Raw genomic sequence first — 53583 nt, forward strand, 5'->3', positions numbered from 1 at the left:
CTCGGTGAACGTGGTTGAAGCAGTGAGCGGCGGTGATGATGAAGTGCGGACCATCATGCTCAATCACACCCTGGCAACCAACGTTGAACGCCTGACTTACGTCGGCACCGGCAACTTCGTCGGTTACGGCAACGCGTCGGACAATATCATCACGGGTGGGGTCGGCAACGACACTCTGATGGGCGGCGCAGGTGCTGACCAATTCTTCGGTGGTGATGGCTTTGACACGGTCAGTTACGTTGACAGCCTTACGGGCGTGACAATCAACTCCAAAACCGGTGTCAATACGGGCATCGCCGCCGGCGATACCTACAACGGTATCGAACAGATCCGGGGCTCAAGTTACGGCGATATCTTTGTCGGCAGTGCTGGCGTGGATCGTTTTGATGGTGGTGATGGCAACGACATCCTCAGCTTTGCGGGTGAAAATGCCGGCGTTACGCTGGATCTGAGTGCTGCGGTGCTAACCGGTATTGCGGCGGGAGATTTCTACACGTCGATCGAGGCATTCCAGGGGTCTGCTTATGACGACACCTTCACTGGCTCTGCTGCCTTGCGGGAGAGCTTTATTGGCGGTGCTGGTGCGGATACTTTGATTGGTGTGGGGCGTGGAGACTCTGCCTGGTACGTCAATAGCGCCGAGTCGGTGCAGGTCAATCTCCTGACAGGTTCCGGCAGTGGCGGCGATGCTCAGGGGGATGTGCTCACCAATATTGATAATCTGGTCGGCTCAGCCTTCAATGACACTCTGACCGGTAATGCCTTCGCCAACATGCTGGAAGGTGGTGACGGTAACGACGTTCTCTATGGCGGTGATGGCAACGACATTTTGTACGGTCATAGCTTCACCAACACTGGCGCCCTGGCGGTACCTTTCGCCACGGACAACCAGGCCGACACCGTCTATGGCGGTAACGGTGATGATTACATCATCGGGTATGTGCGTGATGTCGGTTCGGTTTTCTATGGCGAAGCCGGCAATGACAACATTACGGTCATTTCGGGTATCGCCGATGGGGGCGATGGCAATGACACGTTGATGGGCTTGGGTCATGGCTATGAGTTGCGCGGTGGTGCGGGTGCCGACAAGTTGTATCTGAGCGCTTCCGGTGACGGTTATGGTGGAGAGGGCAGCGATGCGTATTTCGTGTCTTCCAAAACCATGGTCGCGATTTTTGATGACGGAACCACAGGGATCGATGTGGTCACTCTGAGAAACATCCAGAGTGTCAGCGATGTCCGGATCATGCAAAACGATCAGGGCGCCTACATCTTCAACGCTGCCGATCTGCAGAGCGGCAATCTCGACTCCGGTGTGTTCCTGAAGGACTGGTACAAGGGCGGGAATACCATCGAAACGTTCTTCACCAACAATGGCGAGTCCTTCACCATTCCGGTGGTTGGACAGGCAATGTCTGAAGCATTCACGGTGTGATGATTAACTAGCGACAACAGAAAAACGGCGAAGCCTGTACTCAGGTTTCGCCGTTTTTTTTTACCTGGATTATTTGTACCCGACAAAAGAAAACCCCCGACAAACCAGAGGTTTGTCGGGGGGTTCTTTTGCCCGGAGAGTATCAGGCGTTTCGCAACGCCTGATTCAGCTCAGCTTATTGGCAAGCTTCGCAATCCGGCTCGTCGATCGCGCAAGCCTTTGGCACTGGAGCTGGACCGGCAGGAGCAGCCAGAACCGAATCGTCGCCGTGGTTGCCGCCGCTGGAAACAGCGTTCAGCTTGCCGGTGTTGATGGTCGACTTCTCGGTGCTGGTCGCGGCCAGGGCACGGAGGTAGTAAGTGGTTTTCAGGCCACGGTACCAGGCCATGCGGTAGGTCACGTCGAGCTTCTTGCCCGATGCGCCGGCGATGTACAGGTTCAGCGACTGGGCCTGGTCGATCCACTTCTGACGACGGCTGGCGGCGTCAACGATCCACTTGGTGTCCACTTCGAACGCGGTTGCGTAGAGCTCTTTGAGTTCTTGCGGAATGCGCTCGATCTGCTGAACCGAACCGTCGTAGTACTTCAGGTCGTTGATCATGACCGAGTCCCACAGACCGCGAGCCTTGAGGTCGCGAACCAGGTACGGGTTGATCACGGTGAATTCGCCCGACAGGTTCGATTTCACATACAGGTTCTGGTAGGTCGGTTCGATCGACTGCGATACGCCAGTGATGTTGGCGATGGTCGCGGTCGGTGCGATGGCCATGATGTTCGAGTTACGAATGCCTTTCTGTACACGGGCACGAACCGGTGCCCAGTCCAGGGTTTCGTTCAGGTCAACGTCGATGTACTTCTGGCCACGTTGCTCGATCAGGATCTGTTGCGAATCCAGCGGCAGGATGCCTTTGGACCACAGCGAACCCTGGAACGTCTCGTACGCGCCACGCTCGTCTGCCAGGTCGCAGGAGGCCTGGATCGCGTAGTAGCTGACCGCTTCCATCGACTTGTCGGCGAACTCGACGGCAGCGTCGGAACCGTAAGGAATGTGCTGCAGGTACAAAGCGTCCTGGAAGCCCATGATGCCCAGACCGACCGGACGGTGCTTGAAGTTGGAGTTCTTCGCTTGTGGCACCGAGTAGTAGTTGATGTCGATCACGTTATCGAGCATGCGCACGGCGGTGTTCACGGTGCGTTCCAGCTTGGCGGTGTCCAGCTTGCCGTTGACGATGTGGTTCGGCAGGTTGATCGAGCCCAGGTTGCAAACGGCGATCTCGTCCTTGTTGGTGTTCAAGGTGATCTCGGTGCACAGGTTCGAGCTGTGAACCACGCCGACGTGCTGCTGCGGGCTGCGCAGGTTGCACGGGTCTTTGAAGGTCAGCCATGGGTGGCCGGTTTCAAACAGCATGGAGAGCATTTTGCGCCACAGGTCTTTGGCCTGGATGGTCTTGAACAGTTTGACCTTGCCTGGGTATTCGGTCAGGGCTTCGTAGTACTCGTAACGCTCTTCGAAGGCTTTACCGGTCAGGTCGTGCAGGTCCGGCACTTCGGATGGCGAGAACAGGGTCCACTTGCCGTCATCGAAGACGCGCTTCATGAACAGGTCAGGGATCCAGTTGGCGGTGTTCATGTCGTGGGTACGACGACGGTCATCACCGGTGTTCTTGCGCAGCTCGATGAACTCTTCGATGTCCATGTGCCAGGTTTCCAGGTAAGCACACACAGCGCCTTTGCGCTTGCCACCCTGGTTAACGGCCACAGCGGTGTCGTTCACCACTTTCAGGAACGGCACCACGCCTTGCGACTTGCCGTTGGTGCCCTTGATGTACGAACCCAGTGCACGCACCGGCGTCCAGTCGTTGCCCAGGCCACCGGCGAATTTCGACAACATGGCGTTGTCGTGGATCGCGTGGTAGATGCCCGACAGGTCATCCGGCACGGTGGTCAGGTAGCAGCTCGACAGCTGTGGACGCAGGGTACCGGCGTTGAACAGAGTCGGGGTCGACGACATGTAGTCGAAGGACGACAGCAGGTTGTAGAACTCGATCGCGCGGTCTTCTTTTTGCTTCTCTTCAATCGCCAGGCCCATGGCCACGCGCATGAAGAAGATCTGCGGCAGTTCGAAACGCACGCCATCCTTGTGGATGAAGTAACGGTCGTACAGGGTCTGCAGGCCCAGGTAGGTGAATTGCTGATCGCGCTCGTGGTTGATCGCCTTGCCCAGTTTTTCCAGGTCGAAGGAGGCCAGCACAGGGTTCAGCAGTTCGAACTCGATACCTTTGGCGATGTAGGCCGGCAGCGCCTTGGCGTACAGGTCGACCATCTCGTGGTGAGTGGCGCTTTCGGCCACACCGAGGAAGCCCAGGCCTTCGGCACGCAGGGTGTCCATCAGCAGGCGGGCGGTCACGAACGAGTAGTTCGGCTCACGCTCAACCAGGGTACGAGCGGTCATCACCAGGGCGGTGTTGACGTCGGTCAGGGCCACGCCGTCGTAGAGGTTTTTCAGGGTTTCGCGCTGGATCAGGTCGCCGTCGACTTCTTCCAGACCTTCGCACGCTTCGGTGACGATGGTGTTCAGGCGGCCCATGTCGAGCGGCGCCAGGCTGCCGTCGGCACGGGTGATGCGGATCGACGGGTGAGCGTTGACCGCTTCTTCGGCCGGGGCGTGGGCAGCGCGTTCTTTCGAACGGCCGTCACGGTAGATCACGTAGTCGCGCGCAACTTTCTGCTCGCCGGCACGCATCAGGGCCAGTTCGACCTGGTCCTGGATTTCTTCGATGTGGATGGTGCCACCCGACGGCATGCGACGCTTGAAGGTGGCGGTGACCTGTTCGGTCAGGCGCGCAACAGTGTCGTGGATTCGCGACGAAGCGGCAGCGGTGCCGCCTTCAACTGCGAGGAACGCTTTGGTGATAGCGACGGTGATCTTGTCATCGGTGTAAGGAACGACAGTGCCATTACGCTTGATCACGCGCAGTTGGCCAGGCGCGGTGGCTGCCAGATCCGAATTCGAATCAGCGGCCTGCGGCAAGGTGCCCTGCGGGTTCTCGCGAGTTGTGTCGGTTTGCATGGGGGGTGGTCTCCACATTCTCTATGTTTGTTTGGGCACCATCATGGTGCCCACCGTTCTGTCCAGAAGCACTACAGCCGACGGGCGTCGGGTATAACAACTTCGGGACAGTAGGAAAAAAGGCTGATGAAGCCGCATCCTTGCCGAAGTTTTTGGCTACGAGCCAGGGCTCGAACCGGATTCCTTCCCAGGTGACAGTAATGACTGCAACACCCGTACCGTTCTCGCCGCTGCGCGGTAAAAAACGGTGCCATCCGCCAGTGCGGTTTGGGCTTTGAAAAACTTGCTGGGTTCAACCGGAAACCGGCAATAAATCGCTTGAGTTTCAGGTCTGAAATGTGGTTGGGCGTTTAAGTCGAAAACCCTATATGTAGGGTTTTTTTTTCGCCGTGCTACAAGATAATGCGTTTCGAGGGGTGTTGCAACGTACTACCTGTGGATAAACCTGTGCGTAAATTGTGTGTGAAACGAGGAACGAGCGTGTAGGCCGCGAACCTGCTGAGCTAGACCGTTTGTCTCCGTTTTTTCACCGGGGAAAACGCTTCAGCGGTTTTTTAAGGGCGCGAACCCTATCACAAAAAACAGCCTTCTCCGAACGCATTTACCGACTTGTGTTCTGGCTGTACGCCGTTTATACAATCGGCCCATGCACAGGCATTCTTATCCTCCCGAAACATGACAAAAGGACGGGAGTATTCCTGTAGGAGCTGCCGAAGGCTGCGATCTTTTGATCCTGATCTTGAACAGCAGGATCAAAAGATCGCAGCCTCGTTTCACTCGACAGCTCCTACAGGGGACCGTGCCTGGCTGGGCAATCGTCTTCCTTTATTAATAAAAAATAGAAAGCAGAGGTCACCGGTGGAGCAACAAGCCTTTCAGGTATTGATCGTCGAGGATGACCAGCGACTGGCCGAACTGACGCGCGACTACCTGCAAGCCAATGGATTGCGCGTGGACATCGAAGGCAACGGTGCGCTGGCGGCGGCCCGGATCATCAAGGAGCAGCCGGATCTGGTGATCCTCGACCTGATGCTGCCCGGTGAAGATGGCCTGAGCATCTGCCGCAAGGTGCGCAACCAGTACGAGGGGCCGATTCTGATGCTCACGGCGCGCACCGACGATGCCGATCAGATTCAGGGGCTCGACCTCGGTGCCGACGATTACGTGTGCAAACCGGTGCGGCCACGTCTGTTGCTGGCGCGCATCCAGGCGTTGCTGCGCCGTAGTGACACACCTGAACCGGTCGCAGAGAAATCCCGTCGCCTGCAATTCGGCCCGCTGGTGGTCGACGACGCCTTGCGCGAGGCGTGGCTGAGCGATAACGGCATCGAACTGACCAGCGCCGAATTCGATCTGTTATGGCTGCTGGTGTCCAACGCCGGGCGCATTCTGTCCCGCGAAGAAATCTTCACCGCCCTGCGCGGCATCGGCTATGACGGTCAGGACCGCTCGATCGATGTGCGCATTTCGCGCATCCGCCCGAAAATCGGCGACGACCCCGACCATCCACGCCTGATCAAGACCATCCGCAGCAAAGGTTATCTGTTTGTTCCTGAAGCTTGCGTAGACCTGCCGCTGTGAATTCGATCTTCCTGCGCATCTACGGCGGTATGTGCGCAGCGATCATTCTGGTGGCGGTGCTCGGCGTGCTGGCGCTGAACCTGCTCAATCAGGTGCGCAGCGAGCAGTACCGCGAGCGCCTGGCCCACGGCACGTTCTCGCTGATGGCGGGCAACCTGCAACCGATGAACGAAACCGAGCGCCATCGCGCGTTGCTGGTGTGGGAGCGGTTGCTGGGGATTCCACTGGCGCTGAAGAAGTTTGCCGACACCGACCTTGATTTGTCCCAGCGCACCCGCGTGCAACGGGGGCAGGCATTGGTCGAGCAGACCGGGCCGCACGCGGCGAAAGTCTATCGAATGGTCAGCGACAAAGAGCAGCTTGTGCTGGTGGGAGAAGTGCAGCAGATCAGCGAGCAATTGGCGCGGGCGACCATTTACCTGCTGGCCGATGAACTGGTGCGCGTGCCGGTCGGCGAGCAGCCCAAGCGCCTCGCGCAGATAAAGGAAGAAAAGGCTTTCGGTTTCGATCTGCGCCTGGTCACGGTGAATGACGCCGACATGGACGAAGACCAGAGCCGCCGCGTGGCCGAAGGCGACACCGTCATGGCGCTGGGCAAGGGCGGCGATTCGATCCGCGTGTTTGCCGGCATGGTCGGCACGCCGTGGGTGCTGGAGATCGGCCCGCTGTATCAGATGAACCCGTACCCGCCAGAATGGCTGGTGCTGATTGCTGCGCTCGGCCTGAGCCTGATCGGCCTTATCGTTTATTTGTTGGTGCGTCAGCTCGAGCGCCGTTTGCGCGGCCTCGAAGCAGCGGCCACACGCATTGCCAAGGGCAGCCTGGAGACCCGTGTGCCGGCGCGCGGTGCCGACTCGGTCGGGCGCCTGGCGTCGGCGTTCAACGGCATGGCCGAGCACTTGCAACAGTTGCTGGCGATCCAGCGTGAATTGGTGCGCGCGGTGTCCCATGAATTACGCACACCGGTGGCGCGCCTGCGTTTCGGTCTGGAAATGATCGGTTCGGCGACCACGCCGCAAGCGCTGGAGAAGTACCGCGAAGGCATGGACCACGACATCGAAGACCTCGATAAGCTGGTCGATGAAATGCTCACCTATGCGCGACTCGAGCAGGGTTCGCCGGCGCTGACGTTCCAGCGCATCGACCTGGACGCCTTGGTCAATCAGGTGATCGAAGAACTGGCGCCGTTGCGCGCCGAGGTCACGGTGCAGCGAGGTTTGTGTCTGTCTGCTGCAGATAACGATGACGCCTGGGTCGAGGCCGAGCCGCGCTATCTGCACCGGGCACTACAGAATCTGGTGAGCAACGCCATGCGCCATGCACGTTCGAACGTGACGGTGAGTTATCAGGTCGGGCAGTTGCGCTGTCGCGTGGATGTCGAAGATGACGGGCCGGGCGTGCCGGAAGTGGCGTGGGAGCGGATTTTCACGCCGTTCCTGCGTCTGGATGACAGTCGCACGCGGGCGTCGGGCGGGCATGGTCTGGGCTTGTCGATTGTGCGGCGGATCATTCACTGGCATGACGGCCGGGCGATTATTGGCAAGAGCAAGAGTCTGGGCGGGGCTTGCTTTAGCCTGAGTTGGCCGAGGAATCAGGAACGCCGGTAAGGTTTATGGTGGCTGTGATGCCGCCTTCGCGAGCAAGCTCGCTCCCACATTTGAAATGCGGTTCCCTGTGGGAGCGAGCTTGCTCGCGAAGAGGCCCCAACAGACGCTGAAAATCTTCAAGCGTGGATGCTGACCAGACTCAACAACTGCCCATCCTGCACCCCGAACTGCGCATCAAGCTCGGTGCCGTTACGCCACTCGGCCGACAAGTCCGTCAACAACCGCAATCGCACCTCACCCGCCTCAGTCCACTCCAGCACTTCAGCATGCTCGAAATAAAAGCGCTGCTGCACAATCGGGTACAGGGCCTTGAACAGACTCTCCTTCACCGAAAAGGTCAGCGTCACCAGCAGTGCCAACTGATCCTGTGGCCCAGCAGCCATGCGCTGCATTTCTGCCGGCGTGAGAATTTCCCCGGCCAGGCGCTCGGCGCGTTCGGTGTTGAGCACGTTTTCCAGATCCATGCCCAAACCGCGCCAGTGCCTTTTGTTGGCGACAATTGCTGCCGCACGTCCGGTGCTGTGGGTGATCGAGCCGCAGATATGCGCTGGCCATACCGGCGCGCGGTCTTCACCAATCGCCGGCACCACGCTGCTGCCTTCCAATTGCCGCAACGCCGCGCGGGCACAAATCCGCCCGGCGAGGAATTCTGCCTGACGCTTGGCCACCGAGCGCTGAATGCTCGGCGGCGGCTCGATGGCGCTACGGCGAAAGTCATCGCCAAGCAATTGAGTCGGATCGAAGTGAGTGCTGAGCAGCACGGTATCAGGCAATACCGTCGGCAACGGCCAGTGGCTGTCGAGCGCGGTGCAGCAGGAGGGTAGGGTGGGGGTGAGATTCATGGCGGGCATTTTGCCGGTTAGTCGGGCCACGGTCGAGATGATCGTTCCCACGCTCTGCGTGGGAATGCCTCAATGGACGCTCTGCGTCCGCTTTGGGACGCAGAGCGTCCCGGGCTGCATTCCTTTGCTGCGCGTGGGAACGATCAGGTGCTGGCGGGTCAGCTAAAGATTTTCTGGAAAAACGCTTTCATGTCCGCCCAGGACTTTTCATCCGCAGCCTTGTTGTACCCGATGTCCGGGCCACCGTGCTCGCCATGGCTCAGGCGATCGGCATCCGGATTGGTGAATCCGTGCTTGGCGCCCTCCAGACTGACGAACTTATAGTCAGCCCCGGCCTTGTCCATTTCTGCCTTGAACGCGGTGACGTTGTCCTGAGTGACCATGCTGTCCAGCGCGCCATGCTCGACCAGAATCTTCGCCTTCACGCTGCCAGGCGTTGCCGGGGTCTTGGTCGCCAACGCACCGTGGAAGCTCACCACGCCCGCCAACGGCTCACCTTGCCGCGCGGCGTTGAGCACCACGCCACCGCCGAAGCAGTAACCGATGGCGGCGATTTTGTTGATGTCGGTCTGCGGCTGTTTCTTCAGCAAGTTCAGCCCGGCCTCAAAGCGCTTGCTGGAAGCCGCCGCATCCTGGGTCGCCGCCTGCATGAACGCCATCGCGTCTTTCGGATGCTCGGTGTTCTTGCCTTCGCCGTACATATCAATGGCCAGGGCGCTGTAACCGAGCCCGGCGAGATCCCGCGCGCGGCGCTTGGCGTAATCGTTCAAACCCCACCATTCGTGCACAACGACGACGCCCGGACGCTTGCCTTTGATGGCGTCGTCGTAGGCGTAGTAGCCGATCAGTTTCGTGCCGTCGGCGCTCTGGTAGGGAATCTCTTCAGTCTTGATCGCAGCCTGAGTGAGGCTGCTGACAGCCAGCAAGGTGAGGGCAAGGAACAGGCGCATGGTCGGGTCTCCTTCTCGCATGTGGTCAAAACAGCCTAGTCGATCTTATTCAGGTCAGGTTCAGAGACGGTTCAGGGGCCGTACAGGGGGAGGTCAGTAACCTTGCGCCATACCCAAACAGCAACTGTGAAAGAGGAAATACCCATGACTCGTTTTAACAAACTGCTGCTGGCATTTACCCTGTTAGGCTCCAGCATCGCCGCCAACGCCGACGACACCAGCAACTTTGCCGGCCTGACGTTCGGCCAGACCAGCGACAAGATCGATAAGTCCCACGCACTGAACAACAACCTCGACCACCCGAACGCCACCGGCGCGATCGACGGCAACAACACCTACGGCGTACGCCTCGGTCAGCAAAACAGTCAGGGTCGCTACTACGCCACCTACGACAACGTGTCGGGCTCGCACAATGGCATTAAACTGCGTCAGGAAAACCTGCTGGGCAGCTACGATCTGTTCTACCCGGTGGGCGGCAGCACCAAGCTGTTCGGCGGTGCCACGGCCGGTTTGACCAAGTTGACTCAGGATTCGCCAGGCTACAGCCGCGACAGTGATATCGGTTACGCCGTCGGCGGCCAGTTCGGTGTGTTGCAGCAAGTCTCGCAGAACACCTCGGTCGAACTCGGTTACCGTTACCTGATGAGCAACGCCAGCACCGAGATGAAAGAGAGCGGTGGCAGCAAGCAAGGCTCGCTGGACTTGAACAGCAGCGCGCAGACTTACCTGTCGGCTAACTACAATTTCTAAGGAGCGAATCGCCTTGGAACCCTGTGGGAGCGAGCTTGCTCGCGAAAGCGATGTTTCATTCAACACCTCGTTGACTGAATAACCGCCTTCGCGAGCAAGCTCGCTCCCACAGGTGGTTGTGGAGATTTCAAGTGATTAGGAGAAGGTCATGAAACTGTTGGTCGTCGAAGATGAAGCGCTGTTGCGCCATCACCTGCAAACCCGCCTGACGGAAAGCGGTCACGTGGTCGAGTCCGTGGCCAATGCCGAAGAGGCGCTGTACCAGACCGGACAGTTCAACTTTGACCTGGCGGTGATCGATCTCGGCCTGCCGGGCATGGGCGGTCTCGATCTGATCCGTCAGTTGCGCGCGAACGGCAAGACCTTCCCGATCCTGATCCTCACCGCGCGCGGCAACTGGCAGGACAAGGTCGAAGGCCTCGCTGCCGGCGCCGACGATTACGTGGTCAAACCGTTCCAGTTCGAAGAGCTCGACGCACGCCTGAATGCCTTGTTGCGCCGCTCCAGCGGTTTCACCCAGTCGACCATCGTCGCCGGGCCGCTGCTGCTCGACCTCAATCGCAAACAGGCGACCCTCGATGAGCAGCCGCTGGCACTGACCGCCTACGAGTACCGCATCCTCGAATACCTTATGCGCCATCACCAGCAAGTGGTGCCCAAGGACCGCTTGATGGAGCAGCTCTACCCGGACGACGACGAGCGCGATCCGAATGTCATCGAGGTGCTGGTCGGCCGTCTGCGCCGCAAACTCGAAGGCCCGGCCGGGTTCAAGCCAATCGACACCGTGCGTGGCCTCGGCTATCTGTTCAATGAGCGCTGCACTTGATTCGTTCCCTTCGCGTCCGCTTGATGCTCGCCGCCACGACGTTGGCGGTGTTGTTCATGCTTGCCTTGCTGCCGGCCATGCAAGGCGCCTTCAGCCTTGCATTGCAGGATTCGATCGAGCAGCGGCTGGCCTCGGACGTCACCACGCTGATCTCTGCCGCGCGCATCGAGAACGGTCGGTTGGTGATGCCCAGTCAGTTGCCGGATGAGCGTTTCAACCTCACCGACTTCCGTTTGCTCGGCTACATCTACGACCGCGAAGGGCATCTGGTCTGGCGCTCAAAAGCCACCCAGGAAGAGCAGATCAACTACAAACCGCGTTACGACGGTCTCGGTAACGAGTTCGCGCGGATCCGTGAAACCAACGGGCAGGAATTCTTCGTCTACGACGTGGAAGTGAAATTGCTCGGTGGCAAAAGCGCGGCGTTCAGCATCGTCGCCCTGCAACCGGTGCGCGAGTACGAAACCACCCTCGAAGGCCTGCGCGAGAATCTCTATCTGGGTTTCGGCGCCGCGTTACTCGTGCTGCTGGCGCTGTTGTGGATCGGACTGACCTGGGGCCTGAAAGCCCTGCGCCGGCTCAGTCAGGAACTCGACGAAATCGAAGGCGGCACCCGCGAAAGCCTCACCGAACAACATCCGCGTGAACTGCTGCGCCTGACCGGCTCGCTCAACCGTTTGCTGCACAGCGAGCGCCAGCAGCGCAGCCGTTATCGCGACTCTCTCGATGACCTCGCGCACAGCCTGAAAACCCCGCTGGCGGTGTTGCAGGGCGTCAGCGAGGACATGGCCCAGCGTCCCGAAGAACGCGATCAAGCGTGGGTGCTGCAGAGTCAGATCGAACGCATGAGCCAGCAGATCAGCTATCAACTGCAACGGGCCAGCTTGCGCAAAAGCGGACTGGTGCGCCACCAGGTGCGGCTGCAACCGGTGCTGAAAAGCCTCTGTGACACGCTGGACAAGGTCTATCGCGACAAACGTGTGCGGGTGGCCTTTGATCTGCCCGAGCATTGCTATGTGCCGATTGAGCAGGGTGCGTTGCTGGAGATGATGGGCAACTTGCTGGAGAACGCTTATCGCCTGTGTCTGGGCGAGGTGCGGATCAGTGTGCGCGAGACGCTGGCCGGGGTGGAGTTGTGTGTGGAAGACGACGGCCCCGGTGTGCCGCCCGATCAGCGCGCGCGGATTCTCGAGCGTGGTGAACGCCTGGATGCTCAGCATCCGGGGCAGGGGATCGGGTTGGCGGTGGTTAAGGACATTATTGAAAGCTACAACGCCAAACTCGCGTTGGGCGATTCACCGATGGGTGGGGCGGCGTTCAGGATTCATTTTCCTGCGGTGTGATCGGGAGTTGCCCTCACCCTAACCCTCTCCCAGAGGTAGAGGGGACTGACCGAAGTGTCTTGCGAAAATGATCGACCTGAGGGATTTGAGTCGAATATGGATTCAATAGAGAGCTTGCAGGTCGGCGTATTTCTCAACCATCCCCCAATCAGTCCCCTCTCCCTCCGGGAGAGGGTTAGGGTGAGGGGCTTTTGATTTAGCGCCTCACTGCTCCTGCGCCCGATACGCCCCCGGCGTCAGCCCCGTCCACTTCTTGAACGCCCGATGAAACGCCGACGGTTCGGAAAACCCCAACTGCTCGGCAATCTGCTGCAACGACAGATCTGCGCGTCCCAAATGATAAATGGCGATATCCCGCCGCAGCTGATCCTTCAGTTCCTGAAAACTGGTGCCTTCCTCGCGCAAATGCCGGCGCAGGGTTTGCGGACTGATGTGCAAGTGCGTCGCCACCGCTTCCAGATCCGGCCAGTTCGCACTGTCGCGGCTGAGCAAGCGGCGCAAACGGCTGCTCAGGCTGTCGCCGTCGTCCGGGCGCGAGAGCAGGTCGGCGGGGGAGCGTTCGAGGAAATGTTTGAGCGTGCGTTCATCCTGCAACAGCGGCATAGACAGATAGCGGCTGTGGAATAAAAGGCTGCTTTGATCGGTGCCGAAGGTCAGCGGGCAAGGGAACAGCAGGTCATATTCGGCGCCGTGTTCGGGACGCGGATAGCTGAAAGTGGCCTGTTCGAGGCGAATCCGCTGGCCAATCAGCCAACTCCCCAGACGATGCCAGATCACCAGCAAACTCTCGGTCAGAAAGTGATCCGGATCCCATAACCGTGAATCGTCGAAGCTCAAACGCACCCATTCGTCTTCGCGACGCAGGCTCAGGCGCGGGGCTTCGGGGAATAGGCTATAAAACAATAAACCGCGTTGCAGTGCCTTCTCCAGATTGCGGCAGTGAATCGAGGCGTGACACATCATGGCGAAACTGCCGGGTTTGCTTGGCGCATTACCGAAACCCAGGTATTCGTCATCCAGCGCCAGCCACAGGCCCTGAATCAACCGGGTGAATTGTTCCGGGGCGAGGCGCGCGCGGGGCTCGTCGAGCAATTCCGGGCTGATGCCCAGTTGCAGCAGCAGGCGCGAGTAATCGAAACCCACGCGGCGTGCGCCACCGAGGGCGGCACGGGCGAAATGACTGGCGATGGTGCGTTCGCGCATAAGCGGCAGATCCTTCCTCAGGCGCCGGATGGTAGCCGGCGGCTGGATGCGCCTACAAGGCGGATTTCCGCCAAATTGTAGGACGAGAAGCGGCGAGTTGGCGGAAATCCGCCACACTTGAGTAACCGGATGGTGACATCCATGAACCTGTAATCCCTGATATCAAAAGGCTTGCAGGTAATCGCACCAAAGTGGCACGAGGTTTGCGATACAAGCCACAGAAGCGTGCGTTTGGCCCTGATGGAAAACGCTGCTCCAACAACAAATCCCTCCAGTGCAGGAGGGTTCGCAATTCAGGTTTCGCGGTCAACAGATGGATGTTGCCACGCGAGGCTCTTGAGGAAACCTGCAATGACGACTCGTCAGCCACTGTACAAATCCCTGTATTTACAGGTGATCGTCGCAATCGTTATCGGTATCGCGCTCGGTCACTACTACCCGCAGTTCGGTGTGGCCGTAAAGCCGCTGGGTGACGGGTTCATCAAACTGATCAAAATGATCATCGCCCCCATCATCTTCTGCACCGTGGTCAGCGGCATCGCCGGCATGCAGAACATGAAGTCGGTCGGCAAGACCGGTGGTTACGCACTCCTGTACTTCGAAATCGTTTCGACCATCGCTTTGTTGGTCGGTCTGGTTGTGGTCAACGTTGTGCAACCGGGCGCCGGCATGCACATCGACGTCGCCACTCTTGACGCCTCGAAAGTCGCTTCTTATGTAGCGGCTGGCGCTGACCAGAGCGTTGTCGGCTTCCTGCTCAACGTGATCCCGACCACCATCGTCGGCGCGTTCGCCACCGGTGACATCCTGCAAGTGCTGATGTTCTCGGTGATCTTCGGTTTCGCCCTGCATCGCCTGGGTGCCTACGGCAAGCCGATCCTCGACTTCATCGATCGCTTCGCCCACGTGATGTTCAACATCATCAACATGATCATGAAGCTCGCGCCAATCGGTGCCTTCGGTGCGATGGCGTTCACCATCGGTGCCTATGGTGTGGGTTCGCTGGTGCAGCTGGGTCAACTGATGATCTGCTTCTACATCACCTGCCTGGCGTTCATCCTCATCGTCCTCGGCGCCATCGCGCGCATGCACGGTTTCAGCGTGCTGAAGATGATCCGTTACATCCGTGAAGAGCTGCTGATCGTCCTCGGCACTTCCTCGTCGGAATCGGTACTGCCACGCATGCTGATCAAGATGGAGCGTCTGGGCGCGAAGAAATCGGTAGTGGGTTTGGTGATCCCGACCGGTTACTCGTTCAACCTCGACGGTACCGCGATCTACCTGACCATGGCTGCTGTGTTCATTGCTCAGGCCACTGACACGCACATGGACATCACTCACCAGATCACCCTGCTGGTGGTGTTGCTGCTGTCCTCCAAGGGCGCAGCCGGTGTGACCGGTTCGGGCTTCATCGTGCTGGCCGCAACCCTGTCGGCGGTAGGTCACCTGCCAGTGGCCGGTCTGGCGCTGATTCTCGGTATCGACCGCTTCATGTCCGAAGCCCGCGCACTGACCAACCTGGTCGGTAACGCTGTAGCGACCATCGTGGTTGCCAAGTGGGTCAAGGAACTGGACACCGACGTCCTGGATGCCGAACTGGCTTCGGGTGGTCGCGGTATCGCCGATACCCGTCCGGAAGATGACCTGGGTGTGGCCGAAGGCCCAACGCCTACCAGCGTCAAGTAAACCTCGCTTGAATGAAAGAACCCGCTTCGGCGGGTTTTTTCTTGCCTGCTGTTTGAGCGTAACGGTCACACCCGCTGACATTTCCGGTGATTGCCGTGCGCGGCATCGCTGCCTAGGCTGAGTGCATCGCCCAAGGAGTTCGCCCATGTCCGCACCGCTGGCCTCACTGAAGATCCTCGATTTCTCGACGCTGCTGCCGGGACCATTCGCCTCGTTGTTGCTGGCGGACATGGGCGCTGAAGTGCTGCGCATCGAATCGCCGGCGCGCCTGGATCTGCTGCGGGTGCTGCCGCCGCATGATCGCGGAGTCTCGGCCAGCCACGCCTACCTGAACCGCAACAAGCGCAGTCTGGCGCTGGATCTGAAACAGCCCGCAGCGCTTGAGGTGGTCAAGCAGCTGCTGGCGGATTACGACATCGTCCTTGAGCAGTTTCGCCCCGGTGTGATGGAGCGTCTGGGCCTGGGCTATGAAGCGCTGAAAGCCATCAATCCGAAGCTGATTTACGTGTCGATTACCGGTTACGGCCAGACCGGGCCGTACAAGGATCGCGCCGGGCATGACATCAACTATCTGGCGCTGGCCGGGCTTTCCAGTTATACCGGCCGCGCCGACAGCGGGCCGTTGCCGTTGGGCATGCAGGTGGCGGATATCGCCGGTGGTTCGTTGCACGGGGTGATCGGCTTGTTGGCGGCGGTGATTGCGCGTCAGCAGAGCGGGCAGGGCACCCATCTGGACGTGAGCATGACCGATTGCGCGTTCAGTCTGAATGCCATGGCCGGTGCCGGGTATCTCGCTTGTGGCGAAGAGCCAGGCTGGGAAGACCAGATGCTTAACGGCGGCAGCTTCTACGACTATTACCGATCGCGGGATGGGCGCTGGATGTCGGTGGGCAGTCTGGAACCGGGTTTCATGCAGCAATTGTGTGCGGCGCTGGGCCGGCCGGAGTTGGCGGCGCAGGGCTTGTCGCCCAAGCCTGAGCAGCAGCGGGCGTTGAAATACGCGCTGACGGTCGAGTTCGAAAAGCATGACTTTGCTGAATTGTGCGAGTTGTTTGCCGGGATCGATGCGTGTGTCGAGCCGGTGTTGAACCTGGGCGAGGCGGTGCGCCATCCGCAGTTGCAGGCGCGGGAACTGGTGACGCAGGTGCCGCGTGAGGATGGCACGACGCAGGCGCAGATGGCGTGTCCGTTGAAGTTTTCCGAAACGTTGCCGGCGGCGCGGCATGTCGGGGCGGTGTTGGGGCAGCATACGGATCAGGTGTTGGGGGAGTTGGGGCTTAGTGCCGAGCGGATTGCCGAATTGCGTGCCTCCAAAGTGATTCTCTAGTGCCTGTACCGGCCCCTTCGCGAGCAAGCTCGCTCCCACAGGAGAATGCATTCCAAGGTGGGAGCGAGCTTGCTCGCGAAGAGGCCACAACAGGCAATAGAAGACTGACTATTCGACGCGCATCTCACCACTGAACACCAACGTGCTCCGGCAGCGCCGACACAAATACCGCCGTCCCTGCCGCACCAGACTATGGCGCTGCGCCGAAAACGGAAAATCACTGTCCGCGCAGGGGCATTTGTAGATATAGCGGGTCACGCTGCGGCGCTTGATTGCATAGGTGTGGCAGCGATCCGGCGGCAGTTCGTAAACGCCGCGCATGATCAGTTGCCATTCCTCGCCGTGCGGCTGAATGCGGTCGCCGAACAACTGATGAGCGATCAGGTGCGCGACTTCGTGGGCCACGGTCTGCTTGAGGAAGTGTTCGGCGTTTTCCCGGTACAACTGCGGATTGAAGCGCAGCAGGTTCTCGTGCAAATGCGCGACACCGGCTTTTTGCCCGCGCAGCTTGAGACTGACGACGGGGCGTGGGAAAGAACGTTTGAAAAAGGATTCAGCGAGTTGGTAACAATCTTCGACGCGGGTATTGAGTTGCTCGGGCATGCTTGATGGATCTCCAGAGGCGTCGAGTATGCCGCAACCCTGTGCGCTTGCGAATCGCCAAGCTGCCGAATGGTCATCCTCCAAACGACAAGGCCGCCTTGCGGCGGCCTGTATTCAGCCTTTCGAGTCAGTTCGTATAAACGGGTCCCACGCCCAGCCCCCAGACAATCACGGTGAACGCCATGATGGCCACCAGCACCACCAGACCCACCGCCAGCACCGAGCTGGAAAACAGGAAACCTTCGTCCGACGGAATATTCATGAACGTCGGCAGCCCCACATACAACAGATAAACCGTGTAGCAGATGGCCGCCGTGCCGACGATCATGCCCAGCCACATATGCGGATACAGCGCCGCCAGCCCACCGACGAATAACGGTGTCGCGGTGTAGGTTGCAAACGCGACGCAACGGGCCAGACTCGGGTTGGCGTCGTACGTACGCGCCATCCAGTGCACGAATGCGCCCATGACCGCGACGCCGCCGAGCATTGCCAGGTACGACATGACGGTCATCCAGATCGCGCTTTCGACGGTGAGCATCACCGGCGCGCGGTTGCCGATCACCCAGCCGACCTGCGTGGTGCCGATAAACGCCGAGACAGCGGGGATCGCCGCCAGAATCAGCGTGTGGGTAAGGTACATGTGGCTGATGCTTTCCTCTTGGTCGCCACGGATTTCCTTCCATTCCTGATCGGGGTGGGTAAAAAGTCCCACTACGTGATGGATCATGCCAGTCACTCCTCTTGTTATTGCCATCGCCCCCCAGCGGAGCGCCTACGGGCCAAGGTGGCCGAGCAAATACAGGTCTTCAGATGTGTGCGACCTTATGTCGCAGTATAGAAAGGTCTTACCCGCACAGGTATTAGGGGCTTAGAGCAAATCGCGCTGTAAACAGGGTGGGTAATCGCCTTGGGGTCTGTAAGAAGGCCGTTGTCTCACGACGACAACCTGTGCCCACAACGCCGGGGTTTTTGCGTAAAATGCCGGCCTTTCGTCACACCTCACGGATTTCGCGTCATGGGCACTCTTACGGTCAACCAGAACAAACTGCAAAAGCGCCTGCGCCGTCTGGCCGGCGAAGCGGTCGCCGATTTCAACATGATTGAGGACGGTGACAAGGTCATGGTCTGCCTGTCCGGGGGCAAGGACAGCTACACCATGCTCGACGTACTGCTGCACCTGCAGAAGGTTGCACCGATCAAGTTCGAGATCGTCGCCGTGAACATGGATCAGAAGCAGCCGGGCTTTCCCGAGCATGTGCTGCCGGCCTATCTGAAAGGATTGGGCGTCGAGTACCACATCGTCGAGAAAGACACCTATTCGGTGGTCAAGGAACTGATCCCGGAAGGCAAGACCACTTGCTCGCTGTGCTCGCGCCTGCGTCGCGGCACGCTGTACACCTTTGCCGATGAAATCGGCGCGACCAAAATGGCCCTCGGTCATCACCGTGACGACATTGTCGAGACGTTCTTCCTCAACATGTTCTTCAACGGCTCGCTCAAGGCCATGCCGCCGAAGCTGCGCGCCGATGATGGTCGCAACGTGGTGATCCGCCCGTTGGCGTACTGCAACGAGAAAGACATTCAGGCTTACTCGGATTTGAAAGAATTCCCGATCATCCCGTGCAACCTCTGCGGTTCGCAGGAAAACCTGCAGCGTCAGGTGGTCAAGGAAATGCTGCTGGACTGGGAACGCAAAACCCCGGGCCGAACCGAAAGCATCTTCCGCAGTCTGCAGAACGTGATCCCGTCGCAACTGGCCGACCGCAACCTGTTCGACTTCACCAGCCTGAAGATCGACGAGACCGCGGCTTCGCGCTTCGTCAACGTCGTCAATCTGTAAACCCGATCCATGTGGGAGCGAGCTTGCTCGCGAAGGCGTCGTGTCAGCCGACATCCATGTTGAATGACAGACCGCTTTCGCGAGCAAGCTCGCTCCCACAGTATTTTGTGTTCACAGGTAAAATTTCATTTTCAATTCCCGGGAGAGGGCATGCGCGATTACAAGTGGCTGCACGAATACTGTCTGAACCGCTTCGGTTCGGCGGCTGAACTGGAAGCCCATCTGCCCGTTCCCAAGACCCCGGCGCAACTGCGCAAGATCAGCGACGACCGCTACCTCTCGACCATGGCCCTGCGCGTATTTCGTGCCGGCCTCAAGCACAGTCTGGTCGACGCCAAGTGGCCGGCCTTTGAGGAAGTGTTCTTCAAGTTCGACCCGGAAAAAGTTGTGCTGATGAGCGCCGAACACCTCGAACGTCTGATGCAGGATGCACGGATCATCCGTCATCTCGGCAAACTGAAAAGCGTGCCGCGCAATGCGCAGTTCATTCTGGATGTCGATAAGGAGAAGGGTAGTTTTGGCGCGCTGATCGCCGATTGGCCGGTGACCGATATTGTCGGTTTGTGGACGTACTTGAAAAAGCACGGTCATCAACTCGGCGGGCTGTCGGCGGCACGGTTTTTGCGCATGGTTGGCAAGGATACGTTTGTGCCGAGCTACGACGTGGTTGCGGCGCTGAATGCGCAGAAGATCGTCGACAAGGTGCCGACCAGCCAGCGCGATCTGGCGATTGTGCAGGATGCGTTCAATCAATGGCATGAGCAGAGCGGTGGGCGGGCGATGAGCCAGATTTCGATGATGCTCGCGTACACCGTTAACCATTGAGTCAATCCGATCGTTCCCATGCTCCGCGTGGGAATGCCGCCCGGGACGCTCGGCGTCCCTGAGACGCAGAGCGTCTCTGGATGCATTCCCACGCAGAGCGTGGGAACGATCGAATGCAGGAGCTGCCGAAGGCTGCGATCTTTTTCCATCAGGCGACGGAGATTTCTCCCTCGCCAGCCAGTTTGCGATTCAACTGATAGCGCCAGCGCACATACAACAGCGCCGAGCAGAACACCGCCAGGCTCGCGATCATCTCCAGCACGCCAAACCACTGCCGGCTCGGGTCATACGCCGCCAGTGCGCCCTTGATGAAATACAGATTCACCACAAAGCACATCCACGAATGCCCACGGGCGCTGCCCATGATCATCGCGGGCGCCAGGATGATCCACGGGATCAGCTCGACCAGCAGAATCACCCACGGCCGCGCGCCGTGCAGGTCAGCGAAAACCAGATAGTAGGCTGCGAGCAATCCGCCCAAGGCGAAAAAACTCAGCAGACTGATGATGCGCATTGCCTTGACGCGTGGCTCCAGCCATTCGACGGCGGGCAGGATTTTCGGCTTCTTCGCCACTGTCAGCCCTCCAGTTTCTGCGCAGTCTTGGCCAGGCGCAGACCCAATGCGCGACACAGCGCCACTTCGTGCTGATCGAGACCTTTTTTACCGTCAGCCCCGGCGTGGTGGCTGGCGCCATAAGGCGTGCCGCCGCCCTGGGTTTCCAGTAGCGCCGATTCACTGTACGGCAGGCCGGTGATGAGCATGCCGTGGTGCAGCAGCGGCAGCATCATCGACAACAGTGTGGTTTCCTGGCCGCCGTGCAAACTGGCGGTAGAGGTGAACACGCCGGCCGGTTTGCCGACCAGCGCGCCGGTCAGCCACAGATTGCTGGTGCCATCGAGAAAGTACTTCAGCGGCGCCGCCATGTTGCCGAAACGCGTCGGGCTGCCGAGGGCGAGGCCGGCGCAGTTCTTCAAGTCATCGAGGGTGGCGTAGAGCGCGCCTTCGTCTGGAATGGCTGGAGCCACGGCTTCGCACTCGGTCGAGATCGCCGGCACCGTGCGTAAACGCGCTTCGAGACCGGCCTGCTCGACACCACGGGCAATCTGCCGGGCCATCTCGTTGGTCGAGCCGCTGCGGCTGTAATACAGCACCAGAATGTACGGCGCGCTCACGGCAACAACTCCAGGATATTTTCCGGCGGACGACCGATGACGGCTTTGTTGCCGACTTCAAGAATTGGCCGTTCCATCAATTTTGGATGCTGGGCGATGGCGTCGATCAATTGCGCTTCGCTGAGGCTTTCGTCAGCCAGCTGAAGCATTTTGTATTCATCTTCCCCGGTGCGCAGCAACTGGCGTGCGCTGATCCCGAGCTTGCCGAGCAGGGCCTTGATTTGCGCCGCATTCAGCGGGGTTTCGAGGTAACGCACGACGTTTGGCGTCAGGCCGCGGGCTTCGAGAAGTTCCAGCGCGCCGCGGGATTTCGAGCAGCGCGGATTGTGATAAAGCGTCAGATCGGTCATGGCGGGTCGCTTCTGGCGTAAAGTGGCGGCTATTCTAACTGTGCAGCGCGCAATCCAGAACCTTCGGAGGCAATGGGTCGCAGGCGCCTTCAAATTTTCACAAGGAACATGACATGACACGGCGATTGGCAGCGGCATTGACGATAATCGGGGCGTTGATGCTGGGGGGCTGCGGCAATGATTACGGTATCGACCAGAACGGCCAGAAGGTCGCGTCGGAGCGTTTGGACAAGCAATGGGTAGTGCTCAATTACTGGGCCGAATGGTGCGGCCCGTGCCGGACCGAGATCCCGGAACTCAACCATCTGGCTGATGAACTGAAGAGCAAGAACGTCGGTGTGTTCGGGGTCAATTTCGACAATGTGCAGGGCGTGGAACTGAAAGAGGCGAGCGAGAAGCTGGGCATCAAGTTCACGGTGCTGGCGCAGGATCCGGCGGAGTTGTTCGAATTGCCGCGCAGTGAGGCATTGCCGGTGACGTACATCATCGACAACAAGGGCAAGGTGCGTGAGCAGTTGATGGGGGAGCAGACGGCGGCGGGGGTGATGGCCAAGCTTGAGGCGTTGCAGGCGACCAAATAGCCCTCAAAAGCCCCTCACCCCAGCCCTCTCCCGGAGGGAGAGGGGGCCGACCGAGGTGTCTGGCGAATTACATCGACCTGAGAGATTGAGTCGATTGTGAATTCGCCAAAACCAGATCCAGTCGATTTTGGATTCAGCTACGCACGTTCAAGTCGGCGTACCTCTCCAATATCCCCCAATCAGTCCCCTCTCCCCCTGGGAGAGGGCTAGGGTGAGGGCTTTGGCGGACTAACAAATCAACCTTCTTCCAGCCACCAGCGCAACGGCTTGCCTTCAGCCGGCCAGAAACGCATCTGTTCGATCGGCGAGATGTCCCAGCGCTCGACATGCTCCAGCGCCTGCAGGAAGCGTTGTTCCTGCTCCATCAATGCCGGTGCACAGAGTTTGCGGGTCTTGCCGATCTTGCCGAAAGTCAGCTTGTCACCGTCCAGCGTGTACGGCGCGAACCAATGGTTGCAGCCACCGTTGCCGTAGGCGCGACCATCATCGCCCAGGGTCACGGTCAGGTGGCTGTAATCCATCAACGGCCGCTCACCGATCCACTCGAGAATGTAGCTGCGGTTCTGTTGCAGTTGCACAGGCTCTGCCGCGCAACCCACCAAACCAACACCGACCAACGCGGTCAGGGCAAAGCGTTTCATCACGCAGGCTCCTGGCATTTCGGGCACAGATGTTTGTCGCCAACGGCTTTCCAGCCCAGCTCGGCGATGCGCGCGGTGGCCGCCGGTTTCTCAGCGGCTTTGCCGAGTTTGGCGTCTACAGCGAATTCGAAGCTCAGCTCTTTGGCACAGCTGTCGCAGTTGACCTGCCAGGTGTGGATCGCCAGTTCACCGAACACCGGGCCTGTGGTCATCGCGGTCCATTGGCCCGGCGGATTGATCAGGTGGCGGACGGTTTCAACGGTCAGGCGCATGGACAAGTCCTTGCTGCCTTTGAGGGTGACCAACAGGGCGTCACCGATGCGAATCGAGCCACCATTGCCGGTGACCTGATAGCGGCCCGGAACGAGGGCGCGGCATTCGGTGAGGGTGTGTTGCGGGTTCATCAGGGTGTAGCGGAAATCGTGTTCGACCATGGGTCCTCCAAATATGCGCGACATGCTAGCACGGGCTTGATTGCAGAATGATGCGCGCGTGCGACCTTCGATCCGGTTCAAATGAGGCGACGCTCATGGCAAACTGCCGGCCTCGACTCTGAAGGAACGGAACATGGCGCTGATCGAATGTTATGAATGCAAGAAGAGCATCAGCTCCGAGGCCAACGCGTGCATTCATTGCGGGGCTCCAATGGCGGAGCAAGCAGAACACGCGCAGACCGTAGCGGCGCCTGTTCAGGCATCGACAATCTCGTTCGGCAGCTTGCCGCGCAACAAGTCCGTGCCCGAGGCGATTGCTCCGGCACCCGCACCGCAACCGTTGCCGAAAGTCATGCCGGCCGCCGCGCGGCGTCGGCGCCAGCCGCCCACCGAGCAACCGGTTGCCGAGCAGGCCAATGCCGACGGCAGTCGTCCGGTGGAAGGCTGGCTGAAGATCATGATCTTCCTGCTGCCGATGTTTTTCGTCTGGTTCCTGCTGCGCTACGGCCACTCGATGAAACAGCGCTTTTTTGGCTTCGGCTGGCTGGCGTTGCTGATTCTGGCGTCCTCGCTGTCACCGAAATAAGCTGAAAAGATCTCAGCCCCCGACCTGGTTCTGCGGCGTTCCCGCCGCCCAGGTCGCGATGTTGTGCAAGGTGGTTGTGGCAATTGCGCCCAATGCTTCACGGGTCAAAAAGGCCTGATGCGCGGTAATGATCACGTTCGGAAAGGTCAGCAACCGCGCCAGCACGTCGTCCTGCAAGGGCAGGTCGGAGCGATCCTCGAAAAACAATTGCGCCTCTTCTTCATAGACATCCAGGCCCAGATAGCCGAGTTGGCCGTCCTTCAAGGCGTCAATCAATGCCGGCGTGTCGACCAGACCGCCGCGACCGGTATTGATCAGCATGGCGCCGGCCTGCATGTGCGCCAGTGAATCACGGTTGATCAAGTGTTTGCTCTGCTCGTTGAGTGGGCAGTGCAGGCTGATGATCCGTGACTGCGCGAGCAGTTCCGGCAGGCTCAGATAGCGCGCACCCAGTGCCAGAACATCCGGGTTCGGAAAGGGATCGTAGGCGAGCAGCTCACAACCGAAGCCGTGCATGATCTTGGCGAAGGTCGCGCCGATCTGCCCGGTGCCGACAATCCCCACGGTTTTGCCGACCAGGTCGAAACCGGTCAGGCCGTGCAGGCTGAAATCGCCTTCTCGGGTGCGGTTATAGGCGCGGTGCAGGCGACGGTTGAGCGCCAGGATCAACGCCACGGCATGTTCGGCCACTGCGTGCGGCGAGTAGGCGGGGACGCGCACCACGGCCAGTCCCAGGCGTTTCGCGGCGGGCAGGTCGACGTGGTTGTAACCCGCCGATCGCAGGGCAATCAGGCGTGTGCCGCCAGCGGCCAGACGCTCGAGCACCGGCGCGCTGAGGTCATCATTGATGAAGGCGCAGACCACTTGATGTTTGTCGGCCAGCGCCGCCGTATCGAGGCTGAGCCGCGCTGGTTGAAACTGCAGCTCGATACCCGCCGGGCAATCGGCGGCGAGGAAGCTGTCGCGGTCGTAGGTCTGGCTACTGAAAACGAGCGTGCGCATGGAATCCTCCTGGAACATCGACACGGATTGAATCACCCGAGCTCATTTTAGCGGTGCTGGCGTTGATCGACATTGCCGTGGATCAGGCGCTGATCTTCGCTTGCGCCGCGAGCCGATTGATCGCGCGCTCCAGTTCTTCCAGCGCTGCCACGGCCTTGGGGTCGTCCTGCTTGAGCAGGGTTTCGCTGCGCTGGCAGGCCGCACGCAATTGCGGTACGCCGCAATAACGGGTGGCACCGTGCAGGCGATGGACACGTTCGATCAATGCGTTCTGGTCGCGGTTTTCGCACGCCGTGCGAATGGCCTCGCGGTCGGCTTCCAGGGAGGCGAGCAGCATGGCCAACATGTCCGCCGCCAGATCAGCCTTGCCAGCGGCCAGGCGCAAACCTTCTTCGTGATCGAGCACTGGCAGTTCATTATTGCCCGCCGCACTGTCGCTGATCCGCTCCGGCCCTTGATTGCGCAAGGCCAGGCCGGTCCATTTCAGCACCACCTGCGCCAGTTGCCGCTCGCTGATCGGTTTGGTCAGGTAGTCGTCCATGCCGCTTTGCAGCAGCGCGCGTTTTTCGTTGGCCATGGCGTGGGCGGTGAGGGCGACGATCGGCAGCGGCGTGCAGTGCCGCTCGCTTTCCCACTGGCGAATGGTTTCGGTGCTCTGGCGACCGTCCATGCCCGGCATCTGCACATCCATCAGCACCAGATCGAAGGACTCGCTCTGTACCGCTTTGACCGCCGCATAGCCGCTTTCCACCGCGAGCACCTTGGCGCCCATGTCTTCGAGCAGGGTCTGCACCAGCAGCAGGTTGGCCGGATTGTCGTCGACACAGAGCACTTTCGGCGCGCGGCTCGACAACGGTTCCCCCGGCTCATTGCGTGGCTGGCGCGGGTTGACCAGATCGGCCAAGGCCCGGCGCAATTTGCGTGTGCAGGCCGGTTTCGCTTGCAACTGACTGTGCGGGTTGGGCACCGACAGATGGAACAGTGTCTGTTCGGTGGTCGGGCACAGCACCAGTACTTTGCAGCCGAGGTGTTCGAGGTCCCAGATGTGCTGATTCAAACGCTCGGGCAGCATGTCGTTGCTGGTGATGCCGATGACCGCCAGATCAATCGCCTGATCGGTCTGGTGGGCGCCGGTGACACCGTTGGTCAGCGTTTCGAGGGTGTTGAACGGCGTGACATCGAGGCCACAGTCTTCCAGTTGATGCTGCAGGGCCTGCCGCGCCAGTTCGTGATTTTCCAGCACCGCCACGCGGCGCCCGAGCAACGGCGCGGCCGGCAAGTCTTCGGCGTCGTCACGGGTTTTCGGCAGGCTCAGGCTGATCCAGAATTCCGAGCCTTCGCCCGGCGTGCTGTCGACGCCGATTTCGCCGCCCATCTGTTCGATCAGGCGTTTGGAAATCACCAGCCCCAGACCGGTGCCACCCGGCTGGCGCGACAGCGAGTTGTCGGCCTGACTGAACGCCTGGAACAACGCGCGCACGTCCTGATTCGACAGGCCGATGCCGGTGTCCTGAATGCTGATGCGCAGTTGCACGCTGTCTTCGTGTTCCTCTTCCAGCATCGCCCGGGCAACGATAGTGCCTTCACGGGTGAACTTGATCGCGTTGCTGACCAGGTTGGTGAGGATCTGTTTGAGGCGCAGCGGGTCACCGACCAGCGACAGCGGCGTGTCGCGATACACCAGGCTCACCAGCTCAAGCTGCTTGGCGTGCGCGGCGGGGGCGAGGATGGTCAGGGTGTCCTGCAACAGGTCGCGCAGGTTGAACGGAATATGGTCGAGCACCAGTTTGCCGGCCTCGATTTTCGAGAAGTCGAGGATCTCGTTGATGATCCCCAGCAGGCTGTCGGCGGACTTTTCGATGGTGCCCAGATAATCGAGCTGGCGCGGGGTCAGTTCGCTTTTCTGCAACAGATGGGTGAAACCGAGAATGCCGTTGAGCGGCGTGCGGATCTCGTGGCTCATGTTGGCGAGGAATTCGGACTTGATCCGGCTGGCCTCCAGCGCTTCTTTGCGCGCCAGGTCCAGTTCGATGTTCTGGATCTCGATGGTTTCCAGGTTCTGGCGCACGTCTTCGGTAGCCTGATCGACACTGTGTTGCAACTCTTCGCGGGCGTTTTGCAGGGTGCCGGCCATGCGATTGATGCCGGAAGCGAGTTCATCCAGTTCCTGACTGCCGAGCGGCGGCAAACGCGTTTCCAGATGGCCGTCCTTGAGTTGCGCGACGGCTTGTTTGATCTGACTCAGCGGGCGGTTGATCGTGCGGCCCATGCGCAACGCCAAGAGCGCCGCACCCGCCAGACCGGCGGCAATCAGCAGCAGGCTGGCAAACAGGCTGCGATAACCGCGCAGCAACATGCCGTTGTGCGACAGTTCCAGTTCGACCCAGCCGAGCAAGCGATCGGACTCTTGCGGGATCAGTTCGCCGGCGAGGTTGCGATGCTTGCCGAACACCGGCATCAAGTAGCGGGTCGCGTCATTGCCGCTGCGCCGTTGCAAATGCGCGCTGTCACCGCTGGGCGCCTGATTGAGCATGGTCGGTCCGGCGTGGGCCAGGGGGGAGCGATCCGGGGCGAGGAAGGTCACCGCGCGCACGTCCGGTTGTTCAAGGGACTGAGTGGCGATGCGCTCCAGCAGATCGCTGTTGCCGTGCCCCATGGCGGGGGCCACCAGCGGCGCCAGTTGCTCGGCGATCATTTCGCCGCGTTGCATCAATTGGCTCTGCAAGTCGGACTGCTGCGTCCAGGTGAAATAACCACCCAGCACCAGCGCCATGAGGCTGGTCGGCAACAAGGTCAGCAGCAACACGCGACCTTTGATTCCCAGTTTCTTGAGCACGCCTATCTCCTGCATCCCGCTGATCTGTTGACTCATGCGTGCATCCGGCACGCGGCATGGGCGCAGTGTAGCGATTTGCTCGCAGGCAATCTCCGGAAAAATACAGTTGGGAAAGGGCAGGGCGTCGCTGCTCGTTTGTCCGTTGGGTCAACCTTGGGTTGCCCGATCCCCGGCAATCTTGAATAATCACTCTCAACTGAGAATTACTTGCAGATACTCATGACTCCTGTTTCCGCTGGCCAGCCACGCATTCTTTCCATCGAAGACGATCCGGTGCTCGGCGCCTATGTTCACGAACATCTGGGCCGCAGCGGCTTTCAGGTGACCTGGTGCCAGAACGGCCAGGAAGGCCTGAGCATCGCCAGACGCCAGCCATTCGATGTGGTGCTGATGGACATTCTATTGCCGGGTCTGGACGGTTTGAATGTGTTGACGCAATTGCGCCAGAGCCATTCGACGCCGGTGCTGCTGATGTCGGCCCTCGGTGCCGAGGCGGATCGCATCAGCGGTTTCCGTCTGGGCGCCGATGACTATTTGCCTAAACCATTCAGCATGGCCGAATTGCATGTGCGCATCGAAGCGATCCTGCGTCGGGTCGCGCTGGATCGGCGCCCGGCCGTGCACGCGGTGCCAGTGGCGGCCGGTACGCTGCGATTCGATGACGAACAGTGCGATGTGTTTTTCCGCGAGCAACCCGCCGGGCTGACCCGCAGCGAATTCCGCTTGCTGGAAACCCTCAACCGCAATGATGAGGAAGTGCTGAGCAAAGCCTTCCTTTATCAGCACGTGCTGCAACGCGGCTACGCGGCGCACGATCGCAGCCTCGACATGCACATCAGCCAGATCCGCCGCAAACTCAAAGCCATCGGTTACACCGAGCGGGAAGTGCGTACGGTCTGGGGCAAGGGTTACGTGTTGAGCGCCGCCGATGAAACGCTCTGAACTGCCGGGGCGGCATTCACTGTTCTGGAAACTGGCGTTTCTGCTGGTCGCATTTTGTCTGCTGATGATCTGGCTGAGCTGGTCATGGGGCCGCTACATGGAGGAGCGCAACCAGTTCCTCTCCGACGAGGCACGCGGCACCCTTTCACGTTATGCGCTGCAAGCCGAGCAAGCGTGGCAGCACGGCGGACGCAGCGGGGTCGATGACTGGTTGCAGAGCATGGAGTTGCGTGAAGCCAGTTGGGTCGGCGTCATCGGCGGCAACTTGCAGTCGCTGAGCAGCGATCCGCTGAATGAGCAGGAAATCCAGCACCTGACGTTCTTGCGTGGTCTCGATTGGCCGATTCACAAACAGGGCCGACCGTGGCTGCGTGTGCCGTTTCCCAAAGAACCGTCCGCCGGCAGCCTGGTGATCGAGTTGCCCGAGCGATTCCTGCCGGGCAAATATCGCGTGTTCTGGCGCGTCATCACCAACGGCGTGATTCCGGGGTTGTTCACTTTGCTGCTATGCGTCGGTCTATACCGTTTGCTGGTGGTGCCGCTGAATAACCTGCGCGAACAGGCCAACGCCTGGCGCGCCGATCAATTGAATGTGCGCCTGTCGAGCGGCATCACCCAGCGCCCGGATGAACTCGGCGAGCTGGCGCGAGCGTTCGACTCGATGTCCGAGCGCCTGCAATCGACCGTCGCCCTGCAACAGCAATTGCTGCGTGATCTGTCCCACGAATTGCGCACGCCGCTGAGCCGACTGCGCGTCGCCAGCGAGAGCGAGCAGGATTTAGTGCAGCTACGCGAACGTATCGGTCGCGAAGTCGACGGTATGCAAAGACTGGTCGAAGACACCCTGCAACTGGCCTGGCTCGATACCGAGCGCTCGCCATTGCCCGACGAGGCGATTCAGATCCAGGCGCTGTGGGAAATGCTCACCGACAATGCCTGTTATGAAAGCGGCTGGCCGAGTCTGCAATTGCAGTGCGCGGTCGAGTCCTCATGCTGGGTGCGCGGCAACCTGAATACGCTGGCGCAGGCGCTGGAGAACATTCTGCGTAACGCGATTCGGCATTCGCCGGCGGGCGGGATCGTGCGTCTTGATGGACGGCGCGATGGCGATTTCTGGCATCTGTGGCTGGAAGATCAGGGCGGTGGCGTAGCGGAAGGGGACCTGGAGCGGATCTTCTCACCGTTCACCCGACTGGATGGCTCGCGGCCCGGGGACGGTGGTTTTGGCTTGGGGCTGAGCATCGCGCGCAATGCCGTGCAGCGTCAGGGCGGAAGTATTTGGGCGGAGAATAGCGGGGCGGGGTTGCGGCTGAATTTGCGCTTGGTGGCGGATGACGGTGTTGCGCCGACTGACGCCTTCGCGAGCAGGCTCGCTCCCACATTGGAACTCGGTTCGCCGCAGATCGTGTGAGTGCCTCAGCGCTTCTGGAGTGAGCCTGCTCGCGATGTAGTTCATTCGGGTGGCCAGTCCTCCGGTTTTGCGGGAGCGCTCGCCTTTTTTTGTACGACATTTCCCAAGCTGCATCAGCGGTCATTTTCAGCGTCCTGAAGGGTTTAGGCTCGTGCTTCCCCTGATCTTCAAGGAATTGCGCATGACTATATCCAGCGTTACTGGCAGCCCGGATGGCGAGCGTTTCAACGAAGTGCTCGCGCTGATTCACAGTTCCAGACATAAGGCCATGCAGGCCGTCAATACACAGTTGATTGAGCTTTATTGGCAGGTGGGGGCACATATCAGTCGTAAGATTGAGCAGGCGGAGTGGGGCGATTCGGTCATAACTCAACTGGCCGCACATCTGGCGTATACCCAACCGGGCTTGCGTGGGTTCACCCGACCAAATCTGTTCCGAATGCGCCAGTTTTATGAAACCTATCGGGACGATCCAATTGTCTCACCACTGGTGAGACAATTGCCGTGGACTCATAATATGATCATTTTGAGCCAAAGCAAACACCCGGAAGAGCGTGGGTTCTACCTGCGAATGGCCATTCAGGAAAAGTGGTCGAAGCGCGAATTGGAGCGCCAATTCAAAGCAGCTTTGTTTGAGCGAAGCGTCACCGACCCGGCAAAAGCCTCCGCCGCACTGAAACAAAATCATCCCGATGCTCTCGAGATATTCCGCGATTCCTACATGGTCGAATTTCTCGATCTGCCCGGCGCTCATTCTGAAACCGATCTGCACCAAGGTCTGCTATCTCGCCTCAAGGAATTCCTGATCGAACTTGGTCGCGACTTCTGCTTTGTCGGTTCCGAATATCCGCTGCAAGTCGGCGGTCGGGATTTCTCTCTCGACCTTCTGTTCTTCCACCAAGGACTCAACTGCCTTGTAGCCATTGAACTCAAGGTCGGCCGTTTTGAGCCGGAATACCTCGGCAAACTGGATTTCTATCTGGAGGCGCTGGATCGCAATGTCCGCAAGCCTCACGAAAATCCGGCCATCGGTGTCCTGCTGTGTGCAAGCAAGGAAGATGAGGTCGTCGAGTACGCCCTCAATCGCAGTCTCTCGCCCGCATTGATAGCGGAATATCAAACCTGTTTGCCGGATAAACAATTGCTGCAAGCCAAGTTGCATGAGTTTTATGCACTGGATACGGCGTACACAGAAAATAGCGAGTAACGACTGCTTATTCCCATAAACCATAAGCACCGCACTTTGCGTGATATGGCCTGCGCGGGTTTGCCGGTATGATAGGCGCCCCCGCACGTCTGGATTGCGAATACGCCATGACCTTGCAGTACCCAACCATCGCCGATTGCGTCGGCAACACGCCGCTGGTGCGTTTGCAGCGCCTGCCCGGTGCTACCAGCAACACCCTATTGCTCAAGCTCGAAGGGAATAACCCGGCGGGTTCGGTCAAGGACCGTCCGGCGTTGTCGATGATCACTCGCGCCGAGTTGCGCGGGCAGATCCACGCCGGCGATACGCTGATCGAAGCGACCTCGGGTAACACCGGGATCGCGCTGGCCATGGCCGCCGCGATCAAGGGTTATAAAATGATCCTGATCATGCCGGACAACTCCAGCGCCGAGCGCAAAGCGGCAATGACCGCGTACGGTGCCGAGCTGATTCTGGTCAGCCAGGAAGAAGGCATGGAAGGCGCCCGCGACCTCGCCCAGCGGATGGAAGCCGAAGGCCGTGGCAAGGTGCTCGATCAGTTCGCCAATGGCGACAATCCTGAGGCGCACTACACCACCACCGGCCCGGAAATCTGGCGTCAGACCCAGGGCACCATCACCCATTTCGTCAGTTCGATGGGCACCACCGGCACCATCATGGGCGTGTCGCGCTACTTGAAAGAGCAGAGCGACAGCGTGCAGATCGTTGGTCTGCAACCGATGGAAGGCTCGGCCATTCCCGGTATTCGCCGCTGGCCGCAGGAATACCTGCCGAAGATCTATCAGGCTGATCGTGTTGATCGCATCGTCGACATGGCGCAAAGCGAGGCCGAAGACGTCACCCGGCGTCTGGCTCGCGAAGAAGGCATCTTCTGCGGCGTGTCCTCGGGCGGTGCGGTGGCAGCGATGCTGCGCCTGTCCAAAGAAGTTGAAAACGCGGTGATCGTCGCGATCATCTGCGACCGTGGCGACCGTTACCTGTCGACCGGCATTTTCGACGCGCCCAACTGATGGCCAAGCACGAGAGAGGCCTGCGCTTCCAGCCCACCGGCGGCAGCAAGGCCGTGCAAATCCCGACCGGCAAAAAGCAGCGTTTGAGCATCGAGCGCCTGGCCAATGACGGTCGCGGTATCGCGTTTTTCGAAGGCAAAACCTGGTTCGTCCTCGGCGCCCTCGCCGGTGAAGAGGTCGAAGCGCGGGTGCTTGGCGCTCACGGCAAAGTGGTCGAAGCGCGCACCGAGCGCGTGTTCAAGGCCAGCGAATTGCGTCGCCCGGCACCGTGTCAGCACGCCGGCCGTTGCGGCGGTTGCAGCGTCCAGCATTTGCCCCACGGCGAACAGCTTGCCCTGAAACAGCGCATGCTCGCCGAGCAATTGTCGCGTGTGGCCGGTGTCGAACCTGAAGAGTGGGCAGCGCCGCTGACCGGTCCCGAATTCGGCTATCGCCGTCGCGCCCGCATCGCGGTGCGCTGGGACATGAAAGCGAAGAAACTCGAAGTCGGTTTCCGTGCCGCTGGCAGCCAGGACATTGTCGCGATCAGCGAATGCCCGGTGCTGGTACAGCCCTTGCAACCGATCATGACCCGTTTGCCGGAGATGCTTCGTCGTTTGAGCAAACCGCAAGCGTTGGGTCACGTCGAGTTGTTCAGTGGTTCTTCACTGGCGGTGTTGCTGCGGCACATGGCGCCGTTGTCCGAGGCGGATCTGACCATCCTCAAGGACTTCTGCCAGTTCCATCAAGCGCAGTTGTGGCTGCATGGCGAAGGCGAGCCGCAACCGGTCGATGCGACCCAGTCGCTGGGCTATCGCCTGGAGCAGTGGAATTTGAATCTGGCTTATCGGCCGGGTGACTTTATTCAGGTCAACGCTGGCGTCAACGAAGCGATGGTGGCGCAGGCGCTGGACTGGTTGAAACCGGGTAGCGATGAACGCGTGCTGGACCTGTTCTGCGGCCTGGGCAACTTTGCCTTGCCGTTGGCCAAGGCCGTGCGCGAAGTCGTCGCGGTCGAAGGCGTGCAGACCATGGTCGATCGCGCCGAAGCCAACGCCGCTAGTAACAATTTGCATAACACAAAGTTTTTTCAAGCCGATTTATCCCAGCCTTTGACCGATGCCCAGTGGATCGGAAACGGCTTTTCTGCGGTACTCTTGGACCCACCGCGTGACGGTGCTTTCGAGGTGGTTCGCAAGCTGGCGACCCTGGGTGCCAAACGGTTGGTGTATGTGTCGTGCAACCCTGCAACTCTGGCGCGCGACACGGTCGAATTGATCAAGCAGGGCTACCGGTTAAAACGTGCCGGGATTCTCGATATGTTTCCTCAGACGGCACATGTCGAGGCCATGGCGTTATTTGAAGCGAGCCAGGATGGCTCGTCTGAATCCGTCTGATCTGTCCGCGCAGCGCTCGCTTTAGCCCCGCGAGCGCAAACGGGCAATAAGGATCAGCGATTTGACGCATTGAATCTGCGTCGTAGGGAAGGTAAAGCAGCATGGTACAGGTGAGAGCACACCAGCCGATCAACACTGACGGCAGTATCAATCTCGAGGCTTGGCTCGATCACGCGGTCAGTGTCGATCTGGCACTGGATCGCGAAGCCTTGAAGGAAGCCTGCGAGTTCGCTCGTGAGGCCGAACAACAGTCCAATGCCAAGAAGAATCTGTGGGCCGAAGGCTCCGGCAGTTTCAGTACGGGCCTGGAAATCGCCGAGATTCTCGCCGACCTCAAGCTCGACCAGGATTCGCTGGTCGCGGCGGTCCTGTATCGCGGCGTGCGCGAAGGCCAGATCGAACTCGCGGCCGTCGGCCAGCGCTTCGGTCCGGTGGTGGCCAAGCTGATCGACGGCGTGCAGCGCATGGCGGCCATCAGCGCCAGCCTCAGCCCGCGGCAGTCGATGGTCATGGGCACGCAAGGGCAGGTGGAAAACCTGCGCAAAATGCTCGTCGCCATGGTCGACGACGTGCGTGTTGCGTTGATCAAACTGGCCGAACGTACCTGCGCGATTCGTGCGGTGAAAACCGCCGACGATGAAAAGCGTAACCGGGTCGCCCGCGAAGTTTTCGACATCTATGCGCCGCTCGCGCACCGACTCGGTATCGGTCATATCAAATGGGAACTGGAGGATTTGTCCTTCCGTTATCTCGAGCCTGATCAATACAAGCAGATCGCCAAGTTGCTTCACGAGCGACGGCTTGATCGTGAGCGTTTCATCGCCGACGTGATGACCCAGCTCAAGGATGAATTGCAGGCCACCGGCGTCGATGCCGACATCAGCGGCCGGGCCAAACACATCTATTCGATCTGGCGCAAAATGCAGCGCAAGGGTCTGGAATTCAGCCAGATCTACGACGTGCGTGCGGTGCGTGTGCTGGTGCCGGAAATGCGCGACTGCTACACCGCGTTGGGTATCGTCCACACCTTGTGGCGACACATCCCGAAAGAATTCGACGACTACATCGCCAACCCGAAAGAGAACGGCTACCGCTCGCTGCACACGGCGGTGATCGGCCCTGAGGGTAAAGTGCTTGAGGTGCAGATCCGTACGCACTCGATGCACGAAGAAGCCGAACTCGGCGTCTGCGCGCACTGGCGCTACAAGGGCACCGACGTCAAATCCGGTTCGAACCACTACGAAGAGAAAATCTCCTGGCTGCGTCAGGTCCTCGAGTGGCACGAAGAACTGGGCGACATTGGTGGTCTGGCCGAACAGTTGCGCGTCGATATCGAACCGGACCGGGTGTACATCTTCACCCCCGACGGTCACGCCATCGACTTGCCGAAGGGTGCAACGCCGCTGGACTTCGCCTATCGCGTGCACACCGAAATCGGTCACAACTGCCGTGGCGCGAAGATCAATGGGCGCATTGTGCCGCTCAACTACAGCCTGCAGACCGGTGAACAGGTCGAGATCATCACCAGCAAGCACGGCACGCCGAGCCGCGACTGGCTGAACTCGAACCTCGGTTACGTCACCACCTCGCGGGCGCGGGCGAAAATCGTTCACTGGTTCAAATTGCAGGCGCGCGACCAGAACGTTGCCGCCGGTAAAACCCTGATCGAGCGTGAACTGACGCGCCTCGGTCTGCCAGCGGTGGACTTCGACAAGCTGGCCGACAAGGCCAACATGAAAACCGCCGAAGACATGTTCGCCGCCCTTGGTGCCGGCGACCTGCGTCTGGCGCAACTGGTCAACCTTGCGCAGCAACTGGTCGAGCCGGAACGCGGCAATGAACAGCTGGAACTGATTCCGCGCAAAGCCACCGGCTACAAACCGGGCAAGCGCGGCGACATTCAGATCCAGGGCGTCGGCAACCTGATGACGCAGATGGCCGGCTGCTGCCAGCCGCTGCCGGGCGACGCGATTGTCGGTTACATCACTCAGGGCCGTGGCGTGAGCATTCACCGTCAGGACTGCGCCTCGGTGTTGCAGCTGGGCGGGCGCGAGCCAGAGCGGATCATTCAGGTCAGCTGGGGCCCGGTGCCGGTGCTCACCTATCCGGTCGACATCGTCATCCGCGCCTACGACCGTTCCGGTCTGCTGCGTGATGTTTCGCAGGTGCTGCTCAACGAGCGCATCAACGTGCTGGCGGTCAACACCCGCTCGAACAAAGAGGACAACACCGCGCTGATGTCGCTGACCATCGAGATCCCGGGTCTGGATGCGCTGGGGCGGTTGCTCGGGCGGATTTCGCAGTTGCCGAACATCATCGAAACGCGGCGTAACCGTACCCCTTGAAGATGACTTCGATTGATCGTTCCCACGCTCCGCGTGGGAATGCCTCTAGGGACGCTCTGCGTCCAGTGACGCGGAGCGTCACGGGCTGCATTCCCACGCAGAGCGTGGGAACGATCAAGATCGCAGAAAGGGTTGAGTGAGATTTTGTATGTACAGCCTTGAAGACCTGCTCCACCTGATGAACAGTCTGCGCGATCCGCAGTACGGTTGCCCGTGGGACATCAAGCAAACCTACGCGACCATCGTCCCGCACACCCTCGAAGAAGCCTACGAAGTGGCCGACGCCATCGAGCGTGGCGACTTCGATCATTTGCAGGGCGAGCTCGGCGATCTGCTGTTTCAGGTCGTCTATTACAGCCAGTTGGCCAAGGAAGAAGGGCGCTTCGAATTCGCCGGCGTGATCGACAGCATCACCCGCAAGCTGATCCGCCGTCATCCCCACGTGTTCCCCACCGGCGATCTCTACGCGCCGCTGGATGTGCCACGCCTGAGCGAAGAACAGGTCAAGCAGCGCTGGGAAGCGATCAAAGCCGAAGAACGCGCCGAGAAATCCACAGCGCCCGAGCAACTGTCACTGCTCGACGATGTGCCGGCGACGCTGCCGGCCTTGTCGCGTTCGGCCAAATTACAGAAGCGCGCCGGGCAGGTCGGTTTCGACTGGCCGGACGCCTTGCCGGTGCTCGACAAGGTCCGCGAAGAACTCGATGAAGTCCTCGAAGCCATGTCGGAAAACGATCCCGTCGCCGTGGCTGACGAGATCGGCGACCTGCTGTTTTCCGTGGTCAATCTGGCCCGGCATCTGAAGGTTGACCCGGAAACCGCGCTGCGTGGCGCCAACGGCAAGTTCGAAAGACGTTTCCGATTTATCGAACAGGCATTGCGCGACACCCACCGTCCCATAGAAGATTGCACCCTCGAAGAGTTGGACGCCCTGTGGGGTGAAGCCAAACGCCAGGAAAAGAATGCGCCCAGCTGCGGCTGAGCAACTGCCCAAGTGAGTAAGCCCCATGAGTATTTCCCTTCGCGACCAGTTGCTCAAAGCAGGCCTGGTCAACCAAAAGCAGGCCAAGCAGGTCAGCAAGGACAAGCAGAAGCAGCAGCGTCTGGCCCACAAAGGTCAGATCGAGCTGGATGACTCGCAGCAGCGTGCAGCCCAGGAAGCCATGGCCGAGAAGGTCAAGCGTGACCAGGAACTGAACCGTCAGCAGAAAGAGAAAGCCGAAGCCAAGGCGCGTGCCGCTCAGGTCAAGCAACTGATCGAAGTCTCGCGTCTGCCGAAGCTGACCACCGAGGACTACTACAACTTCGTCGACGACAAGAAGGTCAAGCGCATCTCGGTCAATACGCTGATGCGCAACAAGCTCAGCAGCGGTTCGCTGGCGATCGTGCACCATGCCGGCGGCTACGAAGTGATCCCGCGTGAAGCGGCCCTGAAGATCCAGGAGCGCGATCCACAGCGCATCGTCCAGCTCAACGTGCAGACCGAAGAGGTCAGCACCGAGGACGATCCGTACGCGGCGTATCAGATCCCTGATGACCTGATGTGGTAAATCGATAAAGCTGTAACAACGACAAACCCCGCTCATGGCGGGGTTTGTCGTTATCAATGCTGTGGTTGAATCAGGCGGATTTCAGATCCCGTTGCTGTTCTTGCACTTCCAGTTCGGCCTTGTAGTTGTGGGCATCGATCTCGTTGTGGAACATGCCGACCAGCAAGTCTTGTTGATGCACGTCCCAGATGCGGATACCGGCGGCTACGCCTTCGTGGGACATGTGTGAATCGTCGCGTTCAGTTACTTTTACAGTCATCTGCTAGCTCCAAATCTCAAGTTATCTGCAGCAAGGCGTGTGCAGGACTCTGTTATATGATTTGTTAGCTTGCTAAGTAAACGGCTGATTTGTGCAAGGTGTTGTTGCGTTTTTTGCAACAGTGCTGCAGCCCGCGTAATCCGCGACATTCGGTCGCAGGGCGCAAAGTTTCATGACAGAAGTTTCATCTCCAGAGCGCTCTGGACCCTGTCTTTGATCGTTCCCACGCTCCGCGTGGGAATGCCTCTGGGGACGCTCCGCGTCCAGTGACGCGGAGCGTCACGGGCTGCGTTCCCACGCAGAGCGTGGGAACGATCAACAACACGGACCGGTAGTGTCCCGGCTAATTTCTGCAGGCGAAAAAAAACGCCCCGAACCAGTCGGGGCGTTTTTATGTGTGGCTCAGCAGCGGGGAATTACTTGCCTTCCCAGCGCTTCAGTACCAGCGTGGCGTTGGTGCCGCCGAAGCCAAAGCTGTTGCTCATCACGGTATTGATAGTGGCGTTCTCGCGGGTCTTGGTCAGCACCGGCAGATCGGCCACTTCAGGATCCAGCTCGTCGATGTTGGCGGAACCGGCAATGAAGTTGCCTTCCATCATCAGCATGCAGTAGATCGCTTCGTGAACGCCGGCAGCGCCCAGGGAGTGACCGGACAGGCTCTTGGTCGAGCTGATCGCAGGTGCCTTGTCGCCGAACACTTCACGCACACCTTTCATTTCTGCAACGTCGCCGACCGGGGTCGAAGTGCCGTGGGTGTTCAGGTAGTCGATCGGGGTATCAACGGTGGACATCGCCATCTGCATGCAGCGGATCGCGCCTTCGCCACTCGGGGCAACCATGTCGTAGCCGTCGGACGTCGCGCCGTAGCCAACGATTTCGGCGTAGATCTTGGCGCCACGGGCCAGCGCGTGTTCCAGCTCTTCAACCACGACCATGCCGCCACCGCCAGCGATGACGAAGCCGTCACGGTCTTTGTCGTAGGCTCGGGAAGCTTGTTCCGGGGTGTCGTTACGCTTGCTGGACAGAGCGCCCATCGCGTCGAACAGGAACGACTGGCTCCAGTGCTCTTCTTCACCACCACCGGCGAAAACGATGTCCTGCTTGCCCATCTGGATCTGTTCCATGGCGGTACCGATGCAGTGAGCACTGGTGGCGCAGGCAGAAGCGATGGAGTAGTTCAGGCCCTTGATCTTGAATGGCGTGGCCAGGCAAGCGGAAACGGTGCTGCTCATGGTCCGCGTTACACGGTACGGGCCAACACGCTTCACGCCTTTCTCGCGCAGGATGTCCAGCGCTTCCATCTGGTTCAGCGTGGAAGCACCGCCGGAGCCCGCCACCAGGCCGGTACGCGGGTTGGACACTTGCTCTTCGGTCAGGCCGGAGTCAGCAATGGCGTCTTTCATGGCCAGGTAGGCGTAAGCCGCTGCGTGGCCGACGAAGCGATAGATCTTGCGATCGATCAGCTCTTCAAGGTTGAGGTCGATGGAGCCGGAAACCTGGCTACGCAGACCCATTTCGGCATATTCCGGGTTGAACCGGATGCCAGGGCGGCTTGCACGCAGGTTAGCGGAGACGGTCTCTTTGTCATTGCCCAGGCACGAAACAATGCCCAGACCAGTGATAACGACGCGGCGCATGCGAATAACCCTTAGAAGTTGTCAGTGGAGGTGAACACGCCGACGCGAAGGCCTTCGGCGGTGTAGATTTCGCGACCGTCGACAGTCACCGAACCATCGGCGATGGCCAGGTTCAGCTTGCCCTTGAGGACGCGTTTGATATGAATGTTGTAGGTGACTTTCTTGGCGGTCGGCAGGACCTGACCGAAGAACTTCACTTCGCCCGAACCCAGCGCACGGCCACGGCCCGGCAGGCCTTGCCAGCCCAGGAAGAAACCGACCAGTTGCCACATGGCGTCCAGACCCAGGCAGCCCGGCATCACCGGATCGCCTTCGAAGTGGCACGCGAAGAACCACAGATCAGGGTTGATATCCAGCTCGGCGACCAATTCACCTTTGCCGTACTTGCCGCCTTCTTCGCTGATCAGGGTGATGCGATCGACCATCAGCATGTTCGGGGCGGGCAGTTGCGCGTTACCTGGGCCGAACAGCTCACCGCGACTGCAGCGCAGCAGATCTTCCCGAGTAAAGGCGTTTTGTTTGGTCATGCGAGCTCCTCAATAATCCCATGCGGCAGGTGGGGCAAATCTTCCCGACCGTTCGAAGCGTTCATGCCTCGAACCGGCAGCCTACTCATAGACTATTGCGTTGTGGTGAAAGTCACAGCACCAAGGACATGAATGTACACTTGTGCACTGAAATTTTTATTCAAGCCCCTTTTGAGGCTCGTTCGGGTGCCTAAGACTGCCGCACTTTCGCTTTTCACGCCAGTCGCAGATGGTCGAAAGGCCCACACTACGACACCCAGCGCTGCAGAATCTGCTGCAGATCATTACGTTTGAACGGCTTCGCCAGATAATCGTTCATGCCCGCCGACAGGCAGGTTTCGCGGTCGCCCTGCAAGGCGTTGGCCGTCAGCGCGATGATCGGTACGTCACTGCGTCCGGGCAGAAGCCGTATCTGCCGGGTAGCCTCGTAGCCATCGATGATCGGCAAACGGCAATCCATCAGAATCACTTCAAAGTCGCTGCCCTCGGCACTGCGCACGGCCTGCGCGCCATCGGTGGCGACACTGACAGTAAAGCCCAGACTGCGCAGCATCGCTTCGATAACCGTCTGGTTCACCGGATTGTCTTCGACCAGCAAGACATTGCGCCCTTCGCCCTGGCCGTTGCCGTTCAGTGCACGCGGCGCAGCCAATTGCGGTAGCGCCTGTTTAGAGAGGGCCAGCGGGATTTCCAGGGTGAACACCGAGCCGCGACCTTCCTCACTCTGCGCGCGCAAGGTGCCACCCATGCGTTCGGCCAGTGTACGAGCGATCGGCAAACCGAGGCCGGTGCCGCCGTAACGTCGGGAGATCGAACTGTCGGCCTGCTGGAAAGCGTTGAACATCAATTCCAGACTTTCAGATGAGATACCGATGCCGCTGTCGCGCACCGAGCAGGTGAACCACAGCAGTTCGTGATCCAGCGACTGCCACTGCGCCTCGATGCTGACCCGACCCTGCTCGGTGAATTTCAGCGCATTGCCGACCAGGTTGACCAGAATCTGCCGGATCCGCGTCGGATCGCCCTGCACCTGCAAGCCGCGCATGTCGTCCGGGATGCGCAGATTCAGCGCCAGCCCTCGCTGTACCGCGCTGTGCTGGAACGACTGCGCGCAGGCGCCGATCAGTTCGGCAAGGTTGAACGGGATGTGCTCCAGCTCCAGTTCCGAACGTTCGATGCGCGAGAAGTCGAGGATGTCGTTAATGACTTTCAGCAGGTGTTCGGTGGACTCCGAGGCGAGGGCGGCGTATTCGACCTGTTCCTCGGTCATCTCGGTGGTTTCCAAAAGTTGCAGCATGCCCAGCACGCCGTTCATGGGCGTGCGCAGTTCATGGCTCATCATCGCCAGAAAATCGGATTTGGCATTGTTGGCCTTTTCCGCTTCTTCACGGGTCTGGATCAGTTGCGCCATGGCTTGATGCTGCTCGCGGCTGGCCTGTTCCAGCGCCTGCGCGAGGTTGTTGATGTGCTGCGACAGCGCGCCCAGTTCGGTGTCATCAACGATCGGCAGCGGGGTTTTATAGTCGCCGTCCTGAATCGCCTTCACCGCATCGCCGATGTCGCGGATCGGCTGCGACAGGCTGCCGGCCAGACGCCGCGCCAGGACAAAGGTGAAGAGCAGGGCGAACAGCGCAAGAATCCCGGCCTTGAACAGGATCTCCTGCTGGCGTTGGCTGAAGGCGTCATTGGACAGACCGACGATCACCCGGCCCAGATAATCTTCGCTGGCCCCGCCATTGCTGACCTTGCCGTCCTGAAAGAAGTCATTGTGCAGGGCGATGCGTTGCAGCCGTACCGGTGCCTGAAACACTTCGACCTGATGCGGCCGACCGTGCGCCGCAGCCGGTTGTTCGACGTACACCAGAATCCGGTTGGCGCTGTCCTGCACTTCAAGAAAACGTACGTTAGGCGTGGCCAGAGTGGCTTTGAGCAGGCTTTCCAGCACTTCGTTGTTGCCGGAAATGACCCCGTATTCGGTGGCCGGTGCGAGTTGGTTGGCAATCAGTTGGCCGGTGTGGTTCAACTCCTGACGCAGATCCTGAATGCGCACAAAGGTAAAGAAGCTGATCAGCAACAAGGTCAACAACAGCGCCGGGCCCAGACTGATCAACTGGGTGCGGGTGTTGATGTCCCAACGGCGACGAAAACTCATGGACGGCGTTCTCCTTCAGCCAGCGCTTGGGCGACAGACGCTTCATTTAGCGGCTCGATCCCTAGGGAACGAGCGACTTGCGCATTACTTGAGACTTTAAAACGCGCGGGGTAGAGCGTTCGTGGCCAACTGGCCGGCGGTTGGTCGAGCAAATGATCGAGGATGGCCAGCCAGTCGTTCTGATCGCTGTAGGTACTGGCCAGGCTGCCGGCGCGAACGAATGCTACGTTGGGGCCGACCAGCGCGACTTGCCGTGAATAGCTGCTGAGCAGCAGGTTTTTCGCGGTTTTGGGGTTGTACAGATCGGGGTCGTCGAGCCCCAGCAGCACGTCGCTGTTCTTCAGCACGGTTTGCAGGGGGCGGCTGTCGTGGGTGTTGTCCCAGCGCTGGCTGACGATTTGCAGGTTCAGCGGTTCGGCGGCGAGATTCAGCTCCTTGAGGAGGAATTCGCTGTGCTGGTCGAAGAGCACGCCGATCCGCCGGGCCTGCGGCAGAATACGCCGGATCAATTGCAACTGGCGGCTCAGCGGCGGATCACTCCAGAGCAAACTCAGGTGCGCCGGTTGCGCGCTGCCGAGACGCTGGCGAGCCTGCAGGCGACTGATGCGCAGTACCAGCGTTGCCGGGCCCTGGGTTTCTTGCAGACGCCAGTCGAGGCTCGGCAGATCAAGCAGAATCAGGCGCAGGCTGGCGGGCAGTTTGCCCGGTGCCGGCAGACTGGCCAGCGGCTGGAAGCGCACATTGTCGGTCGGGCGCAGTTCACTCAATGCCTGCACGAACGCCTGCACCCCGGGACTTTCCTCGGCACCGGTCAACAGGATATCGGCAGCCTGCACCGCCACCCCGTGCAGCCATGCGGTCACAAACAGACAGACCCCGGCCAGCCAGTGGCCAAGGGTTGGCAGCTTCCGTGACGGCCCGTAGCGCATCCTAGAACTCCAGCTCGGCGCTGAAGTACATCACTCGGCGCTCGTCGTAATTATTGTCGACGAAGGTGACCGGCTCATGATCGAGGCGCTGTTGCAGCACGCCAGCCAGTTGCAGCTGGGCTTTGCCTAACGGGATGCGTTTGGCGATGCGTGTGTCGACCCTTTCAAAACGGTAGCCGTTGAGCGCGTTGTCACCGTAATAGAAGAGGGCGCTGTTCCAGCCGTGGCCCCAGTCGCGCAGCCAGCCGGCCGAACCGCTGTTGCGCGAAGTGAACTGTTGATCCAGTGGGTTACTCGCCTCGGCATCGACAAAGGCGTAGGTGAAACGCAAGCGGTCGGCCAGGCTCACGCGCCAATCGAGCTGGGTTTCCGTGCCGCGAAAGCGTGCGCTGTTGGCGTTGCTGGCGATGTATTGGTTGTTGCGCAGTGGCTCGCTGATCATCCCGGTGATCTCGTCGTAGAACAGCTTCACATCAAGGGCCAGACCCAGTTCGGCGAAATAGCCGTTGTAGCCCAGTTCCCGCGAGCGCATGTGTTCCTGATCGAGATCGCCCGGGCCGCGGGTCTTGACGAAGTAGCGCGCCGATGACTGGCCATAGGCCGAGGGCCGCAGGTTGCTGACCTGATAGCTCCAGTTGACGTTGTTCTCGAACATGTCCGGCGAACGGATCGCCTCCGAGTACACCGCGCGCAAACCGTGACGCGGATTGATCAAGTAGTTGACGGCAAATCGCGGGGTCAGCGAACTGCCGATCAGTTGCGTGTCTTCAAACATCGCACCGCCCTGCAACAGCCAGTGTTCCGTGGCACGCCATTCCAGTTGGCCGAACGCGCGCCACGTGGTGTCGTCCAGCGTGCCGTTGAAATAGGTTTCGGAATCGGCGCGGTCGTAACGATAGTTCATGCCGCTGACCAGACGCAGGCTGTCGGACAGGCTGAGGGTGTCCTGCAATTCGAGATCGTAGCGCGATTCGCGGGCACTCTGGTCGATGTCGCCGCACAGGGTTCGACTCGCGCCGTTACGCCATTGATCGAGCACCTGATTGGCCAAGGCCATTTCCTGCGGCGTGCCGGGCGCCGCGCCAGGACCCGTGAACTGCGTGATATTGCGCGCTAGGCGTTCGGTGTAATTCGGGTTGAGCTGCCACAGTTGCGTCAACTCCGGGCTGAATGACACCTCGGCATCGCAGGCGCGCCAGGTTTGCTGGCGATCCCAGTGTTGTGCCGAGCCTTGTATATAAAGGCTGTGTTCAGGGTTGATGTCGAGGTTCCAGCGCACCGAGCCGGCGTAATCCTTGGCTACCACGTCGGAATTGTTCCCGGCGTCGGTAATCCCGGAGAACACCGGGCGGTAGGTGTACGGTCGCTGGTTGGTCCCATCCTTGGCGTTGACCTGCCAGTCGAGGCTCTGGTTATCGCTGAGGGTGTGGCTGACCGCGAGACTGAAGCGATTCAAGCGACGGCTGTCGCGGTAATCGGCGCCGCTGCGATCGCTGTCGAAGCCATCGTCTTCCTGGCCAGACAACGACAGGCGCAGATCACCGCCATTCCAGCCGGTGCCCTGGCTGGCATAAAAGTCATTGATGCCGCGTTGGCCGCGGGTGTACTTCAGCCGCGTGCCGTGGCTGTCCGCCGGGTGGCGGGTAATAATGTTGACCACCGCCATCAGCGCGTTGGCGCCGTAACTGACGGTGTTCGGGCCGCGAAAAACCTCGATGCGCTCGACGTCTTCCATGGCCACCGGAATATCGCTCCAGTCCACCGTGGACAAACCGGCGCGATACACCGAACGGCCGTCGATCAACACCTGCATGCGCCGCGCTTCGCTGGCGTTGGTGCCATGGTAATTGACCGCCGCCTGATTGCCGCTGATGTTGCCGACCATCATCCCCGGCACCAGCCGCAACAGTTCGCTGATGTCGCGCGCGCCGCTGGCGTTGATCAGTTCGCTGTCGAGTACGGTCATGCTCCCTGGCACTTCTGCCGGTGTCTGTTTCAGGCGCGTGGCCGTCAGCACCTGCGGCAGTGCTTCGTTGTCCGTGAACAGGTCGTCCGCCAGCACTAGCGGGCTGAACAGCAGCGCCACTAAAACGGAGGAACGCGGGGACGCAGAGCCAAAAGACACGACACAACCTTGATAGCGAAGAATTGGCGCGCATGTTAACCGAGGGCAGCGACTTTTCCAGTCACGTTGCAGGCATTTTCCTAGGTTTTATTGGTCTTCTTCCTACAAATGTCGGTAATTGACGCAGGGGCTGGCCGCGACCGGGCCGCCCCGTATAATGCCGCCATCGCCACTGGTATGGATTAACGGATTGCATATGACTGAACAGCGCCCGATTGCGGTCCTGGGAGGCGGAAGTTTTGGTACCGCCGTGGCCAATCTTTTGGCCGAGAACGGCCATCAAGTCCGGCAGTGGATGCGTGACCCCGAGCAGGCCGAGGCCATCCGGGTCAATCGCGAAAACCCGCGTTACCTCAAAGGCATCAAGATTCTGCCGGGGGTGACTGCTGTCACTGACCTGCAGGAAACCCTCGACGCCTGCGATTTGTGCTTTGTCGCGCTGCCGTCAAGCGCATTGCGCACGGTACTCGCCGCCCACGCCGCGCGGCTGAGCGGCAAGATGCTGGTCAGTCTGACCAAAGGCATCGAAGCGCAGACCTTCAAACTGATGAGCCAGATCCTCGAAGAGATCGCCCCGAATGCGCGCATCGGCGTGTTGTCCGGGCCGAACCTGGCGCGGGAAATCGCCGAGCACGCACTGACCGCCACCGTGGTCGCCAGCGAAGACGAAGAACTGTGCAAAGCCGTGCAAGCTGCGCTGCACGGTCGCACTTTCCGCGTTTATGCCAGCGCCGACCGTTTTGGTGTCGAACTCGGCGGGGCGTTAAAGAACGTTTACGCAATCATCGCCGGCATGGCGGTGGCGCTGGAAATGGGCGAGAACACCAAGAGCATGCTGATCACTCGCGCCCTCGCCGAGATGACCCGCTTTGCGGTGAATCAGGGCGCCAACCCGATGACCTTTCTGGGGCTGGCCGGTGTCGGCGATCTGATCGTCACCTGCTCTTCGCCGAAGAGCCGCAACTATCAAGTCGGTTTCGCGCTGGGTCAGGGCTTGAGCCTCGACGAAGCCGTGTCGCGTCTTGGCGAAGTTGCCGAAGGCGTCAACACCCTGAAAGTGCTCAAGGCCAAGTCCCAGGAAGTCGGCGTCTATATGCCGCTGGTCGCCGGGCTTCATGCGATCCTCTTTGAAGGACGCACGCTGGAGCAGGTGATCGGTCTACTGATGCGGGCCGAGCCGAAAACCGACGTCGACTTTATTTCCACCAGTGGTTTCAACTGAGTGAGCCGGGAGTAGCAAGCCATGAACGATCCGAAAACCGAAGCCAAGTACGAATCCATCCTTCTGCGGGTGTTGTGGATGATCGTCTATGTGCTGGTCTGGCAAGTGGCGCAGTTCATCCTCGGCGCCGTGGTGCTGGTGCAACTGATCTATCGTTTGATCTATGGCGCACCGAGCGCCAGCCTGATGAATTTCGGCGACAGCCTGAGCCAGTTTCTGGCGCAGATCGGTCGTTTCGGCAGCTTCCACAGCGACCAGAAACCCTGGCCGTTCGCCGACTGGCCAACGCCGCGTACTCCGGAAGGTGAAGCGCCGCACGCCGTCGCACCGGCGCCACATCCGGTTCGAGATGAGGAACCCAAGCTATGAAACTCTGGGTATTGCGTCACGGTGAGGCCGTGCCTTATGGCTCGTGCCCCGATTCCGAGCGGGAACTGACTGAGCACGGTCGTAAAGAAGCCTTGAGCAGCGCCGCCCGCCTGATCGGCCAGCCGCTCACAGCGATTTACGCCAGCCCTTATCTGCGTGCGCAGCAGACCGCGCAGATTGTGCGCGAAGCGCTGGGTTTCGAGCCGGAGATTCGCACGGTCGAGTGGCTGACGCCGGAGGTTGACCCGGACAAGGTCACTGATCAACTGGTGTCGGTGAGCAACGTGCTGCTGGTCAGCCACAACCCTTTGGTAGGCAATCTGCTGAGCTATCTGCAGCATGGCGCCGGGTATCCGCCGGAGAAGGTCAGCACCGCCGGGTTGGCTGAGTTGGAGAGCGCTGAGCTGCTGATCGGCTCGATGACCCTCAACAGCCTCAAACATCCGTAACGCTGATCCCTTGTGGGAGCGAGCTTGCTCGCGAAAGCGGCGTGTCATTCACTCTTTATGTGTCTGACACACTGCATTCGCGAGCAAGCTCGCTCCCACATTGGTTTCTGCCAACCCATGAAATTATTTGTTTGAATTTTCCAACCAAGCACTTGCTTGGTTGACTACGCTTGCTCCAGACCCAAAAACAGGAGCGAGTCGCATGTCTGCCGCCTTCCGTTTGCCGCTGGACGTGTTTTACGAGCGTGAAGCCCGACACCCGCGCCAGCGCTTTCTGGTGCAGCCCGTCGGTGGCGGCCAGGTCGAGACGCTGAGCTGGGCGGATGTCGGCCATCAGGCCCGCTGCGCCGCGCATTGGCTGCGTGCTCGCGAGTTGCCGCAAGGCAGCCACATCGCCCTGATCTCGAAGAACTGCGCACACTGGATCATCGCCGACCTGGCGATCTGGATGGCCGGGCATGTCTCTGTTCCGCTGTATCCCAACCTCACCGCCGACTCCGTCGCGCAAGTGCTCAATCATTCGGAAAGCGTGCTGGCGTTTATCGGCAAACTCGACGACTGGCCGGGCATGGCCAAAGGCGTGCCGGCGGATCTGCCGACCATCAGCCTGCCATTGCACCCGCCCGGGGATTTCGATTTCAGCTGGGCGGACTTGCAGCGCAGTTCGCCGATTCAGGACGATCCACGTCCGGCTGCCGAGCAACTGGCAACCATCATTTACACCTCCGGCACCACCGGCCTGCCCAAAGGCGTGATGCACAGTTTTGCCAATCTCGGTTTCGCTACCACGCGCGGCACGCAATTGTTCGGGCTCAACGAGAACGACCGGCTGCTCTCGTACTTGCCGCTGTGCCACGTCGCCGAGCGGATGTTCGTGGAACTGGCGTCGATCTACACCGGGCAGACAGTGTTCTTCGCCGAGAGCCTTGAGACGTTTATCACTGACTTGCAGCGAGCGCGGCCGACCGCGATGTTCGGCGTGCCGCGCATCTGGACCAAATTCCAGATGGGCGTGTACAGCAAGATCCCGGCGCAGCGTCTGGATTTTCTCCTCGGTCTGCCGTTCATTGGCAAGCGGGTCGGGCACAAAGTGTTGGCGGGGTTGGGGTTGGATGCCTTGCGCGTGGCGCTGTCCGGTGCCGCGCCGGTGCCGCAGACCTTGCTTGCCTGGTATCAGAAACTTGGCCTCGATGTGCTGGAGGTCTATGGCATGACCGAGGGCTGCGGTTACTCGCACATTTGCCTGCCCGGGCAATACAAACAGGGCTGGATCGGTAAACCATGCCCGGATGTCGAAGTGCGCATCGATGCGTCGGGCGAAGTGCAGGTGCGCAGTCAGGCGAACATGCTCGGCTATTTCAAGGAACCGCTGAAAACCGCCGAGACCCTGACCGAGGACGGCTTTCTGCGTACGGGTGACAAGGGTGAGCAGGATGCCGAAGGGCGCCTGCGCCTGACTGGCCGACTCAAGGAGATCTTCAAGACCAGTAAGGGCAAATACGTTGCCCCGGCACCGATCGAGAACCGTTTGGCCGTGCATTCACGCATCGAACAGGTGTGCGTGGTCGGCGATGGTCTGAGTGCGCCGCTGGGTTTGTGTGTGCTGTCGAGCGTCAATCAGGAAGAGGGGCGGGCGAGCCTGCATTCGAGCCTGGAAAAACTCCTTGAGGAGGTCAACGCTGTGCTCGACAAGCACGAACGCCTGCGGCGGTTGGTGGTGGTCAAGGACAGTTGGGCGGTGGAAAACGGCTTTCTCACGCCGACGTTGAAGATCAAGCGCAACGTCATCGAAGACACCTATGGCGCGCGTTTCGAAGAATGGAGCGAGCGCAGCGAGGCGGTGCTGTGGCAGGATTGAGCGACCCCTAAAACAACAAAGGAAGTCTGCGATGAGCTTGTGGCGTACCACTCCGAACATCGAGCAGTTGAACGCAATCCAGAAAAACACCATCGGCGAAGTGCTGGACATCCGCTTCGAAGCGTTCGACGAGCAATCGCTGACCGCGAGCATGGTCATTGATCATCGCACCCATCAGCCCTACGGCTTGCTGCATGGCGGCGCCTCGGTGGTGCTGGCGGAAACCGTGGGTTCGATGGCCAGTTACCTGTGCATCGACGCCAGCAAGTTCTATTGCGTGGGGCTTGAAATCAACGCCAACCATTTGCGCGGCTTGCGCAGTGGCCGAGTGACGGCGGTGGCCATGCCGATTCACATTGGCCGCACCACCCATGTCTGGGATATCCGCTTGACCAGCGATGAAGGCAAGGCCAGTTGCGTGTCGCGGCTGACCATGGCGGTGGTGCCGCTGGGTGAGCAGCCACCCTCACCCTAACCCTCTCCCAGAGGGAGAGGGGACTGACCGAGTTGTTTATCGAAGTACACCGACCTGAGATGCCGAGTCGAATACAGATTCGGAAAAGCATGGAGATCGACTCCCTTCTCCCTCGCCCCCGGGGGAGAGGGGACTGACCGAGTGGTTTATTCGAAGTACATCGAGGTACCGAGTCGAATACAGATTCGGAAAAGCATGGAGATCTGCTCCCTTTTCCCATCGCCCCCTTGGGGGAGAGGGTTGGGGTGAGGGGGTAGCAATCTCCCTGACACACCATCACTCTGACCGGACTGTCATCATTCCTGGCAGTTACGGTCATTGCTCCAGGGCGCGGTCTTACGGACAATCAACGCCACGTTTCCCGCTCATGGATTTACCGGTATGTCGCAACCAATCTTTTTCGCCCACGCCAACGGGTTCCCCTCGGGCACCTACGGCAAGTTGTTCGCGGCGCTGGCGCCCGAGTACCGGGTTGCGCATCTGGAGCAGCACGCCCATGACCCGCGTTTTCCGGCGGACGACAACTGGTACAACCTGGTTGATGAGCTGATCCACCATTTGCAGCAGCAGGATCAACCGGTGTGGGGCGTCGGCCATTCTTTCGGCGGCGTGCTGCACCTGCACGCGGCGCTGCGTTGCCCTGAGCTGTATCGCGGCGTGGTGATGCTTGATTCACCCGTGCTGACCCGCACCGATCAGTGGGTGATCCGTGCCGCCAAGCGTTTTGGCTTCATCGACAAGCTGACCCCGGCCGGCCGCACCCTTGGCCGGCGAGAAGAGTTCGCCGATCTCGACAGTGCGCGCAGCTACTTTGCTGGCAAAACACTGTTCCGTGGCTTCGATCCGGAATGCTTCGACGCCTACCTGCAACACGGTTTGCATCAGGTCGGCGACAAACTGCGGCTGCGTTTCGACCCGGCCACCGAGATCAGTATCTATCGCGGTGTACCGCACACCAGCCCCGGTCGTACCGGTCAATTGCAAGTGCCGCTGGCGGTGGTGCGCGGGCACACGAGTCGCGTGGTCATGCGCCATCACACCCGTTTCGTTTCACGTCTGGCCCAGGGCGAGGCGCTGAGCATGCCCGGTGGGCACATGTTCCCGCTTGAGCGCCCGCAGGACACCGCACGGTTATTGAAGAATCTGTTTACCCGTTGGGAAAACCGTCAGGACAAGGATTGCGCATGAGCCCGACTTTCGAAGAAGTGCGCCTGAGCCTGCCGCATATCGAACTGGCCGCGCATTTGTTCGGGCCCGAGGACGGTCTGCCGGTGATCGCGCTGCATGGCTGGCTCGATAACGCCAACAGCTTTGCCCGTCTGGCGCCCAAGCTCAAAGGCCTGCGTATTATTGCTTTGGACATGGCCGGCCACGGGCATTCCGGGCATCGGCCAAACGGCGCCGGGTATGCACTGTGGGACTACGCCCATGACGTGCTGCAAGTCGCCGAACAACTGGGCTGGAAGCGTTTCGGCCTTCTCGGGCATTCCATGGGTGCCATCGTGTCCATGGTGCTGGCGGGTTCGTTACCGGAACGCATCAGTCATCTGGCACTGATAGACGGCGTGATTCCGCCTACAGACAAAGGCGAAAATGCGGCCGAGCGTATGGGCATGGCCCTGCAAGCGCAGCTGGATCTGCGGGAAAAACGCAAACCGGTCTACAACACCCTTGACCGCGCCATCGAAGCGCGCATCAAAGGTCTGGTCGCCGTCAGCCGTGAGGCGGCTGAATTGTTGGCCCAGCGCGGCCTGATGCCGGTGCCCGGTGGCTACACCTGGCGCACCGACAATCGTCTGACCCTGCCATCGCCCCTGCGTCTGACCCAGGAGCAGGCGATGGCTTTCGCGCTGCGGGTCAGTTGCCCGGCGCATCTGGTGGTCGCGGCTGACGGCATGCTGGCCAAACATCCCGAGTTGCTGGAACGTCTACCCTTTAGCCGGGAACAGTTGGCGGGCGGGCACCATTTGCACCTGAACGATGAGGCCGGGGCGGATCTTGTCGCAGACTGTTTCAATCGCTTCTTCGCCATTCCTTGACTTGCTGCGGGCAACTGTCGAGGCTGGGCGGGTTGAAATGGGAGACAACCACGATGGATTACTACACCGCTGCGACCTCGAATTACCCAGTCATGCCGATCCGATGAGCCTGACTATGCGGTCACTCAGTCTGTTGGCACTGTGCTGTTTCAGTACCGTTTCGTTCGCCGCCGATGTGCCGGGCAGTCAGGATCTGCAGATCGTGCCGCGTCTGGCCGATGCACAGATCGTCGACTATCGCCCTCCGGTTGAACTGGAGCGGATCTATCCGCTGGGTTCGATCCGCAAGATCAGCGGGCAACTGCGTTTCGACGGCCAGGTCACCGCCCGTGGCCAGACCACTTCGGTGACCTACGAGTTGCCACCCGAACACTCCGCCAACGAAGCTTTTACCGCCGCTCGCGAGGCCCTGCAAAAACAGGACGCCGAATTGCTGTTCTGGTGTCAGGCGCGTGATTGCGGGGAAAGCAGCCTGTGGGCCAACGAGGTGTTCGGTAATTCCAAACTGTACGGTGCCGACGAGCAACAGGCCTATCTGCTGCTGAGGCTGGCGGCGCCGCGCGACAACACGCTGGTGGCGCTTTACAGCATCACCCGTGGCAATCGCAAAGCCTATCTGCATGTCGAGCAATTCGAGGCGGTTGCTCCGCTGGGTGAGCTGCTGCCGACCTCGGCGACCCTGTTGCGTCAACTGAAAAGCACCGGTGAGCTGGATTTTCCTGATCGCGTGAATGAGCCGGATGACACCTGGCTACGTCTGATTTCCCGTGGTCTTAACCTCGATACGACGTTGCGCGTGACAGTCTCCGGGCCCAAGGCCGAAGCCTGGCGCCAGGCGTTGATCAATCAGGGTGTGCGGGCGGCACGCATGGAAACCGGCAGTGTCGAAGGCTCTGGCCTGCGCATCGATCTGTTGCGGTAAGCTGTTTTTGGCGAGCACGAGCCGTGTGTTCGCCTACTCTTTGCCTGACTGACTTTTTCGAGACTCTCCATGCTCAATAACGATCGCCTGCTGGTGCAGATCCTGTTGCTGGTGTTGTTTGGTGCCAGCCTGTGGGTGATGGCGCCGTTCTGGTCGGCGCTGTTCTGGGGCGCGGTGCTGGCGTTTGCCAGTTGGCCGCTGATGCGCCTGCTGACCCGCTGGCTCAATGGCCGTGAATCACTGGCCGCAGCGATTCTGACGTTGGGCTGGATGCTGCTGGTGGCGGCGCCGCTGGTCTGGCTGGGGTTCAACCTCGCGGATCATGTGCGCGATGCCACGGCGTTCATCAAGGATGTGCAGGTCGACGGTCTGCCGGAAGCGCCAGTGTGGCTGGGGACTTTGCCGTTGGTAGGCGAACGGCTGGTCGGGCTGTGGAACAGCATCGATCAGCAGGGTGCCGCGCTGATGGTGTCGATCAAACCTTATCTGGGGCAGGTCGGTAACTGGCTGCTGGCGCGCAGTGCGCAGATTGGCGGCGGGATTCTCGAGCTGACGTTGAGCATCGTTTTTGTGTTCTTTTTCTATCGCGACGGGCCGCGACTGGCGGCGTTTGTGCATAGTCTGCTGGAGCGTTTGATCGGTGATCGTGCCGGGTATTACATCGAGTTGGTGGCCGGTACGGTGCAGCGGGTGGTCAACGGGGTGATCGGGACGGCGGCGGCGCAGGCGGTTCTGGCGTTGATCGGGTTTTTGATTGCCGGGGTGCCGGGGGCGTTGGTGCTGGGGATTGTCACCTTCCTGTTGAGTCTGATTCCGATGGGGCCGCCGTTGGTATGGGTGCCGGCTACGGCCTGGTTGGCGTGGAAGGGTGAGTATGGGATGGCGGTGTTTCTCGGGATCTGGGGGACGTTTGTCATCAGTGGGGTGGATAACGTGCTCAAGCCGTATCTGATCAGTCGTGGCGGGAATTTGCCGTTGGTGATTGTGTTGCTTGGGGTGTTTGGCGGGTTGATTGCGTTTGGGTTTATCGGGTTGTTTATCGGGCCTACGTTGTTGGCGGTGGCTTATAGTTTGTTGACGGATTGGAGTAAGAGTCAGGGGCGGGTTGAGGAGCGGCGCTAGCGGTTTTGGGTTTTGGGTTTTGTGTGAATATCCGTTGCTGCGGTAACGGCGGCTTAGGGTTCCGCCCTTACGGCGTGTCACCTTTTCCAAACGCCGAAAAAGTAACCCAAAAGGCTTGCTCCTGCGTGCGGCCCGCTCGCTGGGGCTCGGGGTTCCTTCGCTG

Annotated in this window: 48 protein-coding genes; 29 read left to right on the forward strand and 19 right to left on the reverse strand. The window is 60.0% G+C overall.

Annotated elements, in window-relative coordinates:
• On the forward strand, window positions 1-1435 hold a 1435-nt coding region (locus ACWR1S_RS24660), incomplete at its 5' end, for a calcium-binding protein (protein WP_454565311.1).
• Window positions 1436-1610: 175 nt separating this feature from the next.
• On the opposite strand, the gene ACWR1S_RS24665 is transcribed toward ACWR1S_RS24660, so the two are convergent.
• Window positions 1611-4505 (reverse strand): ribonucleoside-diphosphate reductase subunit alpha, encoded by a 2895-nt coding sequence (locus ACWR1S_RS24665; RefSeq protein WP_454565312.1) that lies wholly within the window; start codon window positions 4503-4505, stop codon window positions 1611-1613.
• 858 nt (window positions 4506-5363) lie between these two features.
• Here ACWR1S_RS24665 and ACWR1S_RS24670 point away from each other — a divergent pair.
• Window positions 5364-6086, forward strand: a complete 723-nt coding sequence (locus ACWR1S_RS24670; RefSeq protein ID WP_454565313.1) for a response regulator — start codon at window positions 5364-5366, stop codon at window positions 6084-6086.
• A complete protein-coding gene (locus ACWR1S_RS24675; protein ID WP_454565314.1) occupies window positions 6083-7693 on the forward strand; it encodes an ATP-binding protein in 1611 nt (536 codons plus the stop codon). The genes ACWR1S_RS24670 and ACWR1S_RS24675 overlap by 4 nt, the downstream gene beginning before the upstream one ends.
• A 116-nt stretch (window positions 7694-7809) precedes the next feature.
• On the opposite strand, the gene ACWR1S_RS24680 is transcribed toward ACWR1S_RS24675, so the two are convergent.
• Window positions 7810-8535, reverse strand: coding sequence for a 4'-phosphopantetheinyl transferase family protein (locus tag ACWR1S_RS24680; RefSeq protein WP_454565315.1), 726 nt, complete (start codon window positions 8533-8535; stop codon window positions 7810-7812).
• A 158-nt stretch (window positions 8536-8693) separates the two neighbouring features.
• The gene (locus ACWR1S_RS24685) at window positions 8694-9485 is read right to left on the reverse strand and encodes a dienelactone hydrolase family protein (RefSeq protein ID WP_454565316.1); all 792 of its coding nucleotides are present in this window, start codon (window positions 9483-9485) and stop codon (window positions 8694-8696) included.
• Window positions 9486-9629: 144 nt separating this feature from the next.
• Between ACWR1S_RS24685 and ACWR1S_RS24690 the strand changes: the two genes are divergently transcribed.
• From ACWR1S_RS24690 to ACWR1S_RS24700, 3 genes are all read left to right on the forward strand, one after another.
• The gene (locus tag ACWR1S_RS24690; protein ID WP_123453372.1) at window positions 9630-10235 is read left to right on the forward strand and encodes a hypothetical protein; all 606 of its coding nucleotides are present in this window, start codon (window positions 9630-9632) and stop codon (window positions 10233-10235) included.
• Between the two features lie 148 nt (window positions 10236-10383).
• A complete protein-coding gene (locus ACWR1S_RS24695) occupies window positions 10384-11061 on the forward strand; it encodes a response regulator (RefSeq protein WP_454565317.1) in 678 nt (225 codons plus the stop codon).
• On the forward strand, window positions 11058-12404 hold the full coding sequence (locus ACWR1S_RS24700) for an ATP-binding protein (protein ID WP_454565318.1): 1347 nt from the start codon (window positions 11058-11060) through the stop codon (window positions 12402-12404). Before ACWR1S_RS24695 ends, ACWR1S_RS24700 begins: the two co-directional genes overlap by 4 nt.
• 204 nt (window positions 12405-12608) lie before the next feature.
• On the opposite strand, the gene ACWR1S_RS24705 is transcribed toward ACWR1S_RS24700, so the two are convergent.
• Window positions 12609-13607, reverse strand: a complete 999-nt coding sequence (locus ACWR1S_RS24705) for an AraC family transcriptional regulator (protein ID WP_454565319.1) — start codon at window positions 13605-13607, stop codon at window positions 12609-12611.
• A 351-nt stretch (window positions 13608-13958) separates the two neighbouring features.
• On the opposite strand from ACWR1S_RS24705, the gene ACWR1S_RS24710 reads away from it, so the two are divergent.
• Window positions 13959-15293 carry a dicarboxylate/amino acid:cation symporter gene (locus ACWR1S_RS24710; protein WP_454565320.1) on the forward strand — a complete coding sequence of 445 codons (1335 nt, stop codon included), beginning with the start codon at window positions 13959-13961 and terminating at the stop codon, window positions 15291-15293.
• A 145-nt stretch (window positions 15294-15438) separates the two neighbouring features.
• Entirely contained in the window at window positions 15439-16620 is a 1182-nt protein-coding gene (locus ACWR1S_RS24715; protein WP_454565321.1) for a CaiB/BaiF CoA transferase family protein, read from the forward strand.
• A 108-nt stretch (window positions 16621-16728) separates the two neighbouring features.
• Here ACWR1S_RS24715 and ACWR1S_RS24720 read toward each other — a convergent pair whose 3' ends face one another.
• Together ACWR1S_RS24720 and ACWR1S_RS24725 are read right to left on the reverse strand one after the other, a co-directional pair.
• Window positions 16729-17223, reverse strand: coding sequence for a SprT family zinc-dependent metalloprotease (locus tag ACWR1S_RS24720; protein WP_064391623.1), 495 nt, complete (start codon window positions 17221-17223; stop codon window positions 16729-16731).
• A 127-nt stretch (window positions 17224-17350) separates the two neighbouring features.
• The gene (locus ACWR1S_RS24725) at window positions 17351-17953 is read right to left on the reverse strand and encodes a Yip1 family protein (RefSeq protein ID WP_007917515.1); all 603 of its coding nucleotides are present in this window, start codon (window positions 17951-17953) and stop codon (window positions 17351-17353) included.
• Between the two features lie 288 nt (window positions 17954-18241).
• Here ACWR1S_RS24725 and ttcA point away from each other — a divergent pair, with 288 nt between their 5' ends.
• A complete protein-coding gene (gene ttcA / locus ACWR1S_RS24730) occupies window positions 18242-19066 on the forward strand; it encodes a tRNA 2-thiocytidine(32) synthetase TtcA (RefSeq protein ID WP_454565322.1) in 825 nt (274 codons plus the stop codon).
• A 150-nt stretch (window positions 19067-19216) separates the two neighbouring features.
• A complete protein-coding gene (locus ACWR1S_RS24735) occupies window positions 19217-19891 on the forward strand; it encodes a DNA-3-methyladenine glycosylase I (RefSeq protein WP_454565323.1) in 675 nt (224 codons plus the stop codon).
• A 148-nt stretch (window positions 19892-20039) separates the two neighbouring features.
• On the opposite strand, the gene ACWR1S_RS24740 is transcribed toward ACWR1S_RS24735, so the two are convergent.
• The 3 genes from ACWR1S_RS24740 to arsC are packed head-to-tail and all read right to left on the reverse strand — an operon-like array spanning window position 20040 to window position 21414.
• On the reverse strand, window positions 20040-20465 hold the full coding sequence (locus ACWR1S_RS24740) for a DUF2069 domain-containing protein (protein WP_454565324.1): 426 nt from the start codon (window positions 20463-20465) through the stop codon (window positions 20040-20042).
• 2 nt (window positions 20466-20467) lie between these two features.
• Complete coding sequence (gene wrbA, locus ACWR1S_RS24745; protein ID WP_242205958.1) at window positions 20468-21064, reverse strand: NAD(P)H:quinone oxidoreductase; 597 nt, start codon at window positions 21062-21064, stop codon at window positions 20468-20470.
• Window positions 21061-21414 carry an arsenate reductase (glutaredoxin) gene (arsC, locus tag ACWR1S_RS24750; protein ID WP_160059062.1) on the reverse strand — a complete coding sequence of 118 codons (354 nt, stop codon included), beginning with the start codon at window positions 21412-21414 and terminating at the stop codon, window positions 21061-21063. Before arsC ends, wrbA begins: the two co-directional genes overlap by 4 nt.
• Before the next feature lie 113 nt (window positions 21415-21527).
• On the opposite strand from arsC, the gene ACWR1S_RS24755 reads away from it, so the two are divergent.
• Complete coding sequence (locus ACWR1S_RS24755) at window positions 21528-21995, forward strand: TlpA disulfide reductase family protein (protein WP_242205954.1); 468 nt, start codon at window positions 21528-21530, stop codon at window positions 21993-21995.
• Window positions 21996-22231: 236 nt separating this feature from the next.
• On the opposite strand, the gene ACWR1S_RS24760 is transcribed toward ACWR1S_RS24755, so the two are convergent.
• Both ACWR1S_RS24760 and ACWR1S_RS24765 read right to left on the reverse strand, forming a co-directional pair.
• Window positions 22232-22636 carry an META domain-containing protein gene (locus ACWR1S_RS24760; protein ID WP_454565325.1) on the reverse strand — a complete coding sequence of 135 codons (405 nt, stop codon included), beginning with the start codon at window positions 22634-22636 and terminating at the stop codon, window positions 22232-22234.
• Window positions 22636-23070, reverse strand: a complete 435-nt coding sequence (locus ACWR1S_RS24765; protein WP_093442198.1) for a hypothetical protein — start codon at window positions 23068-23070, stop codon at window positions 22636-22638. The genes ACWR1S_RS24760 and ACWR1S_RS24765 overlap by 1 nt, the downstream gene beginning before the upstream one ends.
• Window positions 23071-23203: 133 nt before the next feature.
• Between ACWR1S_RS24765 and ACWR1S_RS24770 the strand changes: the two genes are divergently transcribed.
• Window positions 23204-23656 carry a hypothetical protein gene (locus ACWR1S_RS24770; RefSeq protein ID WP_454565326.1) on the forward strand — a complete coding sequence of 151 codons (453 nt, stop codon included), beginning with the start codon at window positions 23204-23206 and terminating at the stop codon, window positions 23654-23656.
• 12 nt (window positions 23657-23668) lie between these two features.
• Here the strand turns inward: ACWR1S_RS24770 and ACWR1S_RS24775 are convergent, their stop codons facing one another.
• Window positions 23669-24658, reverse strand: coding sequence for a 2-hydroxyacid dehydrogenase (locus ACWR1S_RS24775; RefSeq protein ID WP_454565327.1), 990 nt, complete (start codon window positions 24656-24658; stop codon window positions 23669-23671).
• A gap of 82 nt (window positions 24659-24740) precedes the next feature.
• A complete protein-coding gene (locus ACWR1S_RS24780; RefSeq protein WP_141129591.1) occupies window positions 24741-27494 on the reverse strand; it encodes a response regulator in 2754 nt (917 codons plus the stop codon).
• A 219-nt stretch (window positions 27495-27713) separates the two neighbouring features.
• Between ACWR1S_RS24780 and ACWR1S_RS24785 the strand changes: the two genes are divergently transcribed.
• The 8 genes from ACWR1S_RS24785 to ACWR1S_RS24820 all read left to right on the forward strand — a co-directional run bounded on the left by ACWR1S_RS24785 (window position 27714) and on the right by ACWR1S_RS24820 (window position 37335).
• The gene (locus tag ACWR1S_RS24785) at window positions 27714-28436 is read left to right on the forward strand and encodes a response regulator transcription factor (RefSeq protein WP_454565328.1); all 723 of its coding nucleotides are present in this window, start codon (window positions 27714-27716) and stop codon (window positions 28434-28436) included.
• Window positions 28423-29847: a histidine kinase sensor domain-containing protein gene (locus ACWR1S_RS24790; protein WP_454565329.1), complete on the forward strand. Its 1425-nt coding sequence runs from the start codon at window positions 28423-28425 to the stop codon at window positions 29845-29847. The genes ACWR1S_RS24785 and ACWR1S_RS24790 overlap by 14 nt, the downstream gene beginning before the upstream one ends.
• A gap of 181 nt (window positions 29848-30028) precedes the next feature.
• The gene (locus ACWR1S_RS24795; protein ID WP_454565330.1) at window positions 30029-31054 is read left to right on the forward strand and encodes a PDDEXK nuclease domain-containing protein; all 1026 of its coding nucleotides are present in this window, start codon (window positions 30029-30031) and stop codon (window positions 31052-31054) included.
• A 107-nt stretch (window positions 31055-31161) separates the two neighbouring features.
• A complete protein-coding gene (gene cysM / locus ACWR1S_RS24800; RefSeq protein WP_026000780.1) occupies window positions 31162-32064 on the forward strand; it encodes a cysteine synthase CysM in 903 nt (300 codons plus the stop codon).
• The gene (rlmD, locus tag ACWR1S_RS24805; protein ID WP_454565331.1) at window positions 32064-33440 is read left to right on the forward strand and encodes a 23S rRNA (uracil(1939)-C(5))-methyltransferase RlmD; all 1377 of its coding nucleotides are present in this window, start codon (window positions 32064-32066) and stop codon (window positions 33438-33440) included. Before cysM ends, rlmD begins: the two co-directional genes overlap by 1 nt.
• A gap of 101 nt (window positions 33441-33541) precedes the next feature.
• Window positions 33542-35785 (forward strand): GTP diphosphokinase, encoded by a 2244-nt coding sequence (gene relA / locus ACWR1S_RS24810; RefSeq protein ID WP_007917476.1) that lies wholly within the window; start codon window positions 33542-33544, stop codon window positions 35783-35785.
• A gap of 148 nt (window positions 35786-35933) precedes the next feature.
• A complete protein-coding gene (gene mazG / locus ACWR1S_RS24815; RefSeq protein ID WP_454565332.1) occupies window positions 35934-36767 on the forward strand; it encodes a nucleoside triphosphate pyrophosphohydrolase in 834 nt (277 codons plus the stop codon).
• Window positions 36768-36792: 25 nt separating this feature from the next.
• Window positions 36793-37335, forward strand: coding sequence for a DUF2058 domain-containing protein (locus ACWR1S_RS24820; RefSeq protein ID WP_016987455.1), 543 nt, complete (start codon window positions 36793-36795; stop codon window positions 37333-37335).
• 70 nt (window positions 37336-37405) lie between these two features.
• Here ACWR1S_RS24820 and ACWR1S_RS24825 read toward each other — a convergent pair whose 3' ends face one another.
• The 6 genes from ACWR1S_RS24825 to ACWR1S_RS24850 all read right to left on the reverse strand — a co-directional run bounded on the left by ACWR1S_RS24825 (window position 37406) and on the right by ACWR1S_RS24850 (window position 44964).
• Complete coding sequence (locus ACWR1S_RS24825) at window positions 37406-37594, reverse strand: hypothetical protein (protein ID WP_007917473.1); 189 nt, start codon at window positions 37592-37594, stop codon at window positions 37406-37408.
• 416 nt (window positions 37595-38010) lie between these two features.
• Complete coding sequence (gene fabB, locus ACWR1S_RS24830; RefSeq protein WP_008087472.1) at window positions 38011-39231, reverse strand: beta-ketoacyl-ACP synthase I; 1221 nt, start codon at window positions 39229-39231, stop codon at window positions 38011-38013.
• 11 nt (window positions 39232-39242) lie between these two features.
• Window positions 39243-39758 (reverse strand): 3-hydroxyacyl-[acyl-carrier-protein] dehydratase FabA, encoded by a 516-nt coding sequence (fabA, locus tag ACWR1S_RS24835; RefSeq protein WP_003227150.1) that lies wholly within the window; start codon window positions 39756-39758, stop codon window positions 39243-39245.
• 247 nt (window positions 39759-40005) lie between these two features.
• Complete coding sequence (locus ACWR1S_RS24840; protein ID WP_454565333.1) at window positions 40006-41910, reverse strand: ATP-binding protein; 1905 nt, start codon at window positions 41908-41910, stop codon at window positions 40006-40008.
• Window positions 41907-42839, reverse strand: a complete 933-nt coding sequence (locus ACWR1S_RS24845; protein ID WP_454565334.1) for an ABC transporter substrate-binding protein — start codon at window positions 42837-42839, stop codon at window positions 41907-41909. The genes ACWR1S_RS24840 and ACWR1S_RS24845 overlap by 4 nt, the downstream gene beginning before the upstream one ends.
• Window position 42840: 1 nt before the next feature.
• Window positions 42841-44964 carry a TonB-dependent receptor plug domain-containing protein gene (locus ACWR1S_RS24850; protein ID WP_454565335.1) on the reverse strand — a complete coding sequence of 708 codons (2124 nt, stop codon included), beginning with the start codon at window positions 44962-44964 and terminating at the stop codon, window positions 42841-42843.
• A 196-nt stretch (window positions 44965-45160) separates the two neighbouring features.
• Between ACWR1S_RS24850 and ACWR1S_RS24855 the strand changes: the two genes are divergently transcribed.
• The 9 genes from ACWR1S_RS24855 to ACWR1S_RS24895 all read left to right on the forward strand — a co-directional run bounded on the left by ACWR1S_RS24855 (window position 45161) and on the right by ACWR1S_RS24895 (window position 53420).
• Window positions 45161-46186, forward strand: coding sequence for an NAD(P)H-dependent glycerol-3-phosphate dehydrogenase (locus ACWR1S_RS24855; RefSeq protein ID WP_454565336.1), 1026 nt, complete (start codon window positions 45161-45163; stop codon window positions 46184-46186).
• Between the two features lie 21 nt (window positions 46187-46207).
• Window positions 46208-46555 carry a DUF4389 domain-containing protein gene (locus ACWR1S_RS24860; protein ID WP_008087808.1) on the forward strand — a complete coding sequence of 116 codons (348 nt, stop codon included), beginning with the start codon at window positions 46208-46210 and terminating at the stop codon, window positions 46553-46555.
• A complete protein-coding gene (gene sixA, locus ACWR1S_RS24865; protein ID WP_150604226.1) occupies window positions 46552-47004 on the forward strand; it encodes a phosphohistidine phosphatase SixA in 453 nt (150 codons plus the stop codon). The genes ACWR1S_RS24860 and sixA overlap by 4 nt, the downstream gene beginning before the upstream one ends.
• Before the next feature lie 202 nt (window positions 47005-47206).
• Window positions 47207-48862 (forward strand): AMP-binding protein, encoded by a 1656-nt coding sequence (locus ACWR1S_RS24870; RefSeq protein ID WP_454565337.1) that lies wholly within the window; start codon window positions 47207-47209, stop codon window positions 48860-48862.
• Between the two features lie 31 nt (window positions 48863-48893).
• On the forward strand, window positions 48894-49337 hold the full coding sequence (locus tag ACWR1S_RS24875) for a hotdog fold thioesterase (RefSeq protein WP_454565338.1): 444 nt from the start codon (window positions 48894-48896) through the stop codon (window positions 49335-49337).
• Window positions 49338-49718: 381 nt separating this feature from the next.
• Window positions 49719-50525 carry an alpha/beta fold hydrolase gene (locus ACWR1S_RS24880; protein WP_454565339.1) on the forward strand — a complete coding sequence of 269 codons (807 nt, stop codon included), beginning with the start codon at window positions 49719-49721 and terminating at the stop codon, window positions 50523-50525.
• On the forward strand, window positions 50522-51376 hold the full coding sequence (locus ACWR1S_RS24885; protein WP_454565340.1) for an alpha/beta hydrolase: 855 nt from the start codon (window positions 50522-50524) through the stop codon (window positions 51374-51376). Before ACWR1S_RS24880 ends, ACWR1S_RS24885 begins: the two co-directional genes overlap by 4 nt.
• A gap of 115 nt (window positions 51377-51491) precedes the next feature.
• The gene (locus tag ACWR1S_RS24890; RefSeq protein WP_212621290.1) at window positions 51492-52298 is read left to right on the forward strand and encodes a DUF4892 domain-containing protein; all 807 of its coding nucleotides are present in this window, start codon (window positions 51492-51494) and stop codon (window positions 52296-52298) included.
• A 69-nt stretch (window positions 52299-52367) separates the two neighbouring features.
• Window positions 52368-53420 (forward strand): AI-2E family transporter, encoded by a 1053-nt coding sequence (locus ACWR1S_RS24895; protein WP_454565341.1) that lies wholly within the window; start codon window positions 52368-52370, stop codon window positions 53418-53420.
• The last annotated feature ends 163 nt before the right edge of the window (window positions 53421-53583 follow it).

The organism is Pseudomonas sp. AIG, assembly GCF_977020205.1.

Excerpts from the sequence above, each read along its gene's own strand:
- ACWR1S_RS24785 (WP_454565328.1), top strand. The coding sequence starts at position 27,714 with ATGACTCCTGTTTCCGCTGGCCAGCCACGCATTCTTTCCATCGAAGAC.
- relA (WP_007917476.1), top strand. The coding sequence starts at position 33,542 with ATGGTACAGGTGAGAGCACACCAGCCGATCAACACTGACGGCAGTATC.
- ACWR1S_RS24755 (WP_242205954.1), top strand. The coding sequence starts at position 21,528 with ATGACACGGCGATTGGCAGCGGCATTGACGATAATCGGGGCGTTGATG.
- ACWR1S_RS24720 (WP_064391623.1), bottom strand. The coding sequence starts at position 17,223 with ATGCCCGAGCAACTCAATACCCGCGTCGAAGATTGTTACCAACTCGCT.
- ACWR1S_RS24710 (WP_454565320.1), top strand. The coding sequence starts at position 13,959 with ATGACGACTCGTCAGCCACTGTACAAATCCCTGTATTTACAGGTGATC.
- ACWR1S_RS24690 (WP_123453372.1), top strand. The coding sequence starts at position 9,630 with ATGACTCGTTTTAACAAACTGCTGCTGGCATTTACCCTGTTAGGCTCC.
- mazG (WP_454565332.1), top strand. The coding sequence starts at position 35,934 with ATGTACAGCCTTGAAGACCTGCTCCACCTGATGAACAGTCTGCGCGAT.
- ACWR1S_RS24775 (WP_454565327.1), bottom strand. The coding sequence starts at position 24,658 with ATGCGCACGCTCGTTTTCAGTAGCCAGACCTACGACCGCGACAGCTTC.
- ACWR1S_RS24855 (WP_454565336.1), top strand. The coding sequence starts at position 45,161 with ATGACTGAACAGCGCCCGATTGCGGTCCTGGGAGGCGGAAGTTTTGGT.
- ACWR1S_RS24705 (WP_454565319.1), bottom strand. The coding sequence starts at position 13,607 with ATGCGCGAACGCACCATCGCCAGTCATTTCGCCCGTGCCGCCCTCGGT.
- ACWR1S_RS24895 (WP_454565341.1), top strand. The coding sequence starts at position 52,368 with ATGCTCAATAACGATCGCCTGCTGGTGCAGATCCTGTTGCTGGTGTTG.
- ACWR1S_RS24880 (WP_454565339.1), top strand. The coding sequence starts at position 49,719 with ATGTCGCAACCAATCTTTTTCGCCCACGCCAACGGGTTCCCCTCGGGC.
- ttcA (WP_454565322.1), top strand. The coding sequence starts at position 18,242 with ATGGGCACTCTTACGGTCAACCAGAACAAACTGCAAAAGCGCCTGCGC.
- ACWR1S_RS24875 (WP_454565338.1), top strand. The coding sequence starts at position 48,894 with ATGAGCTTGTGGCGTACCACTCCGAACATCGAGCAGTTGAACGCAATC.
- ACWR1S_RS24840 (WP_454565333.1), bottom strand. The coding sequence starts at position 41,910 with ATGAGTTTTCGTCGCCGTTGGGACATCAACACCCGCACCCAGTTGATC.
- ACWR1S_RS24860 (WP_008087808.1), top strand. The coding sequence starts at position 46,208 with ATGAACGATCCGAAAACCGAAGCCAAGTACGAATCCATCCTTCTGCGG.
- sixA (WP_150604226.1), top strand. The coding sequence starts at position 46,552 with ATGAAACTCTGGGTATTGCGTCACGGTGAGGCCGTGCCTTATGGCTCG.
- ACWR1S_RS24820 (WP_016987455.1), top strand. The coding sequence starts at position 36,793 with ATGAGTATTTCCCTTCGCGACCAGTTGCTCAAAGCAGGCCTGGTCAAC.
- ACWR1S_RS24825 (WP_007917473.1), bottom strand. The coding sequence starts at position 37,594 with ATGACTGTAAAAGTAACTGAACGCGACGATTCACACATGTCCCACGAA.
- ACWR1S_RS24885 (WP_454565340.1), top strand. The coding sequence starts at position 50,522 with ATGAGCCCGACTTTCGAAGAAGTGCGCCTGAGCCTGCCGCATATCGAA.
- ACWR1S_RS24795 (WP_454565330.1), top strand. The coding sequence starts at position 30,029 with ATGACTATATCCAGCGTTACTGGCAGCCCGGATGGCGAGCGTTTCAAC.
- fabA (WP_003227150.1), bottom strand. The coding sequence starts at position 39,758 with ATGACCAAACAAAACGCCTTTACTCGGGAAGATCTGCTGCGCTGCAGT.
- ACWR1S_RS24770 (WP_454565326.1), top strand. The coding sequence starts at position 23,204 with ATGGCGCTGATCGAATGTTATGAATGCAAGAAGAGCATCAGCTCCGAG.
- ACWR1S_RS24685 (WP_454565316.1), bottom strand. The coding sequence starts at position 9,485 with ATGCGCCTGTTCCTTGCCCTCACCTTGCTGGCTGTCAGCAGCCTCACT.
- ACWR1S_RS24735 (WP_454565323.1), top strand. The coding sequence starts at position 19,217 with ATGCGCGATTACAAGTGGCTGCACGAATACTGTCTGAACCGCTTCGGT.
- cysM (WP_026000780.1), top strand. The coding sequence starts at position 31,162 with ATGACCTTGCAGTACCCAACCATCGCCGATTGCGTCGGCAACACGCCG.
- ACWR1S_RS24870 (WP_454565337.1), top strand. The coding sequence starts at position 47,207 with ATGTCTGCCGCCTTCCGTTTGCCGCTGGACGTGTTTTACGAGCGTGAA.
- ACWR1S_RS24790 (WP_454565329.1), top strand. The coding sequence starts at position 28,423 with ATGAAACGCTCTGAACTGCCGGGGCGGCATTCACTGTTCTGGAAACTG.
- arsC (WP_160059062.1), bottom strand. The coding sequence starts at position 21,414 with ATGACCGATCTGACGCTTTATCACAATCCGCGCTGCTCGAAATCCCGC.
- ACWR1S_RS24725 (WP_007917515.1), bottom strand. The coding sequence starts at position 17,953 with ATGATCCATCACGTAGTGGGACTTTTTACCCACCCCGATCAGGAATGG.
- ACWR1S_RS24695 (WP_454565317.1), top strand. The coding sequence starts at position 10,384 with ATGAAACTGTTGGTCGTCGAAGATGAAGCGCTGTTGCGCCATCACCTG.
- ACWR1S_RS24665 (WP_454565312.1), bottom strand. The coding sequence starts at position 4,505 with ATGCAAACCGACACAACTCGCGAGAACCCGCAGGGCACCTTGCCGCAG.
- fabB (WP_008087472.1), bottom strand. The coding sequence starts at position 39,231 with ATGCGCCGCGTCGTTATCACTGGTCTGGGCATTGTTTCGTGCCTGGGC.
- rlmD (WP_454565331.1), top strand. The coding sequence starts at position 32,064 with ATGGCCAAGCACGAGAGAGGCCTGCGCTTCCAGCCCACCGGCGGCAGC.
- ACWR1S_RS24760 (WP_454565325.1), bottom strand. The coding sequence starts at position 22,636 with ATGAAACGCTTTGCCCTGACCGCGTTGGTCGGTGTTGGTTTGGTGGGT.
- ACWR1S_RS24765 (WP_093442198.1), bottom strand. The coding sequence starts at position 23,070 with ATGGTCGAACACGATTTCCGCTACACCCTGATGAACCCGCAACACACC.
- ACWR1S_RS24680 (WP_454565315.1), bottom strand. The coding sequence starts at position 8,535 with ATGAATCTCACCCCCACCCTACCCTCCTGCTGCACCGCGCTCGACAGC.
- ACWR1S_RS24890 (WP_212621290.1), top strand. The coding sequence starts at position 51,492 with ATGCGGTCACTCAGTCTGTTGGCACTGTGCTGTTTCAGTACCGTTTCG.
- ACWR1S_RS24715 (WP_454565321.1), top strand. The coding sequence starts at position 15,439 with ATGTCCGCACCGCTGGCCTCACTGAAGATCCTCGATTTCTCGACGCTG.
- ACWR1S_RS24845 (WP_454565334.1), bottom strand. The coding sequence starts at position 42,839 with ATGCGCTACGGGCCGTCACGGAAGCTGCCAACCCTTGGCCACTGGCTG.